The organism is Humitalea sp. 24SJ18S-53, assembly GCF_050632385.1.
Lineage (GTDB): Bacteria > Pseudomonadota > Alphaproteobacteria > Acetobacterales > Acetobacteraceae > Humitalea.
This window is the reverse complement of record NZ_CP192599.1, coordinates 5,135,001-5,189,406: the sequence shown is the minus strand read 5'-3', so window position 1 is coordinate 5,189,406 and position 54,406 is coordinate 5,135,001. Positions and strand designations below refer to the sequence as shown.

Here is a 54,406-nt window from a genome sequence, read left to right as displayed (position 1 = left end):
CCTGGATCCGGCGCGGGCTGCTGCAACTGCGGACATGCCTGGCATGATCCCGCGCGACGACCCCGCCGCATTGGATGCGCTGGCCGGCGAATACGTGCTGGGCAGCCTGGAAGCCCGCGACGCGGCCGAGGTGGCCGCCGCCCTGCCGACCACCCCCGCCCTGGCGGCCGCCGTCGCCGCCTGGGAAGCGCGCCTGGCACCGCTGGCCGACCTGGCCCCGCCGCAAAGCCCGCCGGAGGGCCTGTGGTCCCGCATCGACGCCGCCCTGCCGGTGCGGCCGTCGTTGCGCCTGGTGGAAGGCGCGCCGGCCGTCCCCCCCGCGCCCGTGGTCATCCCGCTGCCGCGCCCCGATGGGCGGCCCGCCCCGCCGCCCTATTCGCCCCGGATCTGGCGTGCCTGGGCCTTGGGCGCGACGGCGGTGGCCGCTGGGCTGGCCGCCTTCCTGCTGGTGCGCCCGCCGGCCGAACAGGCGTTGATGACGGTGCTGCTGACCAGCCAGGACCAGCCGGCCTGGCTGGTGGAATCCACCCCCAGCGGTGCGATCAGCCTGGCCGCGGTCAACCCGGGTCCGGTCGCGCCGGACCGCGTGCTGCAACTCTGGGCGCTGCCGCAGGGGGCCACGGCCCCCACCAGCCTGGGTTTTGTCCCTGCCCAGGGCCGGGTGACGGTGACGGCACCGGCGTCGATCCGCCCCGAACCGGGGATGCTGATCGAAATCAGCCTGGAACCGCCCGGCGGGTCGCCGCTGGGGCGGCCATCGGGGCCGGTGCTGTTCATCGGGCGACTGGTGGCCGCGCGGGGGGCGTGACGGCGGCCGCCTGACCGCGGGACAACAGCGGGGTGGCGCTGGTCTACGGCAGTTTCGTCGTCTTCGCCGCCCGCACGATGCCCTTGGGCCGCGCCGCTTTTTCGGCGATGCCGGAGATGCCTTCGCGGCGGACCAGTTCGCCCCAGACTTCTTCCGGCTTGATGCCCTGGTCCACCCATAGCACCACCAGGTGATAGAGCAGGTCGGCACTTTCCAGCACGGCGGCGCGGCGGTTGCCCAGTGTCGCCTCGATCACCAGCTCGACCGCTTCCTCACCCAGTTTCTGGGCAACCTTGGCGGAACCGCGCGACAGCAGGCGGGCGGAATGCGACAGGCCGACATTGCCGGTGGCCTGGCGGGCGCGGACGGTGCGTTCCAGTCGTTCCATGATCGATGCGTTGGCGTCCGCGGTCCCGTTCACCGCATGGCGCAGCGGCACCAGGGCGGCGCGTTCGGCACGCAGCACGGCCTTTGGTGGGGCCACGACCACCGCCTGGACGGGAATCGACGCCGGCATCGGAAGTTTCGTCGCGGCGATGGCCTTTTTCTTCACCTTGGGCGTCTTGGTCGGTTTGGCAGTCTTGGCCATGCGGGATCGGCCCTTTGCTCAGTCAGAAGTGGCGCGTGCCGGGGCATGGCGAACCGGCAGGCCAGCGGCGGCGAGCGCCGCCTTGGCATCCGAGATCCGCATGTCGGCGTAGTGAAAGACGCTGGCGGCAAGCAAGCCCGTCGCACCGGCCAGCGCGCCGGCGACGAAGTGTTCCGGCGTGCCGACGCCGCCGCTGGCGACCAGTGGCAGCCGCACCGCGGCGCGCAGCGCGCGCAGCAGGTCCAGGTCGAAGCCCTGGCGCGTGCCGTCGCGGTCCATGCTGGTGACCAGCAATTCCCCGGCGCCGCGTTCGGCCATCTGTCGCGCCCAGCCGACGGCATCGATGCCGGTGCCGCGGCGGCCGCCATGGGTGAAGATCTCCCAATGGTCCCCGACCCGGCGCGCGTCGATGGCGACGACGATCGCCTGGCTGCCAAAGGCTTCGGCGCAGCGGGTGACCAGGGCGGGGTCGGCGACCGCGGCGGAGTTGATGCTGGCCTTGTCGGCGCCCGCCAGCAGCAACCGGCGCACGTCATCGACACTGCGCACGCCGCCGCCGACGGTCATGGGGATGAAGACCTCGGCGGCCGTGCGGGCGATGACATCCATCATCGTGTCGCGGTTTTCGTGCGTCGCGCCGATGTCGAGGAAGGTGATCTCGTCCGCGCCCTCCGCATCATAGACCGCCGCCTGTTCGACCGGGTCGCCCGCGTCGCGCAGGTCCAGGAAGTTCACGCCCTTGACGACGCGACCCTCCTTGACGTCCAGGCACGGAATGACACGCAGGGCGAGCAACGGATGAATATCTCCGGATGTCGGTTGCCGCGCCGATCGGACGCGCGGACTGGCGCGATGCGTCGGAACGGGTTCGCGGTCAAGTGTCGTTTTCGTGTCAGTGCGTAGTGGTTGACTAGGAAATTTCCGGCCAGTAGTTTCCTAGTCAACCAAAGGAGCCGCCGTGCCGTCCCCCCCACCCGTGCCGGAACTGACCGCGCATCTCGGCTTTTGGCTGCGCACCGTGTCCAACCACGTCTCGCACGCCTTTGCCGAAAAACTGGCGGCCGAGGGCGTGACGGTCGCCGAATGGGTCATGCTGCGCGCGCTCTATGGCAAGGCGCCGATGCCGCCGAGCCGATTGGCGGACGACATGGGCATGACGCGCGGCGCGATCACGAAACTCGCGGACCGGCTGATCGGCAAGGCGCTGATGCTGCGGCGCGCCAGCCCCGACGATGGCCGGGCGCAGACGCTGGCGCTGACGCCGCGAGGCACCAGCCTGGTCCCGGCGCTGGCCGCGCTGGCCGACCGCAACGATGCGGCGTTCTTCGACCACCTGTCGGCGGAGGAACGCGAAACGCTGGAACGGCTGCTGAAACGGATGGTCGCGCAAAGCCGGATGACGACCATCCCGATGGACTGACCAAAGGAGACACCCCATGGATGATTTCCAAAAATCCGTCGCCAAAACCTGCCTGGACGGCGCCGAGGGCAATAGCCTGACCTTCCCGCAGATCGTCGAAACACTGATGCGCGCCGGTTTCGAAAGCTACCTGATCGATTTCCGCCGCTCGGTCGCGATCTACTACCTGCCCGACGGCCAAAGCGTCGAACTGCCGACGCAGCAGGTCAGGACCGCCATCGCCCCAGGCTTCGACGCGGCGTCGATGCAGGCCGCCATCCGGGAGGCGCAGCAGCTTGTGCCCGGCTATACCTACGCGGGCTTTTGCCAAAGGGCCGCGGCGGCGGGCTGTGCCGGGTACATCGTCTCCTTCCCGGGCCGCCGGGCGCTTTACTTCGGTCGAAGCGCCGAGGTGCATGTGGAACACGTCCCGGCGTAGATCGGCCCCGGGCGTCAGACCGACCTGGTGATCCCGCCGTCCACGCGGATGTTCTGCCCCGTGATGTAGCCAGCCCCGGGGGAGGCCAGGAAGGCGATCGTGTCCGCGACCTCCTGCGTGTGTCCGTAGCGCCCCATGGGGATGCGGGCGCGGAACTCCTCCTTCTCCGGCAGGCTGTCGATGAAGCCGGGCAGCACGTTGTTCATGCGGACGTTGTCGGCCGCATACTTGTCGGCGAAGAGCTTGGTGAAGGCGGCAAGCCCGGCCCGGAACACGCCGGAGGTGGGGAAGACGGGATCAGGCTCGAACGTGGCGAAGGTCGAGATGTTGATGATCACGCCGGACCGCTGGGCCTGCATCACCGGCGCCACCAGTCGCGTCGGGCGCACGACGTTGAGGAAATAGACCTCCATGCCGCGGTGCCAGTCGTCGTCGGAAAGGTCGAGCAGCGGCGCGCGGGGACCGTGGCCGGCGCTGTTGACCAGCACGTCGACGCGACCCCAGCGGTCGAGCGTCGCGTCCACCAGGCGCTTGAGGTCGTCGGGCGACTGGTTCGATCCGGTCACGCCGATGCCGCCGAGTTCGGCGGCAAGCGCCTCCGCCTTGCCCGAGGAGGACAGGATCGCCACGCGGTGGCCGTCGCGGGCGAGGCTGCGCGCGGCCCCCGCGCCCATGCCGCTTCCGCCTGCGGTGATGATGGCGACGCGATCGGTCATTGGCTGTCCTCTCTGATCAAGCTGGATGGTGCTGCATTGAAAGGGGCTTCGCCCCTCTCAAGCTCTCCCCACCAAGGGGCCGTGGCCCCTTGGAACCCACGCGGTTTGGTAAAATAAAGAGAGGGGCATGTATCGACCTTTGCCACTGGAACGCCAGTGATGCCCCTCTCTTTATTTTACCAATACTCCGCCGGTCCAGGGGCGGCGGCCCCTGGTGGGGGTGGCGTGGAGGGGGCGAAGCCCCATCCACTGGCGCCGCCGCCAATGCTAGCCCGCCGCCGCCAGGGCCGCAGCCGCCGTCACCCGCCCATCGTAGAGGGCGCGGCCGATGATGCAGCCGGCGATCCCCGCCTGTGCGGCCCGCAGGTCGACGATATCGCCCGCACCGGCCACGCCGCCGCTGGCGATCACCGGCACCGGCACGGCCCGCGCCAGTGCCGCGGTCGCCGCGACATTCACGCCGCCCAGCATCCCGTCGCGCGCGATGTCGGTGAAGATAATCGCGGCCGCGCCGCTGTCGGCGAAGGCGCGCGCCAAATCCAGCGCCGTCATGTCAGATGTTTCGGCCCAGCCTTCGGTCGCCACCATGCCGTCGCGCGCATCGATGCCCAGCGCCACGCGCCCGGGGTGCTTGGCGCAGGCGGCGCGGACGAAAGCCGGGTCCTTCACCGCCGCCGAGCCGATGATGACCCGTGCGACCCCGGCCTCAAGCCAGGCTTCCAGGGTCGCCATGTCGCGCACGCCGCCGCCGAGCTGCACCGGGGCGTCGGTGGCGGCCAGGATCGCGCGGACCGCCGCCGCATTGGCCGGGCGGCCAGCGAAAGCGCCGTCCAGGTCCACCACATGCAGCCAGTGGAAGCCGGCGGCGCGAAAGGCCGCGGCCTGGGCGGCGGGATCCTCCGCATAGATCGTCGCCCGGTCCATGTCGCCGCGCTGCAGGCGCACGACCTGGCCGGCCTTGAGGTCGATGGCGGGGTAGAGGTCAAAACCCATCAGCGTTCACCCGGAACCAGCGCGTCCGTCGTGCGGCCACGGCCGGGGTCGAGCAGTTTGTAATAATGATGCCCGGCGACCGTCTGGCCATTCACCCGGGCATAGGCCGGATGCGTGCCCCAGCGCGTGTAGCCCAGGTGTTCGAACAGGGCGATCGCGGTGGACTGGGTTTGCCGCACATCCAGGTTCAGCACCCGGTGGCCAAGGGCGGCGGCCCGTTCCTCCACCCGCGTCACCAGCATGCGCGCCAGGCCGTGGCCGCGCGCATAGGGCGCGATATAGGCGTGGTTCAGCGTGGCGGCCCAGGCCTGGGCTTCGTTGTGGCGCGGCGGGCGAACCAGCAAGGCGGAGCCGACGCAGGTGCCGTCCAGCCGTGCCACGAACACTTCGCGTTCCGGCACCAGCAGCAGCCCGCGGAAATGCCGGGCCAGGGCGACGCGGCCCTGTGGATTCACCCAGCCAAAACCACCGCCCTCGGCGATCGCGGCATCGGTTGCTTCCGCCAGGTCGTTCAGATCGCCGTCGGTCAGAAATTCGGCGCGTTCCACCAGCAGATGCCGCACATGGGTGTCGGTCATGGTGCCCATTCGAGGAAGTTGGTCAGGATGCGCAGGCCGACCGGGCCCGACTTCTCGACGTGGAACTGGGTGCCGACGATATTGCCCCGGCCGATCATGGCGACGACGGGCCCGCCGTAATCGGTGGTGGCCAGGACGTCTTCCGGGTCGGCGCCGGCCCAGGCGTAGGAATGCACGAAATAGGCATGCGCGCCCGGTTTCAGCCCATCCAGCAGGGGATGCGCGTCCGGGGCGAAATCCAGCCCGTTCCAGCCCATCTGCGGCAGCGGCAGGGGGGTGCCATCGGGGGCGCGCGGGTCCATCGGCGCCATGTCGCCGGGCAGCCAGCTCAGGCCCTGGGTCACGCCATGTTCCAGCCCGCGATCGCACATCAACTGCATGCCGACGCAGATGCCCAGGAAAGGCTTGCGGTCGAAACGGGCGGCGCGCTCCAGCGCCTCGAACATGCCGGGCAGGTCGTCCAGCCCGCGGCGGCAGGCGGCGAAGGCGCCCTGGCCCGGCAGGACGATGCGGTCGGCGACGTCCAGGTCCGGCGCATGGGTGGTGACGCGGATGGTGGCGTCGATGCCCGCCTCGGCCGCGGCATGTTCCAGCGCGCGCAGCACGGAGGCGAGGTTGCCCGAGCCGGGGTCGATGATCGCGACGCGCATCAGCGAAGCTCCACGCGGGTCAGGTCGCGGCGTTCGGCCAGCAGGCGGAACAGCGCGGCATCCCGGTCACGCCCGGCGACCACGGCGATGGTGGGTGAGCCGACGGCGGCCAGGTGCAGGCGCCGGATGTCCTGCGCCGACAGCCCGATCAGGATATGGGCGCCGGCCGCCAGCCACACGGCGATGGACGGCGTGGCCAGAAGGCCAATGGCCAGGGCGACGATGCAATAGGCGGCCGCCGCCATCCAGCAGCGATGCCAGAGCAACCAGGGCAGCGGCACGACCATGGCGACCAGCGAGGCGCGTTCCGGCACCAGCAGCAAATCCTCGGGGTCGCGGTGCGGACCCGCGTGGGCCGTAAAAATGCGCATCAGCCGTCCAACGCGCCCTTGGTCGAGGGGATGGCCCCGGCCGTGCGCGGATCGGGTTCCACCGCGGCGCGCAGGGCGCGGGCGACCGCCTTGAAGCAGGCTTCGGCGATGTGGTGGGCGTTGGTGCCGGCGCGCTGGGTGATGTGCAGGGTCGCGCCAGCGTTGAAGGCGAGGGCGCGGAAAAATTCCTCGAACAACTCGGTATCCATCTCCCCCAACTTGTCGCGCGAGAATGTCGCGGCGAAGGCGAGGAAGGGGCGGCCCGACAGGTCGATCGCGGCTTCGACCAGCGCTTCATCCATAGGGATGGTCGCCTGGCCGTAGCGGCGGATGCCGCGCTTGTCGCCCAGGGCCTGTCGGATCGCCTGGCCGATCACGATGCCGACATCCTCGGTCGTGTGGTGGAAGTCGATATGCAGGTCGCCGGTGGCGGCCACGGTCAGGTCGATCAGGGAATGCCTGGCCAGCGCGGTGAGCATGTGGTCCAGGAAGCCGATCCCCGTCGCGACCTCGGCCCGGCCGGTGCCGTCGAGGTCGACGGAGACGCGGATATCCGTCTCCGACGTGGTGCGGGCGATGGCGGCGCGGCGGGCCTCGGTCGGGGTATTGGGGCTTCGGCTCATGTGATGGGTTTAGTCCCGCAACGGGGGTGAGGGCAAAGTGTGGCGTGACAGGCGGCGGGCGGGGCTGTAGCCCGTGGGCACAATGATCCGGATTTCCCCCTTCCTACCGCTGGTTGCAGTGCTTGCCGCCTGCTCGCCGACTTACAACCCCGACACCTATGCGACCCGTGCGGTGCAGCAGGCGAACCCGGCCGACCGGGGCGTGATCGCCGGCGTGCGCCCGGTGCGGATCGCGGCCGATGGTACGACAGGCGGTGCCACGGGGGCCGCGGCTGGCGGGCTGGTGGGGTCGCAGACACCGGGGGGCGGCCTGGGCGCCGCCGTCGGTGCGCTGGGCGGGGCCGTGTTCGGCGGGCTGGTCGGCACGGCGGTGGAGCGCGCCAGCGGCGACACCACGGGGTTCGAATACATCATCCGCAAGCGCAATGGCGACCTGGTGGCGGTGACGCAGCGGGATGTCGAGGCGCTGCAGGTTGGGATGCGGGTCTTGGTGATCGCCGGGAACCAGGCGCGGGTGGTGATCGATTATACGGCGGAGGAGGAGGTGGCGGCGCCCGCCCCGGCGGCGACTCCGGCCGCGACCCCGGCGCCAACGCTACCTGGCCCCTTCGTCGATCCGGCGCCGGTGCCGCCCAGCACGCCGGACCTGAGGTCCTTTTCCCCCGGCGCGGCGACCTTGCCTCTATAGGGTCAGCCGTAGATCAGGCTGGCTTCCTTCTCCCGCCCACGCCCCGGCGCTGGGGGCAGCCCTGTGATCACCCGCGCCACCGCCTCGGCCGTGCGGATGCCATCCATCCCGGCCGACATGATGCCGCCCGCGTAGCCGGCGCCCTCACCCGCCGGATACAGGCCGCGCGTGTTGACCGATTGCCCATCCGGCCCGCGCGTGATCCGCAACGGTGAGGAGGTGCGGGTCTCGACCCCCGTCAGCACCGCGTCGCCCATGGCGAAGCCGGCCAGTTCGCCATCAAAGGCCCGCAGCGCCTCACGCATCGCCACCACGGCGAAGTCGGGCAGGCACAGCGCCAAATCGGTCGGGGTGACGCCGGGGCGGTAGGAGGGCACCACATCGCCAAGCGTGGTGGAGGGCCGGCCCGCCAAGAAATCCTCCACCCGCTGCGCTGGCGCCGCCCAGGTGCCGCCGCCCGCCGCAAAAGCCGCTTCTTCCCAATGGCGCTGGAAGGCGATGCCGGCCAGCGGACCGTCCGGGTAATCCCGTGCCGGGTCGATGCCGACGACGATGCCGGCATTCGCGTTGCGTTCGTTGCGCGAATACTGGCTCATGCCATTGGTCACCAGGCGGCCAGGCTCGCTGGCCGCGGCGACCACGGTGCCGCCGGGGCACATGCAGAAGGAATAGACCGACCGCCCGTTGCTGGCGTGGTGCACCAGGCGGTAGTCGGCCGCCCCCAGGATCGGGTGCCCGGCCGCCGCGCCGAAGCGGGCGCGGTCGATCAGGGATTGCGGGTGTTCGATCCGCACCCCGATGGAAAAGGGTTTTGGCTCCATCGACACGCCGCGCGCATGCAGCATCTCGAACGTGTCGCGGGCGCTGTGGCCGATGGCCAGGACGACGTGGTCGGCGGCGATCTTTTCGCCCGTGTGCAGCACCACGCCGCGCACGGCGCCGTCCACGACCTCGATATCATCCACCCGGCTGGAAAACCGGTATTCGCCGCCCAGCGCCTCGATCTTGCGGCGCATGGATTCCACCATCTGCACCAGCCGGAAGGTGCCGATATGGGGTTTTGAGACGTACAAAATCTCATCCGGCGCCCCGGCCAGGACGAATTCGGTCAGGACCTTGCGGCCGTGGTGCGCTGGGTCTTTCACCTGGGACCAGAGCTTGCCGTCCGAAAAGGTCCCGGCCCCGCCCTCACCGAACTGCACGTTGGATTCCGGGTCCAGCACGCCACGGCGCCATAGGCCCCAGGTGTCCTGGGTGCGTTCGCGTACCGCCTTGCCGCGATCCAGGATGATCGGCCGGAAGCCGGATTCGGCCAGGATCAGCGCCGCGAACAGCCCGCAGGGGCCGGTGCCGATCACGATGGGGCGATGGGCCAGCCCCGAGGGCGCGGTTGCGACGGGGCGGTAGGTGGTGTCCGGAGTGTGAGGGAGGCTGTGCGCGGCTTCGTCCGCCACCTCGGCATCGATGGTGTAGGTCAGCACCACCCGCCCGCGCGCACGGGCGTCATAGCCGCGGCGGGCGATGCGCCAGGACAGCGGCGCCCCCCCCAGGCGGGCGGCGATGGCGGCGGCCAGCGCCTCGGGCGGGTGGTCGAGCGGGAGGCGGAGGTCTGTGAGGCGGAGCATGTGACCGATTCATACCGGAAAGGGGGGGCTGCTTGCCACCGGCCCTGCGCCCGCCCATCTGGGCACCCATCATGCACAACACATCCCCCCCAGGTGCCGACCCCCTCGGCTGGCACGGCACAACCATTCTCTGCGTCCGCAAGGACGGGCGCGTCACCATGGCCGGCGATGGCCAGGTCAGCATCGGCCAGACGGTCGTGAAGAATAACGCCCGAAAGGTGCGTCGCATCGCCCAGGGCCGCGTCCTGGCCGGTTTCGCCGGCGCCACGGCCGATGCCTTCACCCTGCTCGAACGGCTGGAGGCGAAGCTGGAACGCTTCCCCGACCAGTTGGAACGGGCGGCCGTCGAACTGGCCAAGGACTGGCGCACCGACCGCTACCTGCGCCGGCTGGAAGCCCTGCTGGCCGTCGCCGACAACAAGCGCAGCCTGCTGATCACCGGCCAGGGCGACGTCCTGGAACCGGAGGATGCGATCATCGGCATCGGTTCGGGCGGCAATTTCGCCCTGGCCGCGGCCCGGGCGCTGCTGCCGGTCGAAGGGCTGGACGCGACCGAGATCGCCGAACGATCGATGCGCATCGCCGCCGATATCTGTGTTTACACCAATGGGCGTTTCATCCTGGAAACCCTGGAAGCCGACGCACCATGAGCGAAACCGTGAACCTGTCCCCGCGCGAGATCGTGTCGGAACTGGACCGCTATATCGTCGGCCAGGGCGATGCCAAGCGCGCCGTCGCCATCGCGCTGCGCAACCGCTGGCGCCGCCAGCAACTCGGCGCCGGCATGCGCGAGGAGGTCGTGCCGAAGAACATCCTGATGATCGGCCCGACCGGCTGCGGCAAGACGGAAATCGCCCGCCGCCTGGCGCGCCTGGCGAATGCCCCCTTCATCAAGGTGGAAGCGACCAAGTTCACCGAGGTCGGCTACGTCGGCCGCGACGTGGACAGCATCATCCGCGACCTGGTCGAAATCTCGATCAACCAGATGCGCGAGACGGCGCGGCATGAGGTCGAGGCCCGCGCCGAACTCGCCGCCGAGGAACGGCTGTTGACCGCGCTGGTCGGCGAACACGCCGCCGGCGACACGCGGCAAAAATTCCGGAAAATGCTGCGCGAGGGCAGCATCGAGGCGCGGGAGGTGGAGGTCGAGGTCTCCGACCCCCAGGGCACCCCCATGGGCATGATGGACATGCCCGGCATGCCGCCGCAGCAGATGGCCGGCATGCAGGAAATGCTCGGAAAAATGTTCGGCGGCCGGGCCAAGAAGCGCAAGGTGACGGTGGCCGAGGCCCGCGTCGCCCTGATCCGCGACGAGGCCGACCGGCTGCTCGACCAGGACCGTCTGACACGTGAGGCGGTGGCCAATGCCGAGAACAACGGCATCGTCTTCCTGGACGAGATCGACAAGGTCTGCGCCCGCACCAGCGAAGGCGGTTTTCGTGGCGGCGACGTGTCGCGCGAAGGCGTGCAGCGCGACCTGCTGCCGCTGATCGAAGGCACGACGATCAGCACCAAGTATGGGCCGGTGAAGACGGACCACATCCTGTTCATCGCCTCGGGCGCGTTCCACCTGGCCAAGCCTTCGGACCTGCTGCCGGAATTGCAGGGGCGGTTGCCGATCCGGGTGGAGCTGGCGGCGCTGACGCGGGATGACCTGCGGCGCATCCTGACGGAGCCGGAAAGCAGCCTGATCAAGCAATACGTGGCGCTGCTGGGGACCGAGGGCGTCATGCTCGACTTCGCCGATGACGCGATCGATGCCGTGGCCGACCTGGCCGCCGACATCAACGCGCGGGTGGAAAACATCGGCGCGCGGCGGTTGGCGACGGTGCTGGAACGGTTGTTGGAGGAGATTTCCTTCACGGCCTCCGACCGGCGGGGCGATTCCGTGCGGGTGGGTGCCGCGCTGGTGCGCGAGAAGGTGGCGCCCCTGGCCGGTTCGGCCGATCTGTCGCGCTTCATCCTGTGAACGTGAGCGGCCGGTCGCTTGACCGGCCGCCGACCGCCGCCCAAGGCTTTGACCGTTTCCCCCGGGAGGATTTCGCCATGCGTGCCGCCACATTCGCCATGCTGCTGATCGCCGCCACGCCTGCCCTGGCGCAGGACCGCCCACCGGCGCTGCAGCCGACCCGCGATGTCGCCGTCAGCTACCGCGCCGGCAACCAGAATGTGCGCATGTCCTGGCAGGCGGCCGAAGGCCGGATGCGGATGGACATGCCGGGCCAGGGCGGGGCGATGATCGTCGATACCCGCGGGCAATCCGCGCTGATGTTGATGGAGCCGCAGCGCATGGCGATGCGGATGGCCTTCGACCCGGCGACCCTGCCGGTCAACCCGATGGCGCCCAGCGCCGATACGCGGTTCACCCGCGAAGGCACCGCGACGGTTGCGGGGCTGACCTGCACGAACTGGCGCATGACCAACCCGAACGGCACCGGCACCGGCTGCATCACCACCGATGGCGTGCTGCTGCGCGGCACCGGGTCGACCGCGCGCGGGCAGGAAACGATCGAGGCGACGGAGGTCCGCTACGGCGCGCAGGATGCGGCGCTGTTCCGTGCGCCGGAGGGGTATCGGGTGATGGACATGGGCAACCTTGGCGCGCTGGGTGGCGCCCTGGGTCAATTGGGCGGCCAACTGCCGGGCGCCGGCGGCGCCATGCGCCCGCCAACCAAGTAGAGGCTGTTGCTGCACATCATGACGCCAATCCGCCTGCCGCGCCGCGCCCTGGTCGCCGCGCTTTGCGCAACGCCTTTCGTCGCGCGGGCGCAAGCCAACATCGTGGCGCGGGTGGAAGCCTACCTCAACGCGATGACGACGTTCGAGGCACGCTTCCTGCAAATCGCGCAGAATGGCGGGTCCGCGATGGGCACCGCGATGATCTGGCGCCCGGGGCGGATGCGCTTCGACTACGACGCGCCCGAGCCGACGCTGCTGGTCGCGGCCAATGGCCAGATGATGCTGCTGGATCGTGAGTTGAAGCAGCCGACGATCGTGCCGATCGGCTCCACGCCGCTGTCGGTGCTGCTGCGCAACCCGATCCGGCTGTCGGGGGATGTCACCCTGACGGGGGTCGAGGAATCCGGCGGGTTTTCCCGCCTGACGGTGAACCGGACCAATAGCCCGGCCGAAGGGCGCATCACGCTGGTCTTCGCCACCAACCCCATGGAACTGCGCCAATGGCTGGTCGTGGATGCCCAGGCGCGGGAAACGCGGGTGACGTTGACTCAGATTCGCACCGGCGTGCGCTTCGATCCTGCCCTGTTCGAGATGAACGACCCGCGCTTCCTGGAGCGTGAAACCGCCAACCGCTGAGCGCCGTCCGGGCCAAGCCATGCGTGGGGCGGGCAGCGGTGCCAGCGTGTGTGGCGCAGCTGTCACAGCATTGTCGCCTTGATGTCGCCATCAGGGAACGGGACACTATCTCTGGCGCAGCATTTGCAGCGCATCTGGGGCGTGGAGCTGGTTCGACGCCTGTTGGATGGGTTCGGAGCGGGATATTGGCATGCGGCCGCTGATCGGCATTTCCTGTTGCGTCAAGGCTTTTGGGCTCTTCGCGACCCCCAACCACGCGGCTTCCGACCACTATGTGAAGGTGGTCATGGGTCCGGTGTCGGGCGTGCCGGTGCTGCTGCCGGCGGGGGGTGAGGCCTTTGTCGACGAAATCCTGCCGCGCCTGGACGGGCTGATGCTGACGGGCAGCCGGTCCAATGTCGGCCCGCGCCATTACGACGGCCCGGCCCATGCCGAAGGCACGCCGGAAGACGACCACCGGGATTCCACCACCCTGCCGCTGATCCGCGCCGCCATCGCGGCGGGCGTGCCGCTGCTGGCGATTTGCCGCGGCATGCAGGAGTTGAACGTTGCCCTGGGCGGCAGCCTGGACCAACGCATCCAGGACCTGCCTGGCCGGATGGATCATTCGACGCCGTCTGACCAACCCATCCCCGCGGTCCGCACCGGCAAGGCGCATGCGATCCGCGTCGCCCCCGGCGGCGTGCTGGAAGGCATCTGGACCGAGGCCCCGGTCGCCCTGCCGGTGAACAGCCTGCACAACCAGGGCGTGAAACGCCTGGCACCCCGCCTGATCGCCGAAGCCTGGGCGCCGGATGGCACGGTGGAGGGTGTGCGCGTCGCCGATGCGAAGGGGTTTGCCCTCGGCGTGCAGTGGCACCCGGAGTATGATTGGGATCGAGATGCCCACTCGGTGCGCATCTTCCATGCATTTGGTGCGGCCTGTGCGGGTTTCGCAGCGAAACGGGCCGCGATGCCGCTTTCGGTCGCCGCCGAATAGGTTTTCGCTTGTGGTTTTGGCCCGATTCGCTTTGCGCGGGCTTGGTTCTGGCGCTAATGTTTCTCCATCGGTGGCCCCACCACCGGTGGTCGAGCCCCGGTATCCCCTGCCGGCTCGCCCGACCCGTTTCCGGACGGAAGCGGCGCCCGGCCACCCCCCTGGCCGGGCGCTTTCGTTTGGGCCGCTTGCGCGTCGCACATCAGCGGTTATGGTCCCGGCGATCTTCCGAAAAGGATTGCCGCGATGGCCGATTACGTGATTCCCGCCCCCCCGCAGGCCAGCGTGCCCGTCGCCGGCGGCGGCGCCTTCCCCATCCGCCGCATCTTCTGCGTCGGCCGCAACTATGCCGAGCATGCGCGCGAGATGGGCCATGACCCGGACCGCGAGGCACCCTTCTACTTCTGCAAGCCGGCCGATGCCGCGCTGACGGGGGGCAAGGATATGCCCTACCCGACCGTGACCAAGGACCTGCACCACGAGATGGAGCTGGTCGTGGCGATCGGCACCGGCGGCAAGAACATCTCCGTCGCCGATGCGATGAAGCATGTCTGGGGCTATTGCGTCGGCCTCGACATGACGCGGCGCGATGTGCAGGGCGAAGCCAAGAAGCTTGGCCGCCCCTGGGACATGGGCAAGGGGTTCGACCATGGCGCGCCGATGGGCGACATGATCCCGGCCGGCAATTTCGATCCGTCCAAGGGCAAGATCGAGCTGAAGGTGAACGGCAAGGTTCGCCAGGTGAGCGACCTGTCCAAGCTGATCTGGTCGGTGCCGGAAGTCATCGCCAACCTGTCCGAGCTGGTCGAACTGGCCCCGGGCGACCTGATCATGACCGGCACGCCCGAAGGTGTGGCCGCCGTGGTCAAGGGCGACCTGCTGGAAGGCATGGTCGAGGGCGTCGGCACGGTCACCACGAAGATCGTCTGACAGGGAAGATCGTCTGATGTCGCTGCGCGTCGCCACATGGAACATCAATTCCGTGCGGCTGCGCGCGCCGCTGCTGGCGGATGTCGTGGGGCGTCTGTCGCCCGACATCCTTTGCCTGCAGGAAACCAAGACACCGGACGAACACTTCCCGCATGAAGCGGCCGATGTGCTGGGGTTCACCCATCGCATCGTGCGCGGCATGAAGGGCTACAACGGCGTCGCCATCCTCTCCCGCCTGCCGATCACCTTGCGGGCGGGCGAGCCGGACTGGTGCGAAAAGGGCGACTGCCGGCACCTGGGCGTCGATGTGCCGACACCGTCCGGGCCGGTGGAAATCCATAATTTCTACGTGCCCGCCGGCGGGGATGAACCTGACCGCCTGATCAACCCGAAGTTCGGCCACAAGCTGGATTTTCTGGCGGAGGTGACGGCCTGGCAGGCGGCGCGCGGCCCAGCCAAGCGGTCGGTCCTGGTCGGCGACCTGAATATCGCGCCGCTGGAACAGGACGTCTGGAGCCACAAGGCGCTGCTCAAGGTCGTGTCCCACACGCCGGTCGAGGTCGCGGCGATGGGGGCCTGGCAGCGGGCCGGGGCCTGGGTGGATGCGCCGCGCCGCTTCGTGCCCGACACCGAAAAACTCTATTCCTGGTGGTCCTACCGGGCAAAGGACTGGGCCGCGGCGGATAAGGGCCGCCGTCTGGACCACATCTGGGTCAGCGAGGATTTTGCCGATCGCCTGGTGTCGCACAAGGTGCTGAAAGACGCGCGCGGCTGGACGCAGGCGTCGGACCACGTGCCGGTGATGGTGGAAATCCGGGTCTAGCGGCAGGCGCGGCGGGCGCTATCATCCTGGCGCCATGCACATCACATCCCCCGCGTTCAAACAAAACGCCCACGACGCGCTGAACGACGCCAGCCTGCAGAAGGCGCTGAAACACGCGCGGCCGATGTTCACCGGCAACCGCGCCCGGGCCGTGGCGAACCTGCCGGAGTTCGAACGGCTTCGCGACATCGGACGGGACATCAAGAACCACACGCTGGCGAACCTGGACTGGTATCTGGAAACCTACGCCGCCAACGTGGAACGCGCCGGCGGCCAGGTGCATTGGTGCAGCACCGCCGACGAGGCCCGCGCCAAGGTACTGGAGATCTGCCGCAACGCCGGCGCCCGCACGGTGACCAAGGGCAAGTCGATGATCTCCGAGGAATTGGGGATCAACGAACATCTGTCGAAACACGGCATCACCCCGGTCGAGACCGACCTGGGCGAATACATCCTGCAGATCCGCGACGAAGGCCCGTCGCACATCATCGCCCCCGCCTTCCACCTGAACCGGGAAGACTGGGAGAAGACCTTCCGGGCAGTCCATACCGATCTGCCGGCCGACCGGGTCTTTGGCGACCGCCGCGACATCATGGCCGAGGCGCGGACGCGGCTGCGCGAGAAATTCCTGGCGGCCGACGTGGGGATCACCGGTGCCAACTTCCTCATCGCCGAAACCGGGTCGTCGGTCATCGTCACCAACGAAGGCAATGGCGACCTGACGCAGACTCTTCCGCGCGTCCACATCGCCCTGGCCAGCATCGAGAAGGTGGTGCCGACGCTGGAGGATGCGACCAGCCTGCTGCGGCTGCTGGCACGATCCGCCACGGGTCAGGATTTTTCCGTCTACACGACGTTTTCCACCGGCGCCCGGCGCCGGGCCGATCTGGACGGGCCGCAGGAATACCATGTCGTGCTGATCGACAACGGCCGGTCGAACATGATGGGCACCGAGTTCCAGGAGATGTTGCGCTGCATCCGCTGCGCCGCCTGCATGAACCATTGCCCCGTCTATGGCGCGACGGGGGGCCACGCCTATGGCTGGGTCTATCCCGGGCCGATGGGCAGCGTGCTGACGCCGACCCTGATCGGCGTGGACAAGGCCGGGCATTTGCCGAACGCCAGCACCTTCTGCGGCAAGTGCGAGAGCGTGTGCCCCGTCAAAATCCCGCTGCCAAAGATGATGCGGCATTGGCGGGAGAGGGAGTTCGAGCGGCACCTGTCGCCCTCCTCCGTCCGCACGGGGCTGGGCGTCTGGGGCTGGTTCGCGCGGCGGCCCGGCGCCTATCGGATGGCGACGCGGGCGATGATCGGGGTTCTGGGGCTGCTCGGCCGCAAGAAGGGCGCGTTTCGCAGCCTGCCCCTCGCGGGTGGCTGGACCGAAGGGCGCGACCTGCCGGTGCCGGAGGGCGGGACCTTCATGGCGCGCTACGCCGCCGCCCAGCGGAGCCGCACCTCATGAGCAAGGACGCCATCCTGGGCGCCATCCGCCGTGGCCTGCGCCGCGGCCCGCTGCCGGCCGACCAGGCGGCGATGCTGGCCGGCAGGCTGGCGACCCACCCCCGGCACCTGATCCCGGCGCGGTCGCGCGTGTCGCGCCCCGAACAGATCGCGCTGTTCGTGCGCAATGTGGAGAAGGAGTTCGGCTCGGTCGTCCGCCTGGCCGATGCGGCCGACGTGCCGGGCGCCGTCGCCGACTGGCTGGCCGCCCAAAACCTGCCGCCGCGCTTTGTCATGGCGCCACATCCGGAGTTGGAGGCGCTGCCCTGGGCCGACCGACCAATGCTGGGTTTCGAGGCGCGACGGGCGGACGGCAGCGACACCGTCTCGGTCCAGCACGGCTGGGCGGCCGTGGCGGAAACCGGGACGATCCTGTTCCCATCGGACCCCACGCGGCCCACGACGCTGAACCTGCTGCCGGAATCGGAAATCGTGGTGCTGCGGGCCAGCCGCGTGGTCGGCGCCTACGAAGAGGCCTGGGACCTGCTGCGCGCCGAACGCCAGGATGCCGAAACGGGCGGCTTCATGCCGCGCAACCTGATGTTCGTCACCGGCCCCAGCCGCAGCGCCGATATCGAACAGACCCTGGAACTCGGCGCACACGGGCCGCGCCGGCTGCACGTGCTACTGATAGAGGATGACGCGGCGGCACGGTGAGCCGTTGCGGGGTGCTGAATATATGGAGGTGGCGCCAGTGGAAGGGGCTTCGCCCCCTCCACGCCTCCCCCACCAGGGGCCGCCGCCCCTGGACCGGCGGAGTATTGGTAAAATAAAGAGAGGGGCATGGCCTGCGCGTGATCAATCGTGTACCAACGACGCCCCTCTCTTTATTTTACCAAATCGCGTGGGTTCCAAGGGGCCACGGCCCCTTGGTGGGGAGAGTTTGAGAGGGGCGAAGCCCCTTTCAATGCACGGCCCTCGTATATTCAGCACCCTGCTACACGCTCTACTCCGCACGCGCCCCGGACTCCCGCACCACGCGCGACCACTTGGCCAGGTCCGCCGCGACCAGTTCGGCGAAGGCTGCCGGCGTGCCGCCGACGATGTCGCCGCCTTCCTGCCGCACGCGGTCCGCGACCCCGGGGGCGCGCAGGGCTTCGTTCGCCGCGGCGTTGAGGCGCTGCACGATCGGTGCCGGCGTGCCGGCCGGAAGGAAGAAGCCGTACCAGGTATTGGCATCGAAGCCCGGGTAGCCGGCCTGGCCGATGGTGGGGACGTCCGGCAGCACCGGGCTGCGCTTCGCCGCCGAAACCGCCACCGCGCGCAACAGCCCCTCGCGGATATGCGACAGGGCAGTGGGCACCGAGGACATCATGACCGGCACCCGCCCCGCGATCACATCGGTCACCGCCGCCGCCGCCCCGCGATAGGGCACGTGGGTGAAGCGGATGCCGGCGACCTGCTGGAACAACTCGCCGGTCAGGTGCGACACGGTGCCATTGCCCGGTGTCGCCAGGTCCAGCCCATCGGGTGCCGCCTTGGCCGCCGCCACCACCTGGGCCAGCGTGTGGTAGGGTGATGTTGCGCCCACCACCACGACATTCGGCGCATCGGCCAGCAGGATGACGGGGATGAAGTCCCGGATCGGGTCGAAGGGCAGCCGGGCGTAGAGCGACGGGTTGATGGCGAAATGCGCCGTCTGGCCCAGCAGCATCGTGTAGCCATCGGGTGCCGCCTTCGCGACCGCATCCACGGCGATGTTACCGCCGGCACCCGCGCGGTTTTCCACCACGATCGGCTGCCCCAGCAGGGCGCTGACCCGGTCGGCGATCACGCGGGCGATCACATCCATCCCGCCGCCGCCGGTGCCCGGCACGATCATGCGGATCGGGCGCGTCGGCCAGGCGGCCTGCCCCCAGGCGGGGGCCGCGGCGGCGACCAGCGCGGCGCTGGCCAGCAGGCCACGGCGTGAAACGGTTGGGTGCGGGTCGTTGCCCATGGCGTCCTCCTGAGTGCTTTCTTGATTATTGGGCGGCGACGAGGTCGGGCGGTGGCGCCAGCCCCGTCTCGGTGCCGGATTCGGGGACGGAGCCGCCATACAGCAGCCCCTCGATGATCTTTGGCACCGTCACGGCGGGGTCGCGGATTGGCAGGCCATGGCTGGGCGCGATCACCCGCACGTCGAGTTCCTTGAGCAGCCAAAGCAGCCGGTCGGCGTAGAGCCGCATGTCGGTGAACTTGGTCCAGAACAGCGCCCGGTCGGCGAAGACGGCGGAAACATCGGGCAGGTCGAGCGACACCGCCTCCTCCGCGCAGAGCCCGCAGTGCCCGTCCTCATGATAATGGCTGTAGGCGAAGCCATCGCCCGGAAACAGCACCCGCGCGCCGGTGTCGAAGCCATACCAGGTGGTCCGCAGGTCGCGGATCACCGGTTCCACCGCAACAAACTCCCGCCCGCCGAGGTCGATCCGATCGCCCTCCTTCATCGGCATCAGCCGGTGCGCGTATTGCGGGAAGGCCAGGTGGTAGTCGCTGACATCGCCGCAGAGCAGCGCCTGCGGATGGCGATGCAGCACACGGCCGAGGCCGCCCGAATGCGGCGTCTCCTGATGCGTCACGAACAGGTATTTGAGTGGGGCGCGGCCGGCGAGCAGCTTGCTCATCTGCGCGTCGATGAGCGGGAAATCCTTGGGATGCCCCGTCTCGATCAGCATCGAGGCCTCGGTCCCGCAGACCAGGAAGGCCGCGTTGTAGGTGTGGTAGATCTTGCCCTTGGCGCGCTGTTCCAGGCAGTCGCCGAGCCAGAAGACGCCATCGGCGATCTGCCGCGGCATGGGTTCGCGTGGGGTCATGGCGGTTACCTCAACTCGTCGCGGAAGACGTAATGCGGGGCGATGCGGTCGCGGCTGAGATCGGCCAGCACGTCGTCCATCATGTCGAACTGGCGGCGCACGGTGTCGCGGCCACGGAAGACACGGCCATAGCCGGGGGCCAGGGTTTCGATGTCGTGGCGATCGAAAACGTCGCGCAGCTTGCGGCGGAGGGAGGTCGTCTCACCGCCCTCCAGCCACCAGTAGCGCGTGTTCAGCAGGAAGCTGCGCAAATGGGCGGGACCTTGGGCGTCGTCCGCGCGGTCCAGGGTCCAGGGACCGGCGGCGTCGGTCGCCCATTCATGGGTGAAACTGTCGGAGGTGAAGAGCGTGCGGGTCGCGTGGTCGTAGAGCCATCGCGTGCCGATCAGCCGGATCGGCGCCTGGAAGGCCTCGACCGGGCGCCCGGTGCCGGGGCCGACATTCAGGGTCTGCACGCGCGCGACAAGGGTCGTCTTCAACGGTGCCGGCATCACCCCGCCGGCATCCGACCGCCCACCGAAATCGACCCAGAGCGAGGCATCGGGGTTGGAGGAATAGCATTGCTCGACATCGAAGTTGTCGGCGATCACCTCGACATTGCAGACCGACATGAATTCGTTCAGCCGCATTGGATAGACCGACAGACGCGTGCCCGGCGCCAGCACCGATCGCAATTGCGCCACCACCTGGCCGGCATGGGCGGAAAACCCGGTGTCGAGCATCAGCGCCGAACCGCCTTCGACCAGCAGGTAGCAGTTGACCGCCGTATATCCGCGCGCATCGGCTGGGTAGCTGCTCATCCTTCCGTCCAGCACGCAGGGCTGGCGCAGGACGTAGAGGCGCCCGTCGATCAGCGTTTCCACGCCAGGCGCCAGATCGGTCACCATGCCTGTTTTCTCCCCTGCACCGGGCGGAACCTGGGCCATCCGCCTTGCTTGACCTAACGACTTATGGTCGGCTGCCTTTTGAGAAAAAGTCACAGGCCTCCTGGTGCCCCTGCGTTTGCCCCCCCTGAATGCCGTGCGCGCTTTCGAAGCCGCCGGGCGGCTGCAAAGTTTCAGCAAGGCGGCGGCGGAACTGCACGTGACGCCGGGCGCCGTCAGCCGCCAGATCGGCAAGCTGGAGGTGTTCCTGGGCCTGCGGCTGTTCCTGCGCACCGGGGCGGATGTGCGGCTGACGGCCGAGGGCGAGGCCTATCTGGTCGCGGTGCGCGACGGGCTGGGCCGGCTGGCTGCTGGCACGCGGGAGGTCCAGGCCGGGGCCGGCAAGCTGCATATCTGGGGCTCGCGCTTCTTCATCCGCATCTGGCTGCTGCCGCGCCTGCCGGGGTTCCACGCGCAGCATCCGGAACAGGAGGTGATGATCACCACCGCCCTGCCCGACGACCCCGTGCCGCAGGACGTGGACGTCGCGATCCGCGCCGGTGAATCCCTGCCGGGCATGCTGTCGCACCGGCTGATCGAACGGGTCGTGGTGCCGGTGTGCAGCCCCGCCTACCTCCAGGCCGCGCCGCCGCTGCGCCGGGCGCAGGATCTGGAGCACCACACCCTGTTGCAGGCACCGACCGATGCCGCCGACTGGCAGCGCTGGTACGCGCGGACCGGCGCGCCGCCGGTCCCGCTGGCCCGGCGCATCCCCTTCACCAGCGCGGACATCGCCTATAGCGCGGCCTTGGATGGGCTGGGCCTGGCGCTGGGCCGCCATGGCTTCATCGAGGCCGATGTGCGCGCCGGGCGCCTGGTGCTGCCCTTCGACGTGGCGCTGCCGACGGAGGGCGCGTTTCTGCTGATGTATCGCGATCGCGACGTGTTGCCCCGGCGCATCGCGGTGTTCCGCGACTGGATGCTGGCGCAGTTGCGCGGCGAATAGGCTGTTGCAAGGCGAGGCGACGCCCTCTCCACGGCGCAACCTCCCCGTTTTTCAACAACCTGCTGGCGCGCTTCTGCCCGGGGCCCTATCTGCGGGCCATGCCGCCTCGTCACCGCAATGTCTCGCCGCAGGAGGTCGCTCTGTGGGGCGCCTGGGCCGAGCGGGCTGGTGTCGCGCCCATGCCGGGCAAGGCGTTGCCGCCGACGCCCGCGCGGCCGCCGCCCGTGGTGGCGGCAGCCGTCCCGCCCGGCGCGGCCCCTGCCCCGGCCGTGCGGCGGCCGCCGCCGTGGGAGATCGCGGTCGGCGCGCCCCCACCTGGCATCGATTCCAACCGCTGGAAGGATCTGCGCCGCGGCCGCACCCGGCCGGAACGCACGCTGGACCTGCATGGCCGCACCGCGCAGCAGGCGCATGGGGCCGTCCGCGCATTCCTGGCTGGTGCCGCGCATGACGGGCTGCGCTGCGTCTGCATCGTGACCGGCAAGGGGGCCGTGCCACATGGCGGGGTGTTGAAGCGCGAATTGCCGTTCTGGCTCAACGCCGCCGACTTGCGCCCGCTGGTTCTGGCGTTGGCGCATCCGCATGCCGCCAATTCGGGGTCGGTGCATGTGCTGCTGCGGCGGCGCCGGTCGTGACGCCGTTTGGCGAACGCCTGCGCGCGCTGCGCCGGGCGCGTGGCATGCGGCAGAAGGATCTGGCCGAGGCGCTGCAGATCTCGGCGGCCTATCTCTCCGCCCTGGAACACGGACGGCGCGGCACGCCGACCCCGGGGCTGGTGCACCAGGTCAACGAGGTTTTTGGCCTGATCTGGGACGACGCCGAGGAGATCGCGCTGCTGGCCCGCGAAAGCCGGCCGAAGGTCAGGCTGGACACCGGCGGCTTGGACCCGGCCAAGACGGCGCTGGCCAATCGCCTCGCGCGGGTGCTGGGCGGGTTGCCGGCCGAGGCGGTGGCGGAGATCACCGCCGTGCTGGACCGGCACGCTGCCGCGCCCCGCGCCGCCTCACCGGCCTTTGGCGACGCCAGGCGGCGGGCACGCCCGCGGTAGGTCGGTGTCAGTCCTGCCCGGCCAGGCAGATCAGCGTCTGCGTCGCCGTGGCGCAGAGGTGTTCCACGCCGTCGCGCACCGCCATGACCTGCACGTCGGAGACGGTCAGCGTGCGGCCGCTGCGAACGACCCGGCCGATGGCGCGTAAAAAATCGCCGCGTGAGGGCGCCAGGAAATTCACCTTGTATTCCACGGTCAGCACCGTGCTGCCGGCCGGGAACAGGGTGAAGCCGGCATAGCCGCCCGCGCTGTCGGCGATGGCGCCGACGGCGCCGCCATGCACATGGCCGTGCTGCTGGGCCACATGCGGCACGCAGGGCAGTTCGACGACGACGTGGCCCGCCTCTACCAACGTCAACCGCGCGCCCAGATGCGCCATGAAGGGTTGCCGCGAAAAACTCTCGCGGACCTTGGCGACGAAATCCGGATCGCGCGGCGTCACGCGGCCCGGGTCCGGGTTCGGAAGTTGAGGAGGATCAGCCCGGCCAGCAGCACGAAACCGAGCAGATGCGGCGCGGGCAGCAGCCCGGAGAACATCGACTCCAGCAGCGCCGGGAAGACCAGCATCAGCCCGGCCAGGGTGAAGCCGGCACGCTCCCACGCGGCCAGGGGCCGCCAGGCCATGCCCTGGCAGGCGGCCGCCAGGGCGGCCAGGCCGGATGCCGCCAACAGGAACTGCCAGGCCACATCGCCCCAGCCCATGCCGGGCAGGAAGGAGAGCAACAGCGCCACGCCCTCCGGATCGGTCACGAAGACGAAGGGCAGGATGAAGGCCGGCAGCGTGTACTTCCACGCCATCAGGGTGGTGCGGTACGGCCCCGCCCCGGTGATCGCGGCCGCGGCAAAGGGCGACAGCGCGGTCGGGGGCGAAACCTCCGACAGCACGGCGTAGTAGAAGACGAACATATGCGCCGCGTAATCCGGCACGCCGAGCTTCATCAGCGCCGGCGCCGCCACCACGGCGCAGATGATGTAGGAGGCGGTGACCGGCACCGCGAGGCCGACGACCCAGACGATCAGCGCGGTGTAGAGTGCTGTGATCAACAGCGACCCGCCGGCCGCCTGGATCGCGATGTCGGAGAACTTCAGCCCCAGACCCGTCAGCGTGATGCAGCCGACGATGATGCCCGCCGCGGCACAGGTCGCGGCGATGCCGACCGCCTGGATCGCGCCATCCGCCAGCGCCTTGACCAGCCGGCGTGGCCAGAGTGCCCCTTCCTTCGACAGGAAGGACAACACGATGGCGACGCCCATCGCGTAGAGCACCGACATGGTCGACGAGTAGCCGATGACCATGAAGAAGATGATCGCGATCAGCGAGGAGAAGTGGAACCAGCCCTTGGCGAACAATTCGCGCAGCGGCGCGACCGGCACCTTGATATTGCCAAGCCCCGCGACATTCAGCCGCCGCTGGTCCAGCTCCACCATGAACAGCAGGCTGGAATAATAAAGGATGGTCGGGATCGCCGCCATCTTCAGCACGTCGAGGTAGCCGATCTTCAGGTATTCGGCGATCAGGAAGGCCGCGGCCCCCAGGACCGGCGGCGAGATGATCGCCCCAAGCCCCCCCGCCGCCAGCAAGCCGCCCGCATCATCGGGGCGATAGCCGACACGCTTCATCATCGGCCATGCGACGGTGCCGATGGTCACCGTGGTCGCGACACCGGAGCCTGACGGCCCACCCAGCAAGAACGACGACAGCACCACGGTGCGCCCGGCGCTGGCCGCGTTGCCGCCCGTGGCGGCGAAACTGAAATCGACGAAGAACTTGCCGGCGCCTGTGGCCGACAGGATGGCGCCGTAGATGGTGAACAGGATGATCAGCGTCGCCGACACATCGACCGCGGTGCCAAAAATACCGTCCAGGGTCGTGGTCAGATGCGGGATCAACCGCTCCGCATCATAGCCGCGATGCGTCCATGGCGCCGGCAAGTGATCGCCGAAGAAGGCATAGAGCATGAAACAGCCCGCGACGAAGGGCATGATCCAGCCCGTCGTCCGCCGGGTCGCTTCCAGCACCAGCCCGATCAGCATCCAGCCGACCACGATGTCCATCGGCTCGGGGAAGACATAGCGGTCGAGCAGGTCGTCGCCGCCGTCGATCAGATACCACAGCACATACAGGCTGGCCGCGATCAGCACCGCGTCCCACGCCATGAATCGGTCGCGATACCGCCGCGCCACCGGGAACAGGAAGAAGCTCAGCACCAGCGCGAAGGTGACGTGGACGAAGCGCAGGGTCGTCGTGGGCACGATGTCCCACGCCGCCCAGAGGTGGAACAGCGACATGGCCAGCGCCACCGCCGTTCCGGTCACGCCAAGCCAGCCGGTGAAGCGGTTCTGTACGCCTTCCTCGGCTTCGATCAGCCGGACCACCTCTTCGGCGGTCTTGGCATCCAGGTCGCCTGCTTCAGGCGGCAGGCCGGCAATATTTGTCACGCGCCAGTCCTTAAGCCAGCGTTGCACCCCGTGCGCGCCAGAAGGCTTCGGCGGTGGGGTGCCAGGGGATGCCGGCGGCGGCGGTCTTCTGGCGTTCCAGGGTGAAGCCCCGGCCCTCGGCATGCACCTGCGCCAGGTCGGCGCGGTAATCCCAGGCGACGCGCAGGATGCTCTCGACCAGGGCGGCCGGCGCGTCCTCGCGCATCGCCAGGATATTGGCGACGGACATCTGCTTGTTGTCGGTGGTCTGGCCCGGATAGGTGCCTGCGGGAATCACCTCGGGGAAGTAGACCGGGCCATGGGCCTCGACGATCTTCGGGATGAATTCATCGTGGTCGACCAGGCGCAGGGTGACGCCGGGACTGGCGCCGAGGTCGGTGATCGCGCTGGTCGGAATCCCGGAGACGAAGAAATAGGCGTCGAGCTTGCCGTCCTTGATCGCGTTCGTGCTTTCCGCCGGCGACAGCCGTTCGCGGGCGCGAAAATCCTTGTCGCGGTCCAGGCCCGCGGCTTCGATCAGGCGGAAGGCCATCAGTTCCGTGGCGGACCCCGGCGCGCCGGTCGAAATGCGCTTGCCCTTCATGTCGCCGATGGTGCGGATGCCGGTCGCGGCCGTGGTCACCACCTGCATGCGGTTGGTGTAGAGCACGGCGACGGCGCGCACCGGCACGGCGCGGCCACGGAACGGCCCGGCGCCACGGATGCCGTCCACCGATGCATCGACCTGGGTGAAGATCAGCCCGACGCGCGATGCGCCCAGCAACTGGTTGTTGGCGACCGATCCGCCCGTCACTTCGACCGTGGCGCTCATGCCCGGGATGTGGCGCGACAACAGGGAGGCGAGGCCGCCGCCGAGCGGATAATACACGCCGCCCGTGGTGCCGGTGGCGATGGCAAGCTGCTGGGTGGCCTGGGCGCGGGCATCGCGGCCGAACAGGCTGGTCGTCGCGGCGGCGGCGGCGATTGTCGCCAGGTCGCGCCTCGTTACTTTGGACATGTAGCCTCCTGAACATTTGGTTGTTCAGGACAACATGCCCGAAGCGGATGGGCGAGGACAGCCCCCGAGGGTCAGCGCAAAACGGTGAAGCTGCTGCCTGGTGCGAGCGCGCCGGCCAGCGTGCCGCCCGCGCGCGTCGCCGCATCATCCTGGCTGAGGCCGATGATGTGGCAGGGCACCCCGGTCGCGGCGGCGAGCAGCACGCCAAGGTCGCTGGTGGTCACCAGCATGGCACAGCGCTTCACCAGCCCCCCAATTCCGCCGGGTGTCGCGTGCGACAGCCACCAATCGGCGTCCAGCAATGCCGGCAGCAGCGGCGCCTGCCCGGGGCGGAAGGCGAGCAGCGCCTGGCGGGCGCCCAGGATGGGGTCGGGGGCGGAATCGTCACCCGCCTGGCGCACGGAAGGCGGGATCGGCAGCACCGGCCGATCGGCGAGCAGCCCGAGCACGTGGCGGAACGCCGCGGGGTGCTTGTCCATGCTCTCCAGCAGGTGCGGGGAGGCGTCGAGCATGAGACCCAGCGGCGCCGGCCCTTCCGGCAGCAGGCAGGCCAGGCTGTCGTCGTGCGGCAGGGTGCGTTCGGGGAATGTCGCCAGCGCGGGAAACCACCGCAAGCCGCGTCGCATCATCGTCAGGTGGGTGACGTGGTCGCGCATGCTGCCTTGCAGGCCGTCGAGTGTCGCCGCGATCCGCAAGCCCTGCGCGCTGTCCACGCCCGATGGCAGGGACAGGTTGTGCAAACAGGCATTCGCCCGTGGCGTCGCCGCGATCGCGTCCTCGAACAGCGCCATCAGGGGCGGCACGCGCCGCGCCCGCCCGATCGGGCCGGCCAGGACGATCCGGGACGGCTGGCGCGGCGGTGCCTCACCCGGCGCGATGCAGGTGACGTCGGGGGCGCAGCGCGCCGTGAATCCGGGCGCTGCCGTGACCACGATCGGATCCGGATCGCCGATGGCGCGCACCGCTTCCAGCAGCGCCGTTTCGGCGGCCATGTGCCCCGTGCCGAAATCGCCGAAGAACAGGACCGTCATTCGTGGCGCAGCCCGACGCAGGTGCTGCCCTGGGGCAGGTTCGCCGAGACCGCGACCATGGTGCGCGGCACGCTGTTGTCCTCGATCGGATGCAGTCCGATGGTCCGCACCCCGGCGCCGATGCCGTGGATGACATTGTGCTTGCGCTGGCTGATCAGGGTGTCGAGGCGGGAGATGATTCCGCGCAGCCGTGCCGGGGTCATGTTCGCCTGCCACCAGTCGTAGTCCAGCATCTGGGGCATCGCGATGTCCCAGCCGTCCAGGAAAGCCTCGGCGAAACGGCGGAAGCCCGTCGCGTCATCTTCGTCGCTGGCATAGCGATGGATGGTGCTGACGATGGGGACCGCGACATAGCCGGCGAAGGGCGCCAGCAAGGCCCGCACGCGGGCGGCGTCGCGCCGCAGGCAGCGGTCCATCAGGGGATAGGGGATGATGGAAATCCCCAGCAAAGGCTTGCCACGCGGCAGCATGGCCTCGGCCAGGGTGCGGTCGGGAACCAGCGCCCGTTCGGGAAACAGGCTCAGCCCCGCCCGTATCGGCAGCCCCCATCCGGCCGCGCTGACGGCCGATGCCGGATCCCGCACGGTGAAGCTTTTCAGCCGCCCCAGCGCGGCGTAGCCGGCGGGCGTGATGCTGTCGTCCAGCGCCCCGGCGGAGACGCCGATGTTGTGGATATGCAGTTCGGCGCCGGCATCGGCCGCCCGCGCCATCCAGGGCAGGAAGGCGGCGAAGGCTTCCACCGTGCCGACATGGCCGCCGCCCAGGACCACGCGCTCCGGCGCGAAATCCATCATCGCGTCACCGTTGCGGAAACACCCCGCCAGGCCGGGCGCACAGCGCATGGTCCAGTCGGCGCCGGTGCTGAAGGCGCGGGCTTCGGTCGAAGGGAAGCTCTGCATCGCCTCGATCAGGCATAATTCGTCGCCGAGGTTGCCGAAACCATAGGAGCCGAGAAAGGCGGTGCGCATCGTGTCAGGGTGCCCCGAAGGCCGGATTCAACGCAACAGGACCGGCAGCATGGCGTCCAGCCGCAACAAGCCCTCGGTCGTCGTGGCCAGGCGGCCGGTGTCGGTCCAGCGCAGGTAGCCTTCGTTCATGCAGGCGACCAGCATGGCCGGGTCGGTGGCATCGGCCAGGGTCACGCCACTGCGGGCGGCGAGATGGGCGGGGTCCACGCCCTCCGCCAGGCGCAGGCCCATCAGCAGGACTTCGCGCGCGAGGTCGCTGGGGGAGAGGGTTTCCTCCTCCGTCCGCGCGTGGCCGTCGCGTTCGACGCGGGCGAGCCATTCTTCCGGGGCGCGGTGGCGGCGGGCGGCGGTGATGGCGCCGTCCAGGGTCAGGCGCTGGTGCGCGCCGGCGCCGATGCCGAGGTAATCGCCGTGGCGCCAATAGGCCAGGTTGTGGCGGCTTTGCGCGCCGGGCTTGGCATAGTTGGAGACTTCATAGGCTTCCAGCCCGAAGCGGGCGGCTTCCTCGGCCGTGGCGAGGTAGAGGGCGGCCGCGTCATCGCCCTCCGGCAGGGCGAAGGCGCCGCGCCCAAAAAGGGTGGCGAATTGCGTGCCGGGTTCGATGGTCAGTTGGTAGAGGCTGAGGTGGTCGGCGGCCAAGGCCAGGGCGCGGCGGAGTTCGGCCCGCCAGGCGTCGAGCGATTGGCCGGGGCGCGCGTAGATCAGGTCGAAGGACACGCGCGGGAAAATCCCGCGCGCCAGTTCCAGCGCCGTGATCGCCTCGCCCACGTCGTGCTTGCGGCCGAGGAAGGCGAGGGCCTCGGGTTCCAGCGATTGCACGCCCAGGCTGATGCGGTTCACCCCGGCGTCGCGGAAGGCGGAAAGGCGCCCGGCCTCGACGCTGGTCGGGTTGGCTTCCAGGGTGATTTCGATATCGGGCAGTGGGTCGAACAGCGCCAGGGCATCGGCGATCAGCGCGCCGGCGCCGTCGGGCGGCATCAGGCTGGGGGTGCCGCCGCCGAAGAAGATGCTGGCCAGCGGCCGGCGCCCGGCGCGCGCGGCCTCATGCGCCAGTTCGCGCCGCAAGCCCGCGATGAAGCGGGCCGTGTCGACACGGTCCCGCACATGGCTGTTGAAGTCGCAATAGGGGCATTTGGCCGCGCAGAAGGGCCAGTGGATGTAGAGCGCGAGAGGGTCGGTCACACCGCGACGATATAGGCGCCTTCGGTCTTGGCCGCGATCTCTTCCAAGGTCACGCCCGGCGCCACTTCCGTCAGGCGCATGGTGCCGGCGGTTTTGTCGATGGCGAAGACGCCGAGTTCGGTGATCACGGTATCGACCACCCGCTGGCCGGTCAGCGGCAAGGTGCATGATTTCAGCAGCTTGGGCTTGCCGCCGGCGGTGTGTTCCATCAGCACCACGACGCGCTTGACCCCGGCGACGAGGTCCATCGCGCCGCCCATGCCCTTCACCATCTTGCCGGGGATCATCCAGTTGGCGAGGTCGCCGTTTTCCGCGACCTGCAGGGCGCCCAGGATCGACAGGTCGATATGCCCGCCGCGGATCATGCCGAATGACGATGCGCTATCGAAATAAGATGAGTTCGGCAGCGCCGTCACGGTCTGCTTGCCGGCGTTGATCAGGTCGGCGTCTTCCTCACCAGCCAGCGGAAAGGGCCCGATGCCGAGCATGCCGTTTTCCGACTGCAACTGCACCGTCATGCCATCGGGCACGTGGTTCGCGACCAGGGTCGGGATGCCGATGCCCAGGTTCACGTAAAAGCCGTCTTCCAATTCGCGGGCGGCGCGGGCCGCCATTTCGTCGCGCGTCCAGGCCATTTGTCGGTCTTTCCTTATGCGGCTTCGGGCTGGCGGACGGTGCGCTGTTCGATCCGCTTCACGTAACCGGGCGGCAGCACGACGATGCGCTTCACGAAAATGCCGGGGGTGTGGATGTGGTCGGGGTCGATCTCCCCAGCCTCGACCAAGTGTTCCACCTGGACGACTGTCACGCGGGCGGCGGTCGCCATCATCGGGTTGAAGTTCCGCGCGGTGCGGCGGAACACCAGGTTGCCCTCGGTATCCGCCTTCCACGCGTGGATGATGGCCAGATCCGCAAAAATGCCGCGTTCCTGGATAAAGGTCTGGCCGTCGAATTCGGCGGTGGGCTTGCCCTCGGCGACCGCGGTGCCGACGCCGGTCTTGGTATAGAAGGCGGGAATGCCTGCGCCGCCGGCGCGGATGCGCTCGGCCAGGGTGCCTTGGGGGTTGAATTCGATCTCGAGCTCGCCGGCCAGGAACTGGCGGGCAAATTCGGCGTTCTCCCCGACGTAGGAGGACATCATCTTCTTGATCTGGCGGGTTTTCAGCAGCAGGCCGAGGCCACCGTCATCGACGCCCGCGTTGTTGGACACGAAGGTCAGGTTCTTGGCGCCCGCGTCACGGATCGCCTCGATCAGCGCCATCGGCACGCCGCAGAGGCCGAAGCCGCCGGAATGGATCAGCATGCCGTCCTTCAGCACGCCCGACAGGGCGGCGGCGGCATCGGGGTAGATCTTGCGTCGGCTCATGCTCATGGGGGGTGGTCCTGTACGGGCGCCGCAACCTAGGGGCGGGCGGGCCGCCACTCAAGCCGCCCCAGTAGCAGGCCGCCGAGTCAGTCGAACACCCCATCGCTGAAGACGGCGCGGCCTTCGTTGATGCCAAACGCCATGTAGTGCCAGAGCGGGTTGACCCCCGCGTTCGCGACATCGGTGTAGTTGGCACGGTAGGCGGAGGTGTCGAAGGTCGCGGAAGGATCGCGGCCTTCCCGCCAACCCGACGTGCTGTAGTGGGTCAGCGGGTTGACGCCCGCACTGCGGACATCGGCGTAGCGGCTGAGGTAGCCGGCCGTGTCGAAGTAGCTGCTGGCGGCCCGGCCTTCGTGCCAGCCGAAGAGATTGAAATGGAGCGACGGATCCATGCCGCCTGCGGCGACGTCCGGGTTCTTCATGAGGTAGAATTGGCGGTCGAAGCCAAAGGAATCGACGCTACCAACCATCTTTTGGGTGGCGCGACCTTCGAAGCGGCCATAGTCCATGAAGTGCATCAGCGGGTTGATCCCCGCGGCCCGTACATCGGTGTTGATCGCCAGGTAGCCGGCGGTGTCAAAATTCAAGCCGGGGTCGCGGCCCTCCCGCCAGCCGTGGATGTCGTAGTGCAGCAGCGGGTTCACATGGGCGTTGCGTACATCGATATTGGCTGAGAGGTAGCCGTTATTGTTGAAATAGAGCGACGGGTTGCGCCCTTCGTTCCAGCCGTAGCTGAGGTAATGGGCGAACGGGGATGTATTGGTTGCCCTGAAGACGTCGGGATTTTGCTGCGTGTAGTATAAGCCATCGAAGAGGGGATTGCCTTCTTCGAGGTACACCGCGCCATCCGCGAATTGCAGCCGGTGAATGCCAAACAGCGAATCTGTGCCATCGGAACCGCTGACGCGGGAGCGCAGCGAGGAGGCGTTGGCGGAAAGTTCTGTTATGGTATAATTTCGCATAAAACCGTTAAAAATTGCCGTATCGAAGCCGCCATTGCCTATTATGGTGTCATTTCCGCCATTTCCGCGCAGCCAGTTGTTTGCATAATTGCCGATTATGGTGTCTGATGCCGATCCGCCATTGGCGTTTTCGATCAATGTGCTGAAGGCGATGCCAAGATTGTTGGTCATGAAGCCGCCAACATCGGAATAGGCGCCTGGCGCCAAGTCGATGCGATTGCCGCGCGTATAGGCCGACAGGTCGAGGGTGTCGTTGCCACCGGAATCGAAAATGGTGACGATCGGATTTGTGTTGATAGAGAAATTAAAAACGTCACGCCCGCTGGTGTTGTTGAAGCCGTAGTTGGTATCTCCGGCGCGGGTCGTGGTGCTGGCGCCGTAGATCGCCTGGATGGCCATGACATCGTGGACCATGGGCGTTTGGGCGTATTTCAGCAAGTTGTCGCTGCCGTAGTGATCGGTGCCGCTGCCATCTTCTGATGCATTGAAATAAGACATGACAGTATAGCGCAGGGTATCCTGCGCGTATTCCGCATTGGCGCCATAGGTGATCGAAACACCTGGGCCTGCATTGTAGCTGCCAGGGTGCGACAGGCCGATCGAGTGGCCTATTTCATGGATATAGGTCATAAATCCGTAGCCGCCGTACACCATGTCGCTGTCAGTGTCGTGCGACGTGTAGGTCGAACTGAGCCAGATTTGACCGCGGTTAAACGCGTAGTTGCTGCCACCAAGAGGCGTCAGGCTGCCGGGTGAGGCGTAGCTGAGATTGTTGTTTGTCCGGCTGGATAGATTGAAGGTTATATTAGAGAATGGCGAATCCGATTCGACGAAGGCAAGAGGAACCAGATCATCCCATAGGATGAAGGCTTCCCGGGCACGGTATTGCATCAGCGCGGTCATGTTGATCAGGCCGGCCTGTTCGCCATTGTAGCCGGTGACGGCATCATTGATCGCGTAGGTGACGGTCGATTGGTTCCAGGCACGGAAGGTGCCTTCGGAGAACCCCGCCCATGAGGAGCGGAGTTGGTGGGCAATCTGGGCGGTTGAGAAGAAGGCCTGACTCTCGGCGGGGGGGCCGTCGGGGTTGAGAATCGGGTCCGCTAAAAAATGCTCCGGCGCTTCACCCGTGCGCCAGCAGTTCGGGCACCCGCACATCGTCCAGAACGCACTCGGCATGGCGCTGCACGCTCCCCAGACCCGCTTCCAAAAGGTTAATTATCGTACCAGAAAACGTACTGGTAGCGATACTTCTGGCGGCATCCTTCGCCGCCGAGGCTGTCCGTCGCGCAGCGTGTTGTTGAGCAGGCTGCGGCCTTCGACCGGGGATGGCTGCGCTGTTGAGCCCCAGCCGCGCAGGCACGAATGCCGGGCTGCGATGGTGAATCCCCGCTCTCCCTGGCTTGCCCATGATGGAGCCCATGCGGGGCCAGGCGGACTTTGCGGGTGCGGGCTGCACATCCAGACCGGGGATCGCGGTGCAGGGTCGGTCGGGTAGGGTTGCAATGGTTCGGGCTGCATGGCATAGCGCCCTCGGATGCGGGCGTAGCTCAGGGGTAGAGCACAACCTTGCCAAGGTTGGGGTCGAGGGTTCGAATCCCTTCGCCCGCTCCATTTTTCTCTCTGACAACCTGTCTCTCCTGCACGGCGCATCGCGCTGATCCGCCCCGTCACCATGGCCGTGATGGCCGCTGCCCAGTGGGTCTTCGCCGGCAGCGTGAATCCCGACACCTACCTGCGCGACGAAACCGGCAATCGGCGCTTCTGGCCGCTCCGATGCGGGGAGATCGATCTCGACGGGCCGCGCCGCGACCGCGACCAGCCCTGGGCCGAGGCCGTCGCGCGGCTCCCGGCCAGCGACGGCTGGTCGAAGCCGATGAGGGTATGCGAGGTGGTATTGGACGTTCGGGCGACAATGCCGTGCCCGCTTTTGCGGCGGCAGCGGCTGGATCGGGGGGGCGCTGGCCGAGGTGACGATGCGGTTTGACGCAGCCGCATCTCGCAACCAAAACATCATTCACGGTGAACGACCGCCGCCGTAGCCCGAGGCGGCTTCGTGCCTGTGGATAAGTCGTGAAAAATATTGGTAGCGGCGGGCGGACTTGAACCGCCGACCCCGGCATTATGAGTGCCGTGCTCTAACCAGCTGAGCTACACCGCCCCAAAACCTGCCCCAAGCGGGCAGGCGCTGCGATTAGGCCGCGCTCTGCCGCATGTCAACGCGGGAGGCAGCCCGGATGAACCCGCCGCCGAGGACGCGCCCCATCGCATCGTACAGGACCATCGCCTGCCCGGGGGCGGCGATGGCCGCGACCTCGGGCCGCAAGCGCAGCAGCGCCCCATCCCAATGGGCCACCGCCGGGCGCGGAACCTCCCGCGCGCGCAGCTTGGCGAAGCAGGCGAAATCGCCCTCGGGCGGGGCGACCAGCCAGTTCGTGTCGCCGGCGATCACCTCCTCGGTCGCGGTCGCGGCGCGGGGGCCGACGATAATGCGGCGCGTCTGGGCCTCCATGCCCGTGACGAACAGCCTTTCGCCATCGGCATGGGAGGCATCCCCCAGCCCGCGCGCCTGGCCCACGGTGTAGCGCGCGATGCCCTGGTGCTGGCCGAGCACCCTGCCATCGGCATGGACGATCTCCCCCGGCGCCGCCGCATCGGGGCGTAGCCGTGCCACCAGGTCGCTGTAGCGGCCCTCCGGCACGAAGCAGATGTCCTGGCTGTCGGGCTTCTGGGCGACGCCCAGGCCAAAGCGGTCGGCCAGCGCGCGCACGGCGGCCTTGTCCGGCATGTCGCCCAGCGGGAAGCGCGCCAGGGCCAGTTGCTCGCGCGTGGTGGCGAAGAGGAAATAGGACTGGTCGCGCGCGGGATCGGCGGCCTGGTGCAGTTCCGGGCCATCGATGCCTTCCACGCGGCGGGCGTAGTGCCCGGTCGCCAGGGCCTCGCAGCCCAGGTCCCGCGCCAGCACGGCCAGGTCCTGGAACTTCACCGTCTGGTTGCAGCGGACGCAGGGGATCGGGGTTTCGCCGCGGGCGTAGGAATCCGCGAAATCGTCGATCACCGCGTTGCGAAAACGCTGCTCGCGATCCAGCACGTAGTGCGGAATGCCTAGGCGGTCGGCGACGTCGCGGGCGTCGTGGATATCCTGGCCGGCGCAGCAGGAGCCTGACTTCTTCACGGCCGCGCCATGGTCGTAGAGTTGCAGGGTGGCGCCGACCACCTCATGCCCCTGCTCATGCAGCAGGGCCGCGACGACACTGCTGTCCACCCCACCGGACATCGCGACCAGGATACGCATCAGCGGGCGTCCAATCCCATCTGCCAGAAGTGTGTCTCCAGCCGCGCGGCTTCGGCGAAGTTGGATGACAGGGAGGGGAAACGGGCCTCGCCGCCATGGCTTGTGCCCAGCGTGTCCAGCCGCATGGCGGCGGCGCGGGCCAGGGCCTGGTATTCGGCGCCGCCATAGGTCGCGATCCAGGATTCGTAGGGGTTGCCATCGCGCCTGCGCGACGGGTGCGCGTTGATCCGCATCGCGATCTCGCCATAGCCGACGGTGCAGGGGGCCAGCGCCACCTCAAGGTCCAGGATGTCGCCCGCCATGCCGCGGTCCAGCACCCAGCGGGTATAGCCGACGGTGGGGGCGGCTTCGGGGGTGGCGACGACGGCGGCCTCATCCAGCCCCCATTCGCGGCAATAGGTCAGGTGAAGCTTGGTCTCGTCCAGGATCGACAGCACCGCCTGCGCCTTGTCGCGCATGGCCTGCAGGCTTTCGGCCTTGAACACCGCCAGCGCCTTGGCGCGGGCGAACTGCAGCAGGAACAGGTAGTCCTGCACCAGGTAATGCTGGAAGGCGGGCAAGGGCAGGCTGCCATCGGCCAGGCCCTGGACGAAGGGGTGCCAGCAATAGGCTTCCCAGGCGGGGGCGGCGGCGCGCAGCCGCCGGAACAGCCCGCCCTCGCTGCCGTAGTCGGTCAACCGCCGGCGTTCCGCGTCGCCGCCGGCAGCTTCACCACCAGCCCGTCCAACGCATCGGTCATGATCAACTGGCAGCCCAGGCGGCTGGTTTCCTGCAGGTCGAAGGCGAGGTCGAGCATGTCTTCCTCATCCTCGGTCGGCTTCACCAGTTTCGCGAACCAGGCGGCATCCACCACGACATGGCAGGTGGAGCAGGCGAGCGAGCCCTCGCAGGCGCCTTCGATATCCACGTCGTGGCGATGGGCGATTTCCAGCACCGAAAGGCCAAGCGGGGCTTCCACCGTCTTGTGGTTCCCGTTTCGCTCGATGAACGTCATCTTCGGCATGGTCACTCCGCTACCGCATGGGCACTGGGTCTGGATGGATCGGATCGGGCCGCGTCCCAGGCCGCCGCCAGAAGCGTGGCGGCGGTGGTGGCGTCGGCCGGCGAGGTAAAACGCCCCAGGCCGATCCGCAAGGTTTTCCGCGCATCACCGTCGGAAACGCCGATGGCGCGCAAGACATGCGATGGGGTGATCTCGGCCGAGGAACAGGCCGAGCCTGTGGAAACGCAGACGCCCGGGGCGGCCGCCATGATCGCCTCCGCCGTCACGTCGCCGGGAAAGGTGAGGTTGAGGTTGCCCGCGACCCGCGCTGTCGCATGGCCGTTCAGGCGCAGGCCGGGGACAGCGGCTTCCAGCGCCGCCCGGAAACGGTCGCGCTGGCCGGCGATGCGCCCGGCATCCAGCGGACCCTCGGCGCGGGCGATGCGCGCCGCCTCGCCAAAGCCCACCACCAGGGGCGTGGCCAGGGTGCCCGACCGCAGGCCCCGTTCCTGCCCGCCGCCGGAAAACAGCGGCGCCAGGCGCACGCGCGGGCGGCGGCGGACATAGAGCGCGCCGATCCCCTTGGGGCCGTAGAGCTTGTGGCCCGACAGCGACATCAGGTCGGCCAGCCCCGCATTGATGGCGATCCGGCCGGAGGCCTGGGCCGCATCGACGTGGAACAGTGCGCCGGTGTCGCGGACCAGTGCCCCGATCGCGGCGATGTCCTGGATCACCCCGATCTCGTTGTTCACCGCCATCACGCTGACCAGCAGCGTCGGCACGGCCAGGGCGGCGCGCAGCACGTCCAGGTCCAGCAGCCCGTCCGGCCCGACCGGCAGGATGACCGGTTCAAAACCTTCAGCCGCCAGGTCGCGGACGCTTTCCAGGACGCATTTGTGTTCGGTGACCAGGGTGATGACACGACGCCGCGTGCTGCCCTGGCCCGCGGCGAAGCGCGCGGCGCCCTTGATCGCCAGGTTGTTCGCCTCGGTCGCGCCGGAGGTCAGGATGACCTCCCGCGCATCGGCCCCGATCAGGGCTGCGATGTGTTGGCGCGCCTGTTCGACCGCTTCTTCCGCGGCGCGGCCCATGGCGTGTTCGACGCTATGCGGATTGGCGAAATTCTCTTCCCACCAGGGGCGCATGGCCGCCAGCACGCGCGGATCGACCGGCGTGGTGGCGTGGTTGTCGAGGTAGATGGGGCGGTTCCGCATCTGCCCAATGTGGCGCACCCCACGCCGGGGTAAAGGCACAACAGATCAAAGGCGCCGGGCGCGCACGCGGGCCAGGGCTGCAAGAAACCGGGCCGGGGCGTCGTCCGGCGCATTCCACGGCAGGCTGATCCGGATCGCTTGGCCGGCGGCCTCGCCCAACCCCATCGCATCGAGCACATGGCTGCGCCCGACCTTGCCGGAGGAACAAGCGGAGCCGGCCGACACCCGCACCCCCTCCAGGTCCAGCGCGATGACCAGGGTTTCGGCGGGGGTGCCGGGCACGACAAGGCTGGTGGTGTTGGGCAGGCGGGGGGCGGTGGCGCCCGCGACGGGAAGCCCGGCGCCGGCCTCGATCGCGTCACGCAGGGCCGCCAGGCGGGCGGCGGCGGTGGGCTGCGCCGCCTCGGCCGCCGCGGCCATGCCGGCGATGGCGGGCAATGCCTCGGTGCCGCCCCGCCTGCCGCGTTCCTGCCCGCCGCCGGCCAGCAGCGGGGCCAGCGCCAGGCCAGGCCGCAGGATCAGCGCGCCGGCGCCTTTTGGGCCGCCCAGCTTGTGGCCGGACAGCGCCAGGCTGTCCGCGGCGCCCAGCCCGGTCACGACGCGGCCCGCCGCCTGTACCGCATCGACATGCAGCATTGCGCCATGCTGGCGGCAGAGGGCGGCGGCCTCGGCCAGGGGGTGCAGAACGCCCGTCTCGTTGTTGGCGGCCATCAGGCAGAGCAGGGCGGGTGGGCCATCGGCCAGCGCTGCCGCCAGGGCGGCCAGGTCGATGGTGCCGTCGGCCAGCACCGGCAGCACGGTGGCGCCGGGGGCCGTGGCCAGCACGGCTGGATGCTCCGTCGCGCCCACCAGGATGCGCCGGCCGCGGCCAAGCCCGTGCACGGCCATGGCATTGGCTTCCGTGCCGCCGGCGGTCAGGACGACCTCGGCCGGGGCTGCGCCAAAGGTCACGGCGATGCGGGCGCGGGACTCCTCCAGCAGGCGCCGTGCGGCGCGTCCTTCGGCATGGACCGAGGATGGGTTGCCGATCGTATCCAACGCGATGATCGCCGCCGCCCGGGCTTCGGGGCGAAGCGGTTCGGTCGCATTCGCGTCAAGGTAGAGACCCTGGGTCATTTCGCGGATTTTTGGCACGGATGGCGGGTGGCACGGTGGTCGCGGACGGGCATTACACGGCCGTCATGCGCGGCGGGGATGCCTGCCATGCATATACCAAAAAAGGTGTCATGATTTTCTTATGATTCCGCGCAACGCAACTCTATATTGGCAGCGCGCCAGGAGACGGGAACCTCTCCTGGTGCAGCCATGAACGACCGAAGTCCGATGCGCGCGACAAACTGTCGCCACGGAAGGGTATGGGCCATGCCGAGGAACGTCAACGACGCCCCTCGGCTGCGGCCATGCCTCTTTGCCATCGGGCCGCGCCGTGCGCTGGCCTGGTTTCCCGATCGGGTGTCGGCGGCCCCACGCCGGCGCCTCAACCGGATGTAGAACACGATGCCAGAAGTGATGTTCGCCGGCCCGGACGGGCGGCTCGAAGGTCGTTACCACCACGCCGGCAAGCCCGGCGCCCCGGTCGCCCTCGTGCTGCACCCGCACCCGCTGCACGGCGGCACGATGAACAACCGCGTCACCCATGCGCTGTTCGAGCGCTACAAGGCGATGGGGTTTTCCACCCTGCGCTTCAATTTCCGCGGCGTCGGCCGCAGCCAGGGCCGCTATGATGGCGGCATTGGTGAGATTTCCGATGCGGCCTCGGCGCTCGACTTCCTGCAGACGGTGAACCCTGGGGCCTCGATGCTCTGGGTCGCCGGCTATTCCTTCGGGGCCTATGTCGGCATGCAGTTGCTGATGCGCCGGCCGGAGATGGGCGGCTTCGTGTCGATCGCCGCCCCGGCCAGCCATTATGACTTCGGCTTCCTCGCGCCCTGCCCGTGCAGCGGGTTGATCCTGCATGGCGCGGATGACGAGCTGGTGCCGGAACCGTCGGTGAAGAAGCTGGTGGACAAGCTGAACACCCAGAAGGGTGTGAAGATCGACTACCGCGTGATGGGCGGTGCGGGCCACGTGTTCACCCCGGCGCAGACCGAACAGGTCGCCGATGCGGCGGAAGACCATGTGATGAGCATCCTCAACCGCTCACGCATGGCGCTTGCCGCCGACTGAACCGGCTGCCGGTCAGCGATCCGAAACAACGCCCGCGGCGCCTGCCGCGGGCGTTTTTTTATGTGTCGTTCAGGCCGGTGGAACGGGCGGGGTGTTGGGCCTGCGGGGGGCAGCCGCTGCCTATCCGAGCGTGACGGCCGTAGGCACGAAGGCGCCGCAGGGCTGAATCACACGACAGAACAACAAGATAGACCGTTCGGCGTAAGCCTTTTCGAGCGGAAGGGCGGTCTAGTCCATCTGGATGCTGAACCGCCGGATCACCGCGCCATACTGCTCCACCGTATCCTGCATGAGCTGGCCCAGACCCTCCGGCGTCGAGGACACGGCCGAGGCGCCGGTGCCCTCCACCGCCGTGCGGTATTCCGGGGAGGCCACCGCGGCCGACACGAGTTCGTTCATCCGCCGCACCACCGCCTGAGGCGTGCCGGCGCCGCCGCAGACGCCGAGCCAGCCGAAGGCCACGAGGTTCATCCCCTGCTCCGCCAGCGTCGGCACCTCCGGCGCCACAGTCAGGCGCTGCGGGCTGGTCACGCCGATGGCGCGGACCTCACCAGCCCGGGCCAGCGGCATGGTGTTCACCAGCGGGCCGACGAAGAGTTGCAGGCGCCCGGCGATCAGGTCCTGCAACACCGGCGGCGTGCCGCGATAGGGCACTTCCACCATGGTGACGCCCGCCGCGCCCTCGAACATCCGCGCCACCAGATTGGGCATGGAGGCCGGGCCGACATGGCCGAACGCCAGTGCCTCCGGCCGCACCTTCGCCAAGGCGACGAATTCCGCGACATTCGTGGCCGGCAGGCTGTTCGGAACGACCAGCGCGTAATAGGCCCGCGTGATCTGGCTGATCGGAACGATGTCGCCCAGCGCATAGGGGCGCGACGCGCTCATTGAATTCAGTGCGTCGATGTAGGTGCAGAGCAGGAGGGTATGTCCATCCCGCGGCTGTGACAGCACATGGTCCAGGGCGATGCGGCCGCCGGCGCCGGTGCGGTTTTCCACCACCACGGGTTGGCCAAGCTGGCCGCGCAGCTGCTCCGCGATGATGCGGGCCGGGATGTCGGTGGGGCCGCCAGCCGGGAAGCCGACGACGAGACGCAGCGGCCGGGTTGGCCATGCCTCCTGTGCCGCTGCCGGCAGCCCGCAGAGCAGAGCAAGCGCTGTCGCAATTCCGCGCATCATCATTGTATTTATCCTGACGTTTCCTCAGGCGGTAGCATGCCGAGTCGTCAGTTGCGGCTCAATGGCCCCGGCTCCGCCAGGGACGACATATCGCTTCATATCGAACGGATCGCGCCGCAGGACATGCCCAGGCCAAGCGATGGCTTGGAAGATGGTCGGGCGAAAACGTCCGAACGACGAGCAATGGCAAAAGCATAAAACCCGGAGCCTGCGCCTGCGCAGGCTCCGGGTCCTGGGAGTGCAAGGCCGGGCCGATGCCCGGCCTTGCACTGGTGTGTCAGCGGCGCTGCTTGCTGTTCGGCAGTTCGTCGGCCGGGGCGCGGCGGCGCGGCGTGGGCGCAGGCTCAGCCTGGGCCGCGGCCTCGCGCACCGACGGCTGGTCGCCGATCGTCGCACGGATGGTCTTGCTCTCCTGGCCACGCTGGATGGCCAGCGTCACTTCCGAACCCGGCGCGCGGGCGCCGAGCGCACGGGCCAGGGCACGGCCGTCGTTGATCTGCGTGTCGTCGACGCGGGTCACGACATCGCCCGGCAGCAGCCCGGCGCGGGCGGCGGGGCCGTCGCGCATGACATTGGCCAGGCGCGCACCCGGGGCGGGGCGGCCATTGGCGGCCAGGGCCGGTGCCGTCTCGACACCCAGCCAGCCGCGCGCCACGCGGCCATGCTCGCGCAGGTCGCCGGCGACGCGCGCCGCGACTTCCGCCGGAACCGCGAAGCCGATCCCGGCCGAGGCGCCGGAGGGCGACAGGATCGCGGTATTCACCCCGACCACGCGGCCCTGCATGTCGAACAGCGGGCCACCGGAATTGCCCGGGTTGATCGCCGTGTCGGTCTGCAGGAAGTCGTCATAGGGACCCGCGCCGATGTCGCGGCCACGCGCCGAGACGATGCCGGAAGTAACCGTCAGACCGAGGCCGAAGGGGTTGCCCACGGCCACGACCCAGTCGCCGACGCGCGGCGGGGTGCCGGTGGCGAAGGGCACGGCCGGCAGCGGACGCCCGGCGTCGACCCGCAGCACGGCCAGGTCGGTGCGCTCATCGCCGCCCACCAGCTTGGCCGGCAGCACGGTGCCATCGGCCAGGGTCACGGTGATGTTCTCGGCCCGGCCCGCGACGTGGAAGTTGGTGACGATCAGCCCGTCGGCATCGATGATGAAGCCAGAGCCCTGGCCGCCACGGCGGCCTTCCGGATCGGCGTCAGGCGCGGGGGCGCCGCGGCGCGCGGGGCTGGCGCCCGAGCCGCCATCGATGGCGATGCGCACGACGGAGGGCGAAACCTGCTCGACCAGGTCGGCGAAGCTCGCGGGCGCACCGGCGCGCGGGGCGATGGAGGTGGCGCTGGGGAGGCCCTGCGCGAAGGCGTTGGGGAGGAAGACGGCACCCACGCCACCAAGCGCGGTGGCGCCCAGCAGCATGGCGGCAAGGGCTTGGCGGCGGATCGATCGGGTCATTCGGGGAAAACCTTCGGCTGAAGTGACCCCGTGACTATCGCGTGGTGTATCTTGCCGGAGGCATACCCCTGGATGAACAGTGTTTTGTGACGAATTACAGTTCGGTTGCAGGCTCAGTTACTTGGTAGTTACACTCACCTTGAATGTAACTGCTTGTGTTGGTCAATCTCTGTTGGAACCTGGGCAAAAGCAAGCGGCCGATACAAGCGGCCCCGAAAAAACCAGCCCGGCGTGCCGAAAAGCCACACCCACCGCCAGCGCATGGCCCATGGCGGCATAGGCCGGGCAGGGCGGCAGCAGCGCGCACCAGGCCGCCAGGGCATGGGCCCGGGGGGCGGCCTGTGTCAGCGTGCAACCCATCAACAGCAGCGGTTCGCAGCCGAGGACACAGGGGTTGGCCTGGGTGCCGACGCGCAGGGGGCGGCCGGCGGCGATGGCATGCAGCAGCGCGTCCAGCGGCCGTGCGGCGGCCTCGGCCTGGCTCGCGGCCAGGGGTGGGTGCAGGGCAGGCAGGCTGGGCCAGCCGGAGACCCTGGCCTCGGCCCAGCGCCGCGTGGCATCCACCAGGACGGATTCGGCCGCCGGGAGATCGGCGGTTTCGTGACCCTGCCAGGGCCAGTGGGGGAGTCCGCGTGTGGCCATGTGTGCCTCCGTTGGTCATGCTGGCGTATCGTAGTTGCGAGTGATTCGCAACTCACTTCCCTTGCCGATCCCGTCATCCGGTGTTGGCATGCCGCCGCAGCCTTCCGGATTCCGCCCTTGCCCGATGTTTCCCCGCCAGTTCCGGCGCCGCCGGCGATCAGCGGCATCTTCCGCCAGATCCTGGCGCTGGCGGCCCCGACCAGCCTGGTCGCGGCGATCCAGGCCACGGCCCAGATCATCGAGACGGTGCTGGCCGCCCGCCAGGGCACGGCGGCCCTGGCGGGCTGGGCGGTGGTGCTGCCCTTCGCCCTGCTGATGCAGCAGATGTCCACGGGCGCCATGGGCGGCGGGGTGGTTTCGGCCATCGCCCGGGCGCTGGGGGCGGGACGGCGGGACGATGCCTCGGCCCTGGTGCTGCATGCGATGCTGATCGCGGCCGGATTCGCCGCCGGCTTCATGCTGCTGATGGTGGGCTTCCCGGGGCCGATCCTGCGCCTGGTGGGCGGGCCAGAGGCCGCGGCCGCCGCCATCCCCTATGCGCTGATCCTGTTCGGGTTGGGGGCCTTGCCGGCCTGGATGGCGAATACCCTGGCATCGGTGCTGCGCGGCGGCGGGCGGCATGGGCTGGCGGCGCGGACGATGGTGGTCGCCTGGATCGCCTATCCCATACTGGCCTGGGCGCTGGCCGAGCCTTTTGGGATGGGCTTGCCGGGGCTGGGATTGGCCTTTGCCATTGTTTTCGCCGCGGCCTCGGTCGCCATGTGGGTGACGGTGGCCCTGGGGGGCGCCGGTTTCGTGCCGCATTGGCGGGTGCCGATCCAGCGGGTGCTGTTCGGGCGCATCCTGTCGGTCGGGCTGATCGCCTGCGTGCTGGCGGCGCTGGCCAACCTGACCACGATCCTGGTCACGGCGCAGTTGGTGCCCTGGGGGGTGGCGGCGGTCGCCGCCTATGGCATCGCGGCCCGGTTGGAGTTCCTGATGGTGCCGCTGTCCTTCGGTGTCGGTTCGGCGCTGACGGCGCTGGTGGGCCGGGCGGTGGGGGCACAGGATTGGGTGCGGGCGCGGCGCACGGCCTGGGTCGGGGGCGGGCTGGCGCTGCTGGTCGCGGGATCGGCCGGCGTCGTCGTGGGGGTCTTCCCGGGGCCGGTCGCGGCGGCGTTTTCCACCGATCCGGCGGTGCTGGCGATCGCGGCGGGGGCGCTGGCGATCACCGGGCCGGCGCTGGGTGGCTTCGGGCTTGGGATGGCGATGTACTTCGCGGCCCAGGGGGCGGGGCGGATGACCGGGCCGCTGCTGGCGGCGATCTGCCGGATCGGCTTCGCGGTCGGCGGCGGCTGGCTGCTGGCGGGACCGCTGGGCATGGGGCTGGCGGGGCATTTTTGGGGGGTGGCGGCCGGGATCACCGCCTATGGACTGGTCACTGCGGCCAGCGTGCGACCGTCGGTCTGGCGGTGAACGTGCTGCCCCTGCCCGGCGGGTAGGCATAGCGGGGCTGGAGGGCGGTTTTCACATCGATCTGTCACTTGCCGGCAAGGCCCGCTTTAGACTATATTCACGTTCTGTTCCTGTTCTGGAGAGCGGCCAGCACCGGACCAGCCCGCGTGACGCCTTGCCGGTCGCGTGGGTCGTGGGTGGCGCCGGGGAAGGGTGGCCGGGGTGACCCCGCTGCCGTCGCCGGCGCCGTCGCACCGCAATGGACATCCCGCCCGCGCCACAGGTCGGGAACCGATGCGCGACGGAGATGCCTTTCAGGCAACGCTGGGCAGCAGCGTCCCGCGCAGGAAGATGTCCACCGCCCGGGCCACCATGCTGGCGATCTCCTCCGCCTCCGGCTGCTGGCGCAGCCCCAGCAGCAGCATCATGTGCATCTTGCCGATGGCCATGCCGAACAACATGCTGGCCGCCTCGCCCGGGTCCTCGACACGCAGGTGACCGCGCCGCGCATGGGCCGCGATGCAGCGCTCCAGCGAGCCCTCGCCCCCGCCCGGCCCGGCGCGGTGGAAGGCCTCGGCCAGTTCGGGGGCGCGTTTGCCCTCGGCCGAGATCAGCCGGAAGATGCCGATCTGGCGGCGCTCCAGCAGGTGGCGCGCGGCCATTTCCAGCAGGGTGGTCAGGGCGGCGCGGGGATCGTCGCCCTGCTCCTCCGGTGCCGAGGCTTTCAGCGGCGCCAGGTGGTCGGCGATCACCGCCTCGAACAGCGCCGCCTTGGAGGCGAAGATCTGGTAGAGCGTCTTCTTCGACATGCGCGCGCCGCGCGCGACATCATCCATGTTCGCCGCTGTATAGCCTTGGGCGAGGAACACGTCCTCCGCGACGCGCACCAGTTCCAGCCGTCGATCGGCCTCGGTCAGCCGGCGCCGCGTCGCGGACTCCGCGGCCTCGATGGTGGCCGATGCGATTGCTGTCATCGTCTTGGTCCGGAAGCGGGACGGCCGATGCTGGCACGCGGGGGCGGGATTTGCATCATGGGACCGCAGCTTCGGCCGCCTGGACATTGGCCTCACTCCAGCCGCCACCCAGTGCCTTGTAGAGCGTCACCAACCCCTGCAACCGCTCCAGTCGCAGGGTGATCAGCGCCTGCTGCGCCGTGAAGAGCTGGCGTTGGGAATCCAGCGGCGCCTGGAAGGTGTCGAGCCCGCCGCGGAAACGCATCAGCGACAGGCGATAGGCATCGGCATAGGAATCCGCCAGGGCCGCCTGGGCGGCGATCTGGTCGCCATAGGTGCCGCGCGCCGCCAGCGCATCGGCCACTTCGCGGAAGGCCGTCTGCAGGGCACGTTCGTATTCCGCGACCTGCACCTGCGTCTGCACCTTGGCCAGGTCCAGGCTGCCTTGCAGTGCGCCGCCCGAAAAAATCGGCAGGTTGATCTGCGGCGCAAAATTCCAGTTCCCGCCGCCGGCAGCAAAAAGCCGGCTGAAGCTGGCGCTGGCGATGCCGGCATTGGCCGTCAATGTGATCGAGGGGAAGAAGGCCGCGCGGGCCGCGCCGATATTGGCATTGGCGGCCATCAGGTTGTGCTCGGCCGCCAGCACGTCCGGGCGGCGGGTCAGGATGGTGGACTCCAGCCCCGCCGGGACCTCCGCCACCAGCCCCGGACCATCCAGGGGTGCGGTTGGCAGCAGACCGGGCGGTACCTGGGCGCCGACCAACTGGTTCAGCGCATTCTCATCCTGCGCCTGCTGGCGGGTGTATTGGGCGAGGCTGGCGCGCGCCGTCTCGACCGAGGTCTGTGCCTGGCGCAGCGCCACGGCCGTGGCGGTGCCGCCGTCGTAGCCGGCCTGGGTCAGGCGATAGGCTTCCTGCTGGTTCGTCAGCGTCTGCTGCGTCAGCGCCAGCAATTCGCGATCCGCCGCCACGGTCAGCCAGGCATTGGCCACCTGCGCCACCAGGGTGATCTGGGACGCGCGTCGGGTTTCCGCGTAGCCGAGGTATTGCTGGAACGACTGCTGGCTCAGGCTGCGCACGCGGCCGAACAGATCGATTTCCCAGGAGGTGAAGCCGACGCCGGCACTCCAGCTTCGGGTCGAAATGCCACGCGTGCCAGTCGCGACACCGCCGCCGGTGGAAAGGCTGGCCGGAATGCGCTGCGCATTGAGCGACGCCGTGGCGCCGACCTGCGGGAACAACTCGCCCCGCTGCACGCGATACTGTGCCTCCGCCGCCGCGACATTCAGCGTGGCGATGCGCAGGTCGCGGTTGTTGGCCAGGGCGAGTTCCACCACCTGGCGCAGTTGCGGGTCGCGGAAGACCTCGCGCCAGCCCGTCGCATCCGCCGACAGAAGCGGATCGGTGACCGCCGTGGCGGCGGGCGGGGTGCGATAGGCCGGGCCATCCGGCCAGGCGGTCGGCACCGGCGCCGCCGGGCGGCCGATGTCGGGGATCAGGCTGCAGCCCGACAGCAGGATCGCGGCGAGGGGCAAGGCAAGCAGAGGACGGCGCATCATCATTCTCCGGCCGCCGGATGCGGGATGGCCTTGGGTTCGGTCGTGGATTTTTGGCGCACGCGGAACAGGCGCAGCACCACGACGAAGAACACCGGCACGAACATGATCGCCAGCACCGTGCCGGCCATCACGCCGCCGATCACGCCGACGCCGATGGCATTGCGCCCGCCGGAGCCCGCGCCGGTGGACAGCGCCAGCGGGACCACGCCCAGCACGAAGGCCAGCGACGTCATCAGGATCGGCCGCAACCGCTGCCGAGCCGCGGACAGCGCCGCATCGGCCAGGCTGGCGCCGCGCTCGAACTCCTCCTTGGCGAATTCCACGATCAGGATCGCGTTCTTCGCCGAAAGCCCGACGGTGGTGAGCAGCGCCACCTGGAAATAGACGTCATTCGCCATGCCGGCCCAGAGCGTGGCGACGACCGCGCCGAGCACGCCGAGCGGCACCACCAGCATCACCGCCGCGGGGATCGACCAACTCTCGTAGAGAGCCGCGAGGCAGAGGAAGACCACCAGCAACGACAGCGCATAGAGCGCCGGCGCCTGGGAGCCAGATTGCCGTTCCTCATAGGACAAGCCGCTCCAGTCCTGGCCGATGCCGGGGGGAAGCTGGGCGACCAGGCGCTCCATCTCGGCCATCGCCTCGCCGGTGCTGCGGCCCGGCGCCGCATTGCCGACGATCTGGAAGGAGGCGACGCCGTTGAAGCGTTCCAGTTTTGGTGGGCCATAGCCCCATTCGGCACGGCCGAAGGCGGCGAAGGGCACCATCTGGCCGGCGCTGTTGCGCACGAACCAGCTTTCCAGGTCGCCCGGCAACATGCGGGAGGACGCCTCGCCCTGCATGAAGACGCGCTTCACCCGGCCACGGTCGATGAAGTCATTGACGTAGCTGGAGCCCCAGGCGGCCGCGACGGTGGAATTGACGTTGGCGATCGACAGGCCAAGGGCGCTGGCGCGTTCCCAATCGATCACCAGCCGGTACTGCGGTTCATCCTCCTGCCCATTGGGGCGCACCCCGGCCAGGATGGGGCTCTGCGCCGCCAGGCCCAGCAACTGGTTGCGGGCGGCGAGCAGGCGTTCATGCCCAAGGCCGCCACGGTCCAGCAACTGGAACTCGAAGCCCGTCGCATTGCCCAATTCCGAGATCGCCGGCGGGGCGAAGGCGAAGATCATCGCATCCGAATAGCCGGAGAAATGCCGCATCACCCGCCCGGCCAGCGCCTGCACGCTATTCGCCGGGCCGGGGCGATCATCCCAGTCGCGCAGGCTGACGAAGGCCATGCCGGAATTCTGGCCACGGCCACCGAAGCTGAAGCCGGTGATGCCGAAGACGGAGGAGACGACGCCGGTTTCCTGCTCCAGCAGGTACTTGGTCACCGCATCCACGGCGCGCTGCGTGCGCTCCACCGTGGCACCGGGCGGGGCGACGACCTGGACGAACAGGGTGCCCTGGTCCTCATCCGGCACGAAGGCGGTCGGCAGGCGGACGAAGAGCACCCCGAGGACCACGACCAGCGCCAAATAGACCGCGCCCAGCCGGAACGGCCGCCGCAGCGCATAGCCGACGCCACGGCCATAGACGCGGTTGCCGCGGTCGAAGCTGCGGTTGAACCAGCCGAAGAAGCCGCGCTTTTCGTGATGCGCCTTGGCGGGGGGCTTCAGCAGCGTGGCGCAGAGGGCGGGGGTCAGGATCACCGCCACCAGCACCGACAGCCCCATGGCCGTCGCGATGGTGACGGAGAACTGGCGATAGATCACGCCGGTCGATCCACCGAAGAAGGCCATCGGCAGGAACACCGCCGACAGCACCAGCGCGATGCCGACCAGCGCGCCGGTGATCTGGTCCATGGATTTGCGCGTGGCTTCCAGGGGGGAGAGGTTTTCCTCCTCCATCACGCGCTCGACATTCTCGACCACGACGATCGCGTCATCGACCAGAAGGCCGATGGCCAGCACCATGCCGAACATGGTCAGGGTGTTGATGCTGTATCCGAGGGCCTGCAACACAGCAAAAGTGCCGAGCAGCACGACCGGCACGGCGATGGTGGGGATCAAGGTCGCCCGAAAATTCTGCAGGAAGAGGTACATCACGAGGAAGACGAGGACGACCGCCTCGATCAGCGTCTTCACCACTTCCTGGATCGACAGCCGCACGAAGGGGGTGGTGTCGTAGGGGAAGACCACCTCGACGCCGGCGGGCAGGGTCGGGCGCAACCGTTCGATGGTGGCGCGCACCGCCTGTTCGGTGTCCAGCGCATTGGCGCCGCTGGCGAGCTTGACCGCGATGCCCGCCGCGGGACGGCCGTTGTAGAGGCTGGTGATGGCGTAGCTTTCGCCACCGAGTTCCACGCGGGCCACGTCGCGCAGGCGGACCTGCGACCCATCCGGCTGCACGCGCAGCAGCACCGCGCCGAATTGCTCCGGTGTCTGCAGGTAGGACGGGCCGATGATGGTGGCGTTCAACTGCTGGCCGGGGACCGAGGGCAGCGCGCCCAGTTCGCCGGTCGCGATCTGCACGTTCTGCGCCTGGATCGCCGTCGAGACGTCAGCCGGCGTCAGGCCGAAGTTGACGAGCTTCGCCGGATCCAGCCACAGCCGCATCGCATATTGCGCGCCAAACAACTGGTAGTCGCCGACGCCGGGCGTGCGGCTCATCGCATCCTGCACGTTGGAGGCGATGTAGTCGCCGATGTCGGTATTGTTGAGCCGCCCGTCCGTCGAGACGAAGCCCACCACCATCAGGAAGTTGCGCGTCGCCTTGGCCACGCGCAGGCCCTGCTGCTGCACCGCCTGGGGCAGGCGCGGCACGGCGAGCTGCACCTTGTTCTGCACCTGCACCTGGGCGACGTCGGGATCGGTGCCCTGGGCGAAGCTCAGCGTGATGGTGGCGCTGCCGTCCTTGCTGCTTTCCGAGCTGAAGTAGAGCAGGTTGTCGATGCCGCTCAGTTGCTGCTCGATGATCTGCACCACCGTGCTCTGCACCGTTTCGGCGGAGGCGCCGGGATAGGACACCGAGATCGAGATGGAAGGCGGCGCGATCGAGGGATATTGCGCGACCGGCAGGCTGCGCAGCGACAGCACGCCGGCCATCATCAGCGCGATGGCGAGCACCCAGGCGAAGACCGGGCGGTCGATGAAGAAGCGGGCCATCTCAGCCGCCGACGGCCGCGGGGCGGCCCCGTTGGTCGAGCGCCGCCTGGGTGGTTTCCGTCACCGTCACCGTGGCGCCGGGCCGGGCGCGCTGCACGCCTTCCACGATCACCCGGTCACCCGCCTGCAAGCCGGCGGTCACCAGCCAGGTGGTGCCCACGGCGCGTTCGGCCTGGATGATCCGCGCGGAGACCTTGTTCTCCGCATCCACGACCATGGTCGTGGCCTCGCCCCGCGGGGTGCGGGTCACGGCCTGCTGCGGCACCAGCAGGGCGCGGTCGGTGACACCTTCCTCGACGCGGGCGCGCACGAACATGCCGGGCATCAGCAGCCCCTGCGGGTTCGGGAAGACCGCCCGCAGGGTGACCGAGCCGGTGCCGGGATCGACGATCACCTCGGAGAATTGCAACTGCCCGGGGGCGGCGTATTCGCTGCCGTCTTCCAGCACCAGCTTGACCACCGCGGCGCCGGCATCGTCGCGGCGCAGCGCGCCGCTGGCGACATCCCGCCGCAGCCGCAGCAGGCGGGAACTCGGCTGGGTCATGTCCACATAGATCGGATCAAGCTGGGTGATGGTGACCAGCGCATTCGCCTGGTCGGCCGTCACCAGCGCACCCGGCGTGACACTGGATCGCCCGGTGCGCCCCGGAATGGGGGAGGTGACGCGGGTGAAATCGAGGTTGATGCGGGCGCTCTGCACGGCGGCGCGGGCCAGGGCCACATCGGCCTGGGCCTGGCGCAGCGACGCCTCGGCATTGTCCAGGTCCTGCTGGCTGACCGCGCGGGCGCGCACCAGCGGGCGGTATCGGTTGACGGTGATCTCGGCCGAGGCGGCCGTCGCCTCGTTGCGCTGGAGGGAGGCCTCGGCGCTATCCAGGCTGGCCTGCAACTGGGCCGGGTCGATCTGGTAGAGCGGCTGGCCCGCCTGCACGTCCTGCCCCTCGGCGAACAGGCGTTCGCGCACCACGCCGCCGACCTGGGGCCGGACCTCGGCCGTGCGATAGGCGGCGGTGCGGCCTGGCAGTTCGATGGTGATGGGCACCGGCTGCTGCCGCAGGGTCACCACGGTGACGGCCGCCGGCGGTGGTGCGGCGGGGGCGGCCTGGCTTTGCTGTTCCTTGCAGCCGGCTGCCAGCAGGGCGAGGACGAGGGCGGAAGCGGGCGCGGCAAGGCGACGGCGGTGCTGAGAGGGGAGCATGAGGGTCTTCCGCGCTGGAAACTGACAAGTTTCGTGAACGGGTACTCATGAGTTTCCGCCCTGTCAAGCATCTTGCTGCATCGCAATATGACGCAGTGTAACGAGGCCCTCCGGCGCATGGCCCAGCGGCCGTGACGTGCCTGGCCAGCGCCGGATGCCGATGACGGATGATCCAAGCGACCGGTGCTGGGCTGGCTGCCGCAGCGCCTCCGGCGTCGCGCCCCATCGATGAAGCCCTCTGCGAGAAGGCCCGGGGCGGGCTGGCCGCGGCGGTCGCACGCAAGGACGCCGCCCAGGGCCAGCATCGGCGCGCCTTGCAGACTCGCGATGCCCGGGCTCCCGGCGGGGAGGGCTCGAACGCGCAGGCATCCATTACGTGCGCGTTAGGCAGTGATTTCGTAAGCACGCCGTACAGTCATTTCGCTGCACGAGTCGCTTCCGTAACAGGGAAGAAACCGCCGCCTTGCATATACGACGCGCCCTGCCGGTTCGTGGCCCGAAACTGGCCCGCCGGGGCCTGCTGCTGGCCCCATTGGCCGGTTGCGCGCCCCGCCTGGAACAGCATGTCACCGGCACCCCGGCCGCCGCCTTCCTGGCCGGCGGCTTCGCCTCCTTGCATGCCGGGGGTGAGGCGCCCGGCCGGATCCTCGGCGCCGTCGTGGGGCTGGACGACGGCCATGTGCTGACCTGTGCCCATGTGATGCCGCGCGCCACGCGGGCCTGGTTGCGCCGCCCCGATGGTCGCTTTGCCGCGGCGCGGGTGGCGGGTCGCAGCCCCGACCTCGATGTGCTGGTGCTGCGGGTCGAACCCGGCTTCCTTCGCCCCGCCGCCTTCGCCGACCGCTTGCCGGTGTTGGGGGAGGCGGTCTGGGCGCTGGGCGCGCCCGGGATCGGCCCCGCCATGGCGGCCGGCCAGGTCGATACCACGGCGGCCGTGCTGGAGGGCAGCGGGCCAGGCTTCATCGCCCGGATGCCCGCGCTGATGGGCTATTCCGGGGGGCCGGTGATCGTCGCCGATGGCAGCGTGCTGGGGATGACCGCGGCGCTGCTGCGGCCCGGGGCGGCCGGGTTGGTCGCCATGCTGGTGGGCATGGACCTGGACGGGATGAGCCGGGGTGAGGGCCGGCAGGTCTTCGCCCTGTCGGCCACCCCACTGCAGGCGGAAGCGCGGCGGTTGCTGGCGGGTTAGGACTGCCCGCGCCGCGTGATGTCCAGATCCCACGGCGCCCGCTCCGCCTCATGCAGCGCATCGGCGCGGCTGATGCCGACGTCGCGCAGCATCCGGTCGTCCATCTCGGCCAGGTCGCGGCGCGTCTCGATCGCAACCAGGGCCCGCTTCAGCATGGCGGAAAAGCCGCGCAGGCCGGTGATCCGGACGCTGGTGGGGAGCGAGAGGCTGAGGCCGAAACCGGACATGACCGGGATTCCTTGTTGGCTGGTGACACGCCATGTGTGATCGCCTGGGCAAAATAAACCAAACGAGTTGTTTTGACTTTGCCTATCAGAATGCTTGATGTTGGTGCCATGCTTGCCATCCCCGCCGGGCTCGACCCCGACCTGCTTCGATCCTTCGTGCTGATCGCGGAGGGCGGCAGCGTCACCCGTGCCGCCCAGCGCGTCGGCCGCACCCAGTCGGCGGTGTCGATGCAGTTGCGCCGGCTGGAGGAATCGCTCGGCCACAGCCTGTTGACCCGGACCGCGCGCGGCATGGTCCCGACCCCGCGCGGCGCCTGGCTGCTGGAACGGGCGCGCGCCCTGCTGGCGCTGAATGACGAGATCGTGGCGACGCTGCGGGCCCCCCCCATGGTCGGCACGGTGCGGCTGGGGACGCCCGATGACTACGCGCTGCAGTGGCTGCCCGGCATCCTGGCCCGCTTCGCCGAGGCCTATCCCGCGGTCGAACTCGACGTGATCTGCATGAATTCCGATGTGCTGGCCGACCGGCTGGCCGCCGGGGCGCTTGACATGACCTTGCTGACCGAGGGGCACGAGCCGCCGGGCATGACATCGCGCCCCTTGTGGCGGGGGCCGCTGCATTGGGTGGGCAGCCCGCGCCATGCGCTGCACCGGCGCGACCCCTTGCCGCTGGCACTGGCCCTGGCGGAATCCGACTGTCCCTGGCGCAATGCGACCCTGACGGCCTTGAGCAAGGCCGGGCGGCGGGGGCGCGTCACCTATAATTCGGCGACCCAGACGGGGTGTTTCACCGTGGCGCTGGCGGGCCTGGCCCTGACCGTCAGCACGCCTGGCGCCTTGCCCGAGGGGTTGGCCTGGCTGGGTGAGGCGGAGGGCCTGCCGCCCTTGCCGGACATGGGCATCGTGCTGATGCGGCATCCGGCCTCGGTCGGCGAACCGGCCGCGGATGCCATGGCGTCGCATATCATCGAAGGGTTTCGTGGCGCGCTGGTTCCGGGGATCGCACGCGCGGCGTGACCGTCGCGCTTGATCCGGACCGGCCGGCATGCCCGAATGCGTGACGGGACCCGACGACGGGACAAGGACGCACCAAGATGCAACGCCGCACCCTGTTGGCCGGCCCCCTTGCCGCCAGCCTGGCCCTTCCGTCCATCGGGCGGGCGCAGGGCGCCTGGCCGGAACGGCCCGTGCGGATTGTCGTGCCCTTCCCGCCGGGCGGGTCGAACGACACCGTCGCGCGCATCATCCAGCCACGGCTTCAGGAATTGCTCGGGCGCCCGATCGTGGTGGACAATCGCGCCGGTGCCTCGGGCTCGGTCGGTTCGACCGAAACGGCGCGCGCCGCCCCCGATGGCTACACCTGGCTACTGGCGAACGACACGCTGGCGACCAATGACACGCTGATGCCGTTGCCGTATCGCGCGGGCGATTTTTCCGCCTGCAGCGTGCTGGGCACCTGTCCCTATGCGCTGACGGTGCATCCCGGCCTGCCTTACCGGACGATGGCCGAGGTGATCGCGGCGGCCAAGGACCGGCCGGATGCATTGAATTATGCGACCACCGGGGTTGGCAGCCTGGCGCATATCGCCGCGGTGCTGTTGCAGCAGCGGGGCGATTTCCGGCTGACGCATGTGCCCTATCGCGGCGGCGGGCCGGCGTTGCAGGATGCGCTGGCGGGGCATGTGCCGCTGTTCATGTCGAATATCGTGATCATCCTGCCGCATATCCGCGCGGGGGCGCTGCGGCCGGTTGGCGTGTCCACCCTGGCCGACAGCGGCTACCTGCCCGGGGTCGCGCCCTTCGCACGCCAGGGCTTCGCGGGGTTCGAGGCGCTGACCTACTGGGTGCTCGTCGGCCCGCCGCAGGTCCCGGCGCCGATCGTGGCCCGCATGCAGCAGGCCCTGGCCCAGGTGCTGGCGGACCCCGTCGTGCGGACCCGCATGGCCGACCAGGGCGCCAACATCGTCGCCAGCCCGCCAGCCCAGGCCGAGGCCTTCCTGCGCGCCGAGGTGGAGAAATGGGGGCGGGTGATCCGTGACAACAACATCCGCGCGGACAGTTGACACGTCCCATTTCGTCTTGTCGGCCGCCGG

At 69.0% G+C, this 54,406-nt stretch carries 57 protein-coding genes and 2 tRNA genes (1 of these 59 running past the window's edge); 24 read left to right on the top strand and 35 right to left on the bottom strand.

Going from position 1 to position 54,406, the window contains the following annotated elements; all coding sequences use genetic code 11:
* Positions 1-47, top strand: partial view of a sigma-70 family RNA polymerase sigma factor gene (locus tag ACQW02_RS24910; protein WP_431282607.1) — the 3' portion only. 478 nt of this gene lie to the left of the window's left edge; only the last 47 of its 525 coding nucleotides appear in the window; its start codon lies beyond the left edge, outside the window; it ends in the stop codon at positions 45-47.
* Positions 44-808: an anti-sigma factor gene (locus ACQW02_RS24905; protein WP_431282606.1), complete on the top strand. Its 765-nt coding sequence runs from the start codon at positions 44-46 to the stop codon at positions 806-808. The genes ACQW02_RS24910 and ACQW02_RS24905 overlap by 4 nt, the downstream gene beginning before the upstream one ends.
* A 43-nt stretch (positions 809-851) precedes the next feature.
* On the opposite strand, the gene ACQW02_RS24900 is transcribed toward ACQW02_RS24905, so the two are convergent.
* Both ACQW02_RS24900 and hisF read right to left on the bottom strand, forming a co-directional pair.
* On the bottom strand, positions 852-1,397 hold the full coding sequence (locus ACQW02_RS24900) for a phosphoribosyl-ATP diphosphatase (RefSeq protein WP_431282605.1): 546 nt from the start codon (positions 1,395-1,397) through the stop codon (positions 852-854).
* Between the two features lie 18 nt (positions 1,398-1,415).
* Positions 1,416-2,192, bottom strand: coding sequence for an imidazole glycerol phosphate synthase subunit HisF (gene hisF, locus ACQW02_RS24895; RefSeq protein WP_431282604.1), 777 nt, complete (start codon positions 2,190-2,192; stop codon positions 1,416-1,418).
* 163 nt (positions 2,193-2,355) lie between these two features.
* Between hisF and ACQW02_RS24890 the strand changes: the two genes are divergently transcribed.
* Together ACQW02_RS24890 and ACQW02_RS24885 are read left to right on the top strand one after the other, a co-directional pair.
* On the top strand, positions 2,356-2,817 hold the full coding sequence (locus tag ACQW02_RS24890; RefSeq protein ID WP_431282603.1) for a MarR family winged helix-turn-helix transcriptional regulator: 462 nt from the start codon (positions 2,356-2,358) through the stop codon (positions 2,815-2,817).
* Positions 2,818-2,833: 16 nt separating this feature from the next.
* The gene (locus ACQW02_RS24885) at positions 2,834-3,235 is read left to right on the top strand and encodes a DUF1398 domain-containing protein (protein ID WP_431282602.1); all 402 of its coding nucleotides are present in this window, start codon (positions 2,834-2,836) and stop codon (positions 3,233-3,235) included.
* Between the two features lie 14 nt (positions 3,236-3,249).
* Here the strand turns inward: ACQW02_RS24885 and ACQW02_RS24880 are convergent, their stop codons facing one another.
* The 6 genes from ACQW02_RS24880 to hisB all read right to left on the bottom strand — a co-directional run bounded on the left by ACQW02_RS24880 (position 3,250) and on the right by hisB (position 7,166).
* Complete coding sequence (locus ACQW02_RS24880; RefSeq protein WP_431282601.1) at positions 3,250-3,951, bottom strand: SDR family oxidoreductase; 702 nt, start codon at positions 3,949-3,951, stop codon at positions 3,250-3,252.
* A gap of 267 nt (positions 3,952-4,218) precedes the next feature.
* Positions 4,219-4,944: a 1-(5-phosphoribosyl)-5-[(5-phosphoribosylamino)methylideneamino]imidazole-4-carboxamide isomerase gene (hisA, locus tag ACQW02_RS24875; protein WP_431282600.1), complete on the bottom strand. Its 726-nt coding sequence runs from the start codon at positions 4,942-4,944 to the stop codon at positions 4,219-4,221.
* Positions 4,944-5,522 carry a GNAT family N-acetyltransferase gene (locus ACQW02_RS24870; RefSeq protein ID WP_431282599.1) on the bottom strand — a complete coding sequence of 193 codons (579 nt, stop codon included), beginning with the start codon at positions 5,520-5,522 and terminating at the stop codon, positions 4,944-4,946. The genes hisA and ACQW02_RS24870 overlap by 1 nt, the downstream gene beginning before the upstream one ends.
* Positions 5,519-6,172, bottom strand: coding sequence for an imidazole glycerol phosphate synthase subunit HisH (hisH, locus tag ACQW02_RS24865; protein WP_431282598.1), 654 nt, complete (start codon positions 6,170-6,172; stop codon positions 5,519-5,521). Before hisH ends, ACQW02_RS24870 begins: the two co-directional genes overlap by 4 nt.
* On the bottom strand, positions 6,172-6,543 hold the full coding sequence (locus tag ACQW02_RS24860; RefSeq protein WP_431282597.1) for a DUF2628 domain-containing protein: 372 nt from the start codon (positions 6,541-6,543) through the stop codon (positions 6,172-6,174). The genes hisH and ACQW02_RS24860 overlap by 1 nt, the downstream gene beginning before the upstream one ends.
* Positions 6,543-7,166, bottom strand: a complete 624-nt coding sequence (gene hisB, locus ACQW02_RS24855; protein ID WP_431282596.1) for an imidazoleglycerol-phosphate dehydratase HisB — start codon at positions 7,164-7,166, stop codon at positions 6,543-6,545. The genes ACQW02_RS24860 and hisB overlap by 1 nt, the downstream gene beginning before the upstream one ends.
* 82 nt (positions 7,167-7,248) lie before the next feature.
* Between hisB and ACQW02_RS24850 the strand changes: the two genes are divergently transcribed.
* Positions 7,249-7,854 (top strand): glycine zipper domain-containing protein, encoded by a 606-nt coding sequence (locus ACQW02_RS24850; RefSeq protein WP_431282595.1) that lies wholly within the window; start codon positions 7,249-7,251, stop codon positions 7,852-7,854.
* Between the two features lie 2 nt (positions 7,855-7,856).
* Here the strand turns inward: ACQW02_RS24850 and ACQW02_RS24845 are convergent, their stop codons facing one another.
* Positions 7,857-9,479, bottom strand: coding sequence for an NAD(P)/FAD-dependent oxidoreductase (locus tag ACQW02_RS24845; RefSeq protein ID WP_431282594.1), 1,623 nt, complete (start codon positions 9,477-9,479; stop codon positions 7,857-7,859).
* 71 nt (positions 9,480-9,550) lie between these two features.
* Between ACQW02_RS24845 and hslV the strand changes: the two genes are divergently transcribed.
* The 9 genes from hslV (at position 9,551) to ACQW02_RS24800 (ending at position 17,680) form a co-directional block, all read left to right on the top strand.
* Positions 9,551-10,129, top strand: a complete 579-nt coding sequence (gene hslV / locus ACQW02_RS24840) for an ATP-dependent protease subunit HslV (protein WP_431282593.1) — start codon at positions 9,551-9,553, stop codon at positions 10,127-10,129.
* The gene (hslU, locus tag ACQW02_RS24835) at positions 10,126-11,448 is read left to right on the top strand and encodes an ATP-dependent protease ATPase subunit HslU (protein ID WP_431282592.1); all 1,323 of its coding nucleotides are present in this window, start codon (positions 10,126-10,128) and stop codon (positions 11,446-11,448) included. Before hslV ends, hslU begins: the two co-directional genes overlap by 4 nt.
* A 77-nt stretch (positions 11,449-11,525) precedes the next feature.
* Positions 11,526-12,158, top strand: a complete 633-nt coding sequence (locus ACQW02_RS24830; protein ID WP_431282591.1) for a DUF4412 domain-containing protein — start codon at positions 11,526-11,528, stop codon at positions 12,156-12,158.
* 18 nt (positions 12,159-12,176) lie between these two features.
* Positions 12,177-12,794 carry a LolA family protein gene (locus ACQW02_RS24825; protein WP_431282590.1) on the top strand — a complete coding sequence of 206 codons (618 nt, stop codon included), beginning with the start codon at positions 12,177-12,179 and terminating at the stop codon, positions 12,792-12,794.
* A 190-nt stretch (positions 12,795-12,984) separates the two neighbouring features.
* On the top strand, positions 12,985-13,773 hold the full coding sequence (locus tag ACQW02_RS24820) for a gamma-glutamyl-gamma-aminobutyrate hydrolase family protein (RefSeq protein WP_431282589.1): 789 nt from the start codon (positions 12,985-12,987) through the stop codon (positions 13,771-13,773).
* Positions 13,774-14,016: 243 nt separating this feature from the next.
* Positions 14,017-14,700 (top strand): fumarylacetoacetate hydrolase family protein, encoded by a 684-nt coding sequence (locus ACQW02_RS24815; RefSeq protein ID WP_431282588.1) that lies wholly within the window; start codon positions 14,017-14,019, stop codon positions 14,698-14,700.
* A gap of 16 nt (positions 14,701-14,716) precedes the next feature.
* Entirely contained in the window at positions 14,717-15,523 is an 807-nt protein-coding gene (locus ACQW02_RS24810) for an exodeoxyribonuclease III (protein WP_431282587.1), read from the top strand.
* 34 nt (positions 15,524-15,557) lie between these two features.
* On the top strand, positions 15,558-16,985 hold the full coding sequence (locus ACQW02_RS24805) for a LutB/LldF family L-lactate oxidation iron-sulfur protein (RefSeq protein WP_431282586.1): 1,428 nt from the start codon (positions 15,558-15,560) through the stop codon (positions 16,983-16,985).
* Positions 16,982-17,680, top strand: a complete 699-nt coding sequence (locus ACQW02_RS24800) for a LutC/YkgG family protein (protein WP_431282585.1) — start codon at positions 16,982-16,984, stop codon at positions 17,678-17,680. The genes ACQW02_RS24805 and ACQW02_RS24800 overlap by 4 nt, the downstream gene beginning before the upstream one ends.
* Positions 17,681-17,969: 289 nt before the next feature.
* Here ACQW02_RS24800 and ACQW02_RS24795 read toward each other — a convergent pair whose 3' ends face one another.
* From ACQW02_RS24795 to ACQW02_RS24785, 3 genes are read right to left on the bottom strand one after another with little or no spacing between them, the layout of a single operon-like run.
* Positions 17,970-18,962, bottom strand: a complete 993-nt coding sequence (locus tag ACQW02_RS24795) for a tripartite tricarboxylate transporter substrate binding protein (RefSeq protein WP_431282584.1) — start codon at positions 18,960-18,962, stop codon at positions 17,970-17,972.
* 25 nt (positions 18,963-18,987) lie between these two features.
* Positions 18,988-19,815: an MBL fold metallo-hydrolase gene (locus ACQW02_RS24790; RefSeq protein ID WP_431282583.1), complete on the bottom strand. Its 828-nt coding sequence runs from the start codon at positions 19,813-19,815 to the stop codon at positions 18,988-18,990.
* A gap of 5 nt (positions 19,816-19,820) precedes the next feature.
* A complete protein-coding gene (locus tag ACQW02_RS24785) occupies positions 19,821-20,702 on the bottom strand; it encodes a hypothetical protein (protein ID WP_431282582.1) in 882 nt (293 codons plus the stop codon).
* Positions 20,703-20,805: 103 nt separating this feature from the next.
* Here ACQW02_RS24785 and ACQW02_RS24780 point away from each other — a divergent pair, with 103 nt between their 5' ends.
* The 3 genes from ACQW02_RS24780 to ACQW02_RS24770 all read left to right on the top strand — a co-directional run bounded on the left by ACQW02_RS24780 (position 20,806) and on the right by ACQW02_RS24770 (position 22,732).
* The gene (locus tag ACQW02_RS24780) at positions 20,806-21,684 is read left to right on the top strand and encodes a LysR substrate-binding domain-containing protein (RefSeq protein WP_431282581.1); all 879 of its coding nucleotides are present in this window, start codon (positions 20,806-20,808) and stop codon (positions 21,682-21,684) included.
* 98 nt (positions 21,685-21,782) lie between these two features.
* On the top strand, positions 21,783-22,319 hold the full coding sequence (locus ACQW02_RS24775; RefSeq protein WP_431282580.1) for a Smr/MutS family protein: 537 nt from the start codon (positions 21,783-21,785) through the stop codon (positions 22,317-22,319).
* Positions 22,316-22,732, top strand: coding sequence for a helix-turn-helix domain-containing protein (locus tag ACQW02_RS24770; RefSeq protein WP_431282579.1), 417 nt, complete (start codon positions 22,316-22,318; stop codon positions 22,730-22,732). The genes ACQW02_RS24775 and ACQW02_RS24770 overlap by 4 nt, the downstream gene beginning before the upstream one ends.
* A gap of 7 nt (positions 22,733-22,739) precedes the next feature.
* Here the strand turns inward: ACQW02_RS24770 and ACQW02_RS24765 are convergent, their stop codons facing one another.
* From ACQW02_RS24765 to ACQW02_RS24725, 9 genes are all read right to left on the bottom strand, one after another.
* Positions 22,740-23,174 carry a PaaI family thioesterase gene (locus ACQW02_RS24765; RefSeq protein WP_431282578.1) on the bottom strand — a complete coding sequence of 145 codons (435 nt, stop codon included), beginning with the start codon at positions 23,172-23,174 and terminating at the stop codon, positions 22,740-22,742.
* On the bottom strand, positions 23,171-25,171 hold the full coding sequence (locus tag ACQW02_RS24760; protein WP_431282577.1) for a TRAP transporter permease: 2,001 nt from the start codon (positions 25,169-25,171) through the stop codon (positions 23,171-23,173). Before ACQW02_RS24760 ends, ACQW02_RS24765 begins: the two co-directional genes overlap by 4 nt.
* 10 nt (positions 25,172-25,181) lie before the next feature.
* Positions 25,182-26,168: a TAXI family TRAP transporter solute-binding subunit gene (locus ACQW02_RS24755; RefSeq protein ID WP_431282576.1), complete on the bottom strand. Its 987-nt coding sequence runs from the start codon at positions 26,166-26,168 to the stop codon at positions 25,182-25,184.
* A 71-nt stretch (positions 26,169-26,239) separates the two neighbouring features.
* Positions 26,240-27,199, bottom strand: coding sequence for a hypothetical protein (locus ACQW02_RS24750; RefSeq protein WP_431282575.1), 960 nt, complete (start codon positions 27,197-27,199; stop codon positions 26,240-26,242).
* Entirely contained in the window at positions 27,196-28,167 is a 972-nt protein-coding gene (locus tag ACQW02_RS24745) for a hypothetical protein (RefSeq protein ID WP_431282574.1), read from the bottom strand. The genes ACQW02_RS24750 and ACQW02_RS24745 overlap by 4 nt, the downstream gene beginning before the upstream one ends.
* Positions 28,168-28,194: 27 nt before the next feature.
* Positions 28,195-29,349, bottom strand: coding sequence for a radical SAM family heme chaperone HemW (gene hemW / locus ACQW02_RS24740; RefSeq protein ID WP_431282573.1), 1,155 nt, complete (start codon positions 29,347-29,349; stop codon positions 28,195-28,197).
* Positions 29,346-29,984, bottom strand: coding sequence for a 3-oxoacid CoA-transferase subunit B (locus ACQW02_RS24735; protein ID WP_431282572.1), 639 nt, complete (start codon positions 29,982-29,984; stop codon positions 29,346-29,348). Before ACQW02_RS24735 ends, hemW begins: the two co-directional genes overlap by 4 nt.
* A gap of 14 nt (positions 29,985-29,998) precedes the next feature.
* Positions 29,999-30,721, bottom strand: a complete 723-nt coding sequence (locus tag ACQW02_RS24730; RefSeq protein WP_431282571.1) for a CoA transferase subunit A — start codon at positions 30,719-30,721, stop codon at positions 29,999-30,001.
* Between the two features lie 80 nt (positions 30,722-30,801).
* Positions 30,802-32,856 carry a M10 family metallopeptidase C-terminal domain-containing protein gene (locus ACQW02_RS24725; protein ID WP_431282570.1) on the bottom strand — a complete coding sequence of 685 codons (2,055 nt, stop codon included), beginning with the start codon at positions 32,854-32,856 and terminating at the stop codon, positions 30,802-30,804.
* Between the two features lie 360 nt (positions 32,857-33,216).
* On the opposite strand from ACQW02_RS24725, the gene ACQW02_RS24720 reads away from it, so the two are divergent.
* Together ACQW02_RS24720 and ACQW02_RS24715 are read left to right on the top strand one after the other, a co-directional pair.
* A tRNA-Gly gene (locus ACQW02_RS24720) sits at positions 33,217-33,291 on the top strand.
* A gap of 61 nt (positions 33,292-33,352) precedes the next feature.
* Positions 33,353-33,664, top strand: a complete 312-nt coding sequence (locus ACQW02_RS24715; RefSeq protein WP_431282569.1) for a VapE domain-containing protein — start codon at positions 33,353-33,355, stop codon at positions 33,662-33,664.
* A gap of 97 nt (positions 33,665-33,761) precedes the next feature.
* On the opposite strand, the gene ACQW02_RS24710 is transcribed toward ACQW02_RS24715, so the two are convergent.
* The 6 genes from ACQW02_RS24710 to ACQW02_RS24685 all read right to left on the bottom strand — a co-directional run bounded on the left by ACQW02_RS24710 (position 33,762) and on the right by ACQW02_RS24685 (position 38,284).
* Positions 33,762-33,838: transfer RNA gene (locus tag ACQW02_RS24710), tRNA-Met, on the bottom strand.
* 33 nt (positions 33,839-33,871) lie between these two features.
* Entirely contained in the window at positions 33,872-34,972 is a 1,101-nt protein-coding gene (gene mnmA, locus ACQW02_RS24705) for a tRNA 2-thiouridine(34) synthase MnmA (RefSeq protein WP_431282568.1), read from the bottom strand.
* Positions 34,972-35,649 (bottom strand): TenA family protein, encoded by a 678-nt coding sequence (locus tag ACQW02_RS24700; protein ID WP_431282567.1) that lies wholly within the window; start codon positions 35,647-35,649, stop codon positions 34,972-34,974. The genes mnmA and ACQW02_RS24700 overlap by 1 nt, the downstream gene beginning before the upstream one ends.
* A complete protein-coding gene (locus ACQW02_RS24695) occupies positions 35,646-35,975 on the bottom strand; it encodes a ferredoxin family 2Fe-2S iron-sulfur cluster binding protein (RefSeq protein WP_431282566.1) in 330 nt (109 codons plus the stop codon). Before ACQW02_RS24695 ends, ACQW02_RS24700 begins: the two co-directional genes overlap by 4 nt.
* 2 nt (positions 35,976-35,977) lie before the next feature.
* Positions 35,978-37,168, bottom strand: a complete 1,191-nt coding sequence (locus ACQW02_RS24690; protein ID WP_431282565.1) for a cysteine desulfurase family protein — start codon at positions 37,166-37,168, stop codon at positions 35,978-35,980.
* Positions 37,169-37,213: 45 nt separating this feature from the next.
* On the bottom strand, positions 37,214-38,284 hold the full coding sequence (locus tag ACQW02_RS24685; RefSeq protein WP_431282564.1) for a cysteine desulfurase family protein: 1,071 nt from the start codon (positions 38,282-38,284) through the stop codon (positions 37,214-37,216).
* A gap of 381 nt (positions 38,285-38,665) precedes the next feature.
* Between ACQW02_RS24685 and ACQW02_RS24680 the strand changes: the two genes are divergently transcribed.
* Positions 38,666-39,334: an alpha/beta hydrolase gene (locus ACQW02_RS24680; protein WP_431282563.1), complete on the top strand. Its 669-nt coding sequence runs from the start codon at positions 38,666-38,668 to the stop codon at positions 39,332-39,334.
* Positions 39,335-39,562: 228 nt separating this feature from the next.
* On the opposite strand, the gene ACQW02_RS24675 is transcribed toward ACQW02_RS24680, so the two are convergent.
* The 3 genes from ACQW02_RS24675 to ACQW02_RS24665 form a co-directional block, all read right to left on the bottom strand.
* Positions 39,563-40,516: a Bug family tripartite tricarboxylate transporter substrate binding protein gene (locus tag ACQW02_RS24675; RefSeq protein WP_431282562.1), complete on the bottom strand. Its 954-nt coding sequence runs from the start codon at positions 40,514-40,516 to the stop codon at positions 39,563-39,565.
* Positions 40,517-40,790: 274 nt separating this feature from the next.
* On the bottom strand, positions 40,791-41,963 hold the full coding sequence (locus ACQW02_RS24670; protein ID WP_431282561.1) for a S1C family serine protease: 1,173 nt from the start codon (positions 41,961-41,963) through the stop codon (positions 40,791-40,793).
* 162 nt (positions 41,964-42,125) lie between these two features.
* Positions 42,126-42,605 (bottom strand): hypothetical protein, encoded by a 480-nt coding sequence (locus ACQW02_RS24665; protein WP_431282560.1) that lies wholly within the window; start codon positions 42,603-42,605, stop codon positions 42,126-42,128.
* Between the two features lie 117 nt (positions 42,606-42,722).
* On the opposite strand from ACQW02_RS24665, the gene ACQW02_RS24660 reads away from it, so the two are divergent.
* A complete protein-coding gene (locus tag ACQW02_RS24660; protein WP_431282559.1) occupies positions 42,723-44,060 on the top strand; it encodes an MATE family efflux transporter in 1,338 nt (445 codons plus the stop codon).
* Between the two features lie 293 nt (positions 44,061-44,353).
* On the opposite strand, the gene ACQW02_RS24655 is transcribed toward ACQW02_RS24660, so the two are convergent.
* The 4 genes from ACQW02_RS24655 to ACQW02_RS24640 are packed head-to-tail and all read right to left on the bottom strand — an operon-like array spanning position 44,354 to position 50,897.
* A complete protein-coding gene (locus ACQW02_RS24655; protein ID WP_431282558.1) occupies positions 44,354-45,013 on the bottom strand; it encodes a TetR/AcrR family transcriptional regulator in 660 nt (219 codons plus the stop codon).
* A gap of 55 nt (positions 45,014-45,068) precedes the next feature.
* Positions 45,069-46,547: an efflux transporter outer membrane subunit gene (locus ACQW02_RS24650; RefSeq protein ID WP_431282557.1), complete on the bottom strand. Its 1,479-nt coding sequence runs from the start codon at positions 46,545-46,547 to the stop codon at positions 45,069-45,071.
* Between the two features lie 2 nt (positions 46,548-46,549).
* Entirely contained in the window at positions 46,550-49,699 is a 3,150-nt protein-coding gene (locus ACQW02_RS24645) for an efflux RND transporter permease subunit (RefSeq protein ID WP_431282556.1), read from the bottom strand.
* 1 nt (position 49,700) lies between these two features.
* Positions 49,701-50,897, bottom strand: a complete 1,197-nt coding sequence (locus tag ACQW02_RS24640) for an efflux RND transporter periplasmic adaptor subunit (protein ID WP_431282555.1) — start codon at positions 50,895-50,897, stop codon at positions 49,701-49,703.
* Between the two features lie 463 nt (positions 50,898-51,360).
* Here ACQW02_RS24640 and ACQW02_RS24635 point away from each other — a divergent pair, with 463 nt between their 5' ends.
* Positions 51,361-52,086: a trypsin-like peptidase domain-containing protein gene (locus ACQW02_RS24635; protein WP_431282554.1), complete on the top strand. Its 726-nt coding sequence runs from the start codon at positions 51,361-51,363 to the stop codon at positions 52,084-52,086.
* Here the strand turns inward: ACQW02_RS24635 and ACQW02_RS24630 are convergent.
* On the bottom strand, positions 52,083-52,313 hold the full coding sequence (locus ACQW02_RS24630; RefSeq protein WP_431282553.1) for a DUF1127 domain-containing protein: 231 nt from the start codon (positions 52,311-52,313) through the stop codon (positions 52,083-52,085). The genes ACQW02_RS24635 and ACQW02_RS24630 overlap by 4 nt on opposite strands.
* A 108-nt stretch (positions 52,314-52,421) precedes the next feature.
* On the opposite strand from ACQW02_RS24630, the gene ACQW02_RS24625 reads away from it, so the two are divergent.
* Together ACQW02_RS24625 and ACQW02_RS24620 are read left to right on the top strand one after the other, a co-directional pair.
* A complete protein-coding gene (locus ACQW02_RS24625; RefSeq protein ID WP_431282552.1) occupies positions 52,422-53,330 on the top strand; it encodes a LysR substrate-binding domain-containing protein in 909 nt (302 codons plus the stop codon).
* A 77-nt stretch (positions 53,331-53,407) separates the two neighbouring features.
* Positions 53,408-54,376 carry a Bug family tripartite tricarboxylate transporter substrate binding protein gene (locus tag ACQW02_RS24620; protein WP_431282551.1) on the top strand — a complete coding sequence of 323 codons (969 nt, stop codon included), beginning with the start codon at positions 53,408-53,410 and terminating at the stop codon, positions 54,374-54,376.
* The last annotated feature ends 30 nt before the right edge of the window (positions 54,377-54,406 follow it).

Excerpts from the sequence above, each read along its gene's own strand:
- ACQW02_RS24845 (WP_431282594.1), bottom strand. The coding sequence starts at position 9,479 with ATGCTCCGCCTCACAGACCTCCGCCTCCCGCTCGACCACCCGCCCGAG.
- ACQW02_RS24670 (WP_431282561.1), bottom strand. The coding sequence starts at position 41,963 with ATGACCCGATCGATCCGCCGCCAAGCCCTTGCCGCCATGCTGCTGGGC.
- ACQW02_RS24825 (WP_431282590.1), top strand. The coding sequence starts at position 12,177 with ATGACGCCAATCCGCCTGCCGCGCCGCGCCCTGGTCGCCGCGCTTTGC.
- ACQW02_RS24820 (WP_431282589.1), top strand. The coding sequence starts at position 12,985 with ATGCGGCCGCTGATCGGCATTTCCTGTTGCGTCAAGGCTTTTGGGCTC.
- ACQW02_RS24665 (WP_431282560.1), bottom strand. The coding sequence starts at position 42,605 with ATGGCCACACGCGGACTCCCCCACTGGCCCTGGCAGGGTCACGAAACC.
- ACQW02_RS24880 (WP_431282601.1), bottom strand. The coding sequence starts at position 3,951 with ATGACCGATCGCGTCGCCATCATCACCGCAGGCGGAAGCGGCATGGGC.
- ACQW02_RS24790 (WP_431282583.1), bottom strand. The coding sequence starts at position 19,815 with ATGACCCCACGCGAACCCATGCCGCGGCAGATCGCCGATGGCGTCTTC.
- ACQW02_RS24805 (WP_431282586.1), top strand. The coding sequence starts at position 15,558 with ATGCACATCACATCCCCCGCGTTCAAACAAAACGCCCACGACGCGCTG.
- ACQW02_RS24870 (WP_431282599.1), bottom strand. The coding sequence starts at position 5,522 with ATGACCGACACCCATGTGCGGCATCTGCTGGTGGAACGCGCCGAATTT.
- ACQW02_RS24725 (WP_431282570.1), bottom strand. The coding sequence starts at position 32,856 with ATGCCGAGTGCGTTCTGGACGATGTGCGGGTGCCCGAACTGCTGGCGC.
- ACQW02_RS24690 (WP_431282565.1), bottom strand. The coding sequence starts at position 37,168 with ATGCGGAACCGCCCCATCTACCTCGACAACCACGCCACCACGCCGGTC.
- ACQW02_RS24715 (WP_431282569.1), top strand. The coding sequence starts at position 33,353 with ATGGCCGTGATGGCCGCTGCCCAGTGGGTCTTCGCCGGCAGCGTGAAT.
- ACQW02_RS24810 (WP_431282587.1), top strand. The coding sequence starts at position 14,717 with ATGTCGCTGCGCGTCGCCACATGGAACATCAATTCCGTGCGGCTGCGC.
- ACQW02_RS24900 (WP_431282605.1), bottom strand. The coding sequence starts at position 1,397 with ATGGCCAAGACTGCCAAACCGACCAAGACGCCCAAGGTGAAGAAAAAG.
- hslV (WP_431282593.1), top strand. The coding sequence starts at position 9,551 with ATGCACAACACATCCCCCCCAGGTGCCGACCCCCTCGGCTGGCACGGC.
- hisB (WP_431282596.1), bottom strand. The coding sequence starts at position 7,166 with ATGAGCCGAAGCCCCAATACCCCGACCGAGGCCCGCCGCGCCGCCATC.
- ACQW02_RS24750 (WP_431282575.1), bottom strand. The coding sequence starts at position 27,199 with ATGACGGTCCTGTTCTTCGGCGATTTCGGCACGGGGCACATGGCCGCC.
- ACQW02_RS24830 (WP_431282591.1), top strand. The coding sequence starts at position 11,526 with ATGCGTGCCGCCACATTCGCCATGCTGCTGATCGCCGCCACGCCTGCC.
- ACQW02_RS24620 (WP_431282551.1), top strand. The coding sequence starts at position 53,408 with ATGCAACGCCGCACCCTGTTGGCCGGCCCCCTTGCCGCCAGCCTGGCC.
- hisA (WP_431282600.1), bottom strand. The coding sequence starts at position 4,944 with ATGGGTTTTGACCTCTACCCCGCCATCGACCTCAAGGCCGGCCAGGTC.
- ACQW02_RS24675 (WP_431282562.1), bottom strand. The coding sequence starts at position 40,516 with ATGATGATGCGCGGAATTGCGACAGCGCTTGCTCTGCTCTGCGGGCTG.
- ACQW02_RS24755 (WP_431282576.1), bottom strand. The coding sequence starts at position 26,168 with ATGTCCAAAGTAACGAGGCGCGACCTGGCGACAATCGCCGCCGCCGCC.
- ACQW02_RS24785 (WP_431282582.1), bottom strand. The coding sequence starts at position 20,702 with ATGGTGACCGATCTGGCGCCTGGCGTGGAAACGCTGATCGACGGGCGC.
- ACQW02_RS24655 (WP_431282558.1), bottom strand. The coding sequence starts at position 45,013 with ATGACAGCAATCGCATCGGCCACCATCGAGGCCGCGGAGTCCGCGACG.
- ACQW02_RS24815 (WP_431282588.1), top strand. The coding sequence starts at position 14,017 with ATGGCCGATTACGTGATTCCCGCCCCCCCGCAGGCCAGCGTGCCCGTC.
- ACQW02_RS24850 (WP_431282595.1), top strand. The coding sequence starts at position 7,249 with ATGATCCGGATTTCCCCCTTCCTACCGCTGGTTGCAGTGCTTGCCGCC.
- ACQW02_RS24645 (WP_431282556.1), bottom strand. The coding sequence starts at position 49,699 with ATGGCCCGCTTCTTCATCGACCGCCCGGTCTTCGCCTGGGTGCTCGCC.
- ACQW02_RS24745 (WP_431282574.1), bottom strand. The coding sequence starts at position 28,167 with ATGCGCACCGCCTTTCTCGGCTCCTATGGTTTCGGCAACCTCGGCGAC.
- hslU (WP_431282592.1), top strand. The coding sequence starts at position 10,126 with ATGAGCGAAACCGTGAACCTGTCCCCGCGCGAGATCGTGTCGGAACTG.
- ACQW02_RS24685 (WP_431282564.1), bottom strand. The coding sequence starts at position 38,284 with ATGACCCAGGGTCTCTACCTTGACGCGAATGCGACCGAACCGCTTCGC.
- ACQW02_RS24800 (WP_431282585.1), top strand. The coding sequence starts at position 16,982 with ATGAGCAAGGACGCCATCCTGGGCGCCATCCGCCGTGGCCTGCGCCGC.
- ACQW02_RS24775 (WP_431282580.1), top strand. The coding sequence starts at position 21,783 with ATGCCGCCTCGTCACCGCAATGTCTCGCCGCAGGAGGTCGCTCTGTGG.
- ACQW02_RS24650 (WP_431282557.1), bottom strand. The coding sequence starts at position 46,547 with ATGCGCCGTCCTCTGCTTGCCTTGCCCCTCGCCGCGATCCTGCTGTCG.
- ACQW02_RS24630 (WP_431282553.1), bottom strand. The coding sequence starts at position 52,313 with ATGTCCGGTTTCGGCCTCAGCCTCTCGCTCCCCACCAGCGTCCGGATC.
- mnmA (WP_431282568.1), bottom strand. The coding sequence starts at position 34,972 with ATGCGTATCCTGGTCGCGATGTCCGGTGGGGTGGACAGCAGTGTCGTC.
- ACQW02_RS24680 (WP_431282563.1), top strand. The coding sequence starts at position 38,666 with ATGCCAGAAGTGATGTTCGCCGGCCCGGACGGGCGGCTCGAAGGTCGT.
- ACQW02_RS24905 (WP_431282606.1), top strand. The coding sequence starts at position 44 with ATGATCCCGCGCGACGACCCCGCCGCATTGGATGCGCTGGCCGGCGAA.
- ACQW02_RS24885 (WP_431282602.1), top strand. The coding sequence starts at position 2,834 with ATGGATGATTTCCAAAAATCCGTCGCCAAAACCTGCCTGGACGGCGCC.
- ACQW02_RS24735 (WP_431282572.1), bottom strand. The coding sequence starts at position 29,984 with ATGGCCTGGACGCGCGACGAAATGGCGGCCCGCGCCGCCCGCGAATTG.
- ACQW02_RS24860 (WP_431282597.1), bottom strand. The coding sequence starts at position 6,543 with ATGCGCATTTTTACGGCCCACGCGGGTCCGCACCGCGACCCCGAGGAT.
- ACQW02_RS24795 (WP_431282584.1), bottom strand. The coding sequence starts at position 18,962 with ATGGGCAACGACCCGCACCCAACCGTTTCACGCCGTGGCCTGCTGGCC.
- ACQW02_RS24730 (WP_431282571.1), bottom strand. The coding sequence starts at position 30,721 with ATGAGCATGAGCCGACGCAAGATCTACCCCGATGCCGCCGCCGCCCTG.
- ACQW02_RS24640 (WP_431282555.1), bottom strand. The coding sequence starts at position 50,897 with ATGCTCCCCTCTCAGCACCGCCGTCGCCTTGCCGCGCCCGCTTCCGCC.
- ACQW02_RS24695 (WP_431282566.1), bottom strand. The coding sequence starts at position 35,975 with ATGCCGAAGATGACGTTCATCGAGCGAAACGGGAACCACAAGACGGTG.
- hisH (WP_431282598.1), bottom strand. The coding sequence starts at position 6,172 with ATGCGCGTCGCGATCATCGACCCCGGCTCGGGCAACCTCGCCTCCGTG.
- ACQW02_RS24625 (WP_431282552.1), top strand. The coding sequence starts at position 52,422 with ATGCTTGCCATCCCCGCCGGGCTCGACCCCGACCTGCTTCGATCCTTC.